Annotated in this window: 55 protein-coding genes (1 of these 55 only partly in view); 28 read left to right on the top strand and 27 right to left on the bottom strand. The window is 62.9% G+C overall.

Annotated elements, in window-relative coordinates; all coding sequences use genetic code 11:
• A protein-coding gene (locus NMG80_RS11645) for an ROK family protein (RefSeq protein ID WP_254018217.1) crosses the window boundary here: on the top strand, positions 1-841 show its 3' portion. Its footprint begins 143 nt before the window's first position; only the last 841 of its 984 coding nucleotides appear in the window; its start codon lies off the left edge, out of view; its stop codon occupies positions 839-841.
• A gap of 252 nt (positions 842-1,093) precedes the next feature.
• Here the strand turns inward: NMG80_RS11645 and NMG80_RS11640 are convergent, their stop codons facing one another.
• Complete coding sequence (locus NMG80_RS11640; RefSeq protein WP_254018216.1) at positions 1,094-1,363, bottom strand: hypothetical protein; 270 nt, start codon at positions 1,361-1,363, stop codon at positions 1,094-1,096.
• 194 nt (positions 1,364-1,557) lie between these two features.
• Between NMG80_RS11640 and NMG80_RS11635 the strand changes: the two genes are divergently transcribed.
• Together NMG80_RS11635 and NMG80_RS11630 are read left to right on the top strand one after the other, a co-directional pair.
• The gene (locus tag NMG80_RS11635; RefSeq protein WP_254018215.1) at positions 1,558-2,532 is read left to right on the top strand and encodes an ABC transporter substrate-binding protein; all 975 of its coding nucleotides are present in this window, start codon (positions 1,558-1,560) and stop codon (positions 2,530-2,532) included.
• Positions 2,533-2,685: 153 nt separating this feature from the next.
• Entirely contained in the window at positions 2,686-4,287 is a 1,602-nt protein-coding gene (locus NMG80_RS11630; protein WP_254018373.1) for an ABC transporter permease, read from the top strand.
• A 119-nt stretch (positions 4,288-4,406) separates the two neighbouring features.
• On the opposite strand, the gene NMG80_RS11625 is transcribed toward NMG80_RS11630, so the two are convergent.
• Both NMG80_RS11625 and NMG80_RS11620 read right to left on the bottom strand, forming a co-directional pair.
• Positions 4,407-5,465 carry an ABC transporter ATP-binding protein gene (locus NMG80_RS11625; RefSeq protein WP_254018214.1) on the bottom strand — a complete coding sequence of 353 codons (1,059 nt, stop codon included), beginning with the start codon at positions 5,463-5,465 and terminating at the stop codon, positions 4,407-4,409.
• Positions 5,466-5,681: 216 nt separating this feature from the next.
• Positions 5,682-6,218 carry a TetR/AcrR family transcriptional regulator gene (locus NMG80_RS11620; RefSeq protein ID WP_254018213.1) on the bottom strand — a complete coding sequence of 179 codons (537 nt, stop codon included), beginning with the start codon at positions 6,216-6,218 and terminating at the stop codon, positions 5,682-5,684.
• 151 nt (positions 6,219-6,369) lie between these two features.
• Here NMG80_RS11620 and NMG80_RS11615 point away from each other — a divergent pair, with 151 nt between their 5' ends.
• Together NMG80_RS11615 and NMG80_RS11610 are read left to right on the top strand one after the other, a co-directional pair.
• A complete protein-coding gene (locus NMG80_RS11615; protein ID WP_436798590.1) occupies positions 6,370-7,635 on the top strand; it encodes an efflux RND transporter periplasmic adaptor subunit in 1,266 nt (421 codons plus the stop codon).
• Positions 7,632-10,715: an efflux RND transporter permease subunit gene (locus NMG80_RS11610; protein WP_254018212.1), complete on the top strand. Its 3,084-nt coding sequence runs from the start codon at positions 7,632-7,634 to the stop codon at positions 10,713-10,715. Before NMG80_RS11615 ends, NMG80_RS11610 begins: the two co-directional genes overlap by 4 nt.
• An 87-nt stretch (positions 10,716-10,802) precedes the next feature.
• Here the strand turns inward: NMG80_RS11610 and NMG80_RS11605 are convergent, their stop codons facing one another.
• Entirely contained in the window at positions 10,803-11,276 is a 474-nt protein-coding gene (locus NMG80_RS11605; protein WP_254018371.1) for a L,D-transpeptidase, read from the bottom strand.
• Between the two features lie 301 nt (positions 11,277-11,577).
• Here NMG80_RS11605 and NMG80_RS11600 point away from each other — a divergent pair, with 301 nt between their 5' ends.
• Positions 11,578-11,739, top strand: coding sequence for a hypothetical protein (locus NMG80_RS11600; protein WP_254018211.1), 162 nt, complete (start codon positions 11,578-11,580; stop codon positions 11,737-11,739).
• Positions 11,740-12,004: 265 nt separating this feature from the next.
• Positions 12,005-12,172 (top strand): hypothetical protein, encoded by a 168-nt coding sequence (locus tag NMG80_RS11595; RefSeq protein WP_254018210.1) that lies wholly within the window; start codon positions 12,005-12,007, stop codon positions 12,170-12,172.
• Positions 12,173-12,211: 39 nt separating this feature from the next.
• Here the strand turns inward: NMG80_RS11595 and NMG80_RS11590 are convergent, their stop codons facing one another.
• Positions 12,212-12,898 carry a response regulator transcription factor gene (locus tag NMG80_RS11590; protein ID WP_254018209.1) on the bottom strand — a complete coding sequence of 229 codons (687 nt, stop codon included), beginning with the start codon at positions 12,896-12,898 and terminating at the stop codon, positions 12,212-12,214.
• Positions 12,899-12,944: 46 nt separating this feature from the next.
• Here NMG80_RS11590 and NMG80_RS11585 point away from each other — a divergent pair, with 46 nt between their 5' ends.
• Positions 12,945-13,724, top strand: a complete 780-nt coding sequence (locus NMG80_RS11585; RefSeq protein ID WP_254018370.1) for a response regulator — start codon at positions 12,945-12,947, stop codon at positions 13,722-13,724.
• A 57-nt stretch (positions 13,725-13,781) separates the two neighbouring features.
• Entirely contained in the window at positions 13,782-15,869 is a 2,088-nt protein-coding gene (locus tag NMG80_RS11580; RefSeq protein WP_254018208.1) for a PAS domain S-box protein, read from the top strand.
• Between the two features lie 128 nt (positions 15,870-15,997).
• Here the strand turns inward: NMG80_RS11580 and NMG80_RS11575 are convergent, their stop codons facing one another.
• Positions 15,998-16,408: a hypothetical protein gene (locus tag NMG80_RS11575; protein ID WP_436798589.1), complete on the bottom strand. Its 411-nt coding sequence runs from the start codon at positions 16,406-16,408 to the stop codon at positions 15,998-16,000.
• 477 nt (positions 16,409-16,885) lie between these two features.
• Here NMG80_RS11575 and NMG80_RS11570 point away from each other — a divergent pair, with 477 nt between their 5' ends.
• On the top strand, positions 16,886-18,088 hold the full coding sequence (locus NMG80_RS11570; protein WP_254018206.1) for an aromatic ring-hydroxylating oxygenase subunit alpha: 1,203 nt from the start codon (positions 16,886-16,888) through the stop codon (positions 18,086-18,088).
• 421 nt (positions 18,089-18,509) lie between these two features.
• On the opposite strand, the gene NMG80_RS11565 is transcribed toward NMG80_RS11570, so the two are convergent.
• Positions 18,510-19,919, bottom strand: a complete 1,410-nt coding sequence (locus NMG80_RS11565; RefSeq protein ID WP_254018205.1) for an aminotransferase — start codon at positions 19,917-19,919, stop codon at positions 18,510-18,512.
• Between the two features lie 313 nt (positions 19,920-20,232).
• Between NMG80_RS11565 and NMG80_RS11560 the strand changes: the two genes are divergently transcribed.
• From NMG80_RS11560 to NMG80_RS11550, 3 genes are read left to right on the top strand one after another with little or no spacing between them, the layout of a single operon-like run.
• Positions 20,233-21,150, top strand: coding sequence for an ABC transporter permease (locus NMG80_RS11560; protein ID WP_254018204.1), 918 nt, complete (start codon positions 20,233-20,235; stop codon positions 21,148-21,150).
• Positions 21,151-21,174: 24 nt separating this feature from the next.
• Positions 21,175-21,999 carry an ABC transporter permease gene (locus tag NMG80_RS11555; RefSeq protein WP_254018203.1) on the top strand — a complete coding sequence of 275 codons (825 nt, stop codon included), beginning with the start codon at positions 21,175-21,177 and terminating at the stop codon, positions 21,997-21,999.
• 58 nt (positions 22,000-22,057) lie between these two features.
• Positions 22,058-23,131: an ABC transporter ATP-binding protein gene (locus NMG80_RS11550; protein ID WP_254018369.1), complete on the top strand. Its 1,074-nt coding sequence runs from the start codon at positions 22,058-22,060 to the stop codon at positions 23,129-23,131.
• On the opposite strand, the gene NMG80_RS11545 is transcribed toward NMG80_RS11550, so the two are convergent.
• The 4 genes from NMG80_RS11545 to NMG80_RS11530 are packed head-to-tail and all read right to left on the bottom strand — an operon-like array spanning position 23,095 to position 27,026.
• Entirely contained in the window at positions 23,095-24,405 is a 1,311-nt protein-coding gene (locus NMG80_RS11545) for a flavin monoamine oxidase family protein (RefSeq protein WP_254018202.1), read from the bottom strand. The genes NMG80_RS11550 and NMG80_RS11545 overlap by 37 nt on opposite strands.
• On the bottom strand, positions 24,402-25,484 hold the full coding sequence (locus NMG80_RS11540; protein ID WP_254018201.1) for an ABC transporter substrate-binding protein: 1,083 nt from the start codon (positions 25,482-25,484) through the stop codon (positions 24,402-24,404). The genes NMG80_RS11545 and NMG80_RS11540 overlap by 4 nt, the downstream gene beginning before the upstream one ends.
• Positions 25,485-25,508: 24 nt before the next feature.
• Positions 25,509-26,225: a transcriptional regulator BetI gene (gene betI, locus NMG80_RS11535; RefSeq protein WP_254018200.1), complete on the bottom strand. Its 717-nt coding sequence runs from the start codon at positions 26,223-26,225 to the stop codon at positions 25,509-25,511.
• Positions 26,226-26,231: 6 nt separating this feature from the next.
• Positions 26,232-27,026 carry a class I SAM-dependent methyltransferase gene (locus tag NMG80_RS11530; protein ID WP_254018199.1) on the bottom strand — a complete coding sequence of 265 codons (795 nt, stop codon included), beginning with the start codon at positions 27,024-27,026 and terminating at the stop codon, positions 26,232-26,234.
• 217 nt (positions 27,027-27,243) lie between these two features.
• On the opposite strand from NMG80_RS11530, the gene NMG80_RS11525 reads away from it, so the two are divergent.
• From NMG80_RS11525 to NMG80_RS11505, 4 genes are all read left to right on the top strand, one after another.
• Complete coding sequence (locus NMG80_RS11525; protein ID WP_254018198.1) at positions 27,244-28,863, top strand: phytoene desaturase family protein; 1,620 nt, start codon at positions 27,244-27,246, stop codon at positions 28,861-28,863.
• Entirely contained in the window at positions 28,850-30,415 is a 1,566-nt protein-coding gene (locus tag NMG80_RS11520; RefSeq protein WP_254018197.1) for a phytoene desaturase family protein, read from the top strand. The genes NMG80_RS11525 and NMG80_RS11520 overlap by 14 nt, the downstream gene beginning before the upstream one ends.
• Before the next feature lie 210 nt (positions 30,416-30,625).
• Entirely contained in the window at positions 30,626-31,861 is a 1,236-nt protein-coding gene (locus NMG80_RS11510) for an aminomethyl transferase family protein (protein WP_254018196.1), read from the top strand.
• 2 nt (positions 31,862-31,863) lie between these two features.
• Entirely contained in the window at positions 31,864-32,139 is a 276-nt protein-coding gene (locus tag NMG80_RS11505; RefSeq protein ID WP_254018195.1) for a hypothetical protein, read from the top strand.
• Here the strand turns inward: NMG80_RS11505 and NMG80_RS11500 are convergent.
• The 4 genes from NMG80_RS11500 to NMG80_RS11485 form a co-directional block, all read right to left on the bottom strand.
• A complete protein-coding gene (locus tag NMG80_RS11500; RefSeq protein WP_254018194.1) occupies positions 32,136-33,194 on the bottom strand; it encodes a dipeptidase in 1,059 nt (352 codons plus the stop codon). The two genes, NMG80_RS11505 and NMG80_RS11500, sit on opposite strands and share 4 nt — an antisense overlap.
• 195 nt (positions 33,195-33,389) lie before the next feature.
• Positions 33,390-33,689: a GNAT family N-acetyltransferase gene (locus NMG80_RS11495; protein WP_077373222.1), complete on the bottom strand. Its 300-nt coding sequence runs from the start codon at positions 33,687-33,689 to the stop codon at positions 33,390-33,392.
• A 3-nt stretch (positions 33,690-33,692) separates the two neighbouring features.
• Positions 33,693-34,316 carry an alpha/beta hydrolase gene (locus NMG80_RS11490; protein WP_254018193.1) on the bottom strand — a complete coding sequence of 208 codons (624 nt, stop codon included), beginning with the start codon at positions 34,314-34,316 and terminating at the stop codon, positions 33,693-33,695.
• 137 nt (positions 34,317-34,453) lie between these two features.
• Positions 34,454-35,386 (bottom strand): VOC family protein, encoded by a 933-nt coding sequence (locus NMG80_RS11485; protein WP_254018192.1) that lies wholly within the window; start codon positions 35,384-35,386, stop codon positions 34,454-34,456.
• A 215-nt stretch (positions 35,387-35,601) separates the two neighbouring features.
• Here NMG80_RS11485 and NMG80_RS11480 point away from each other — a divergent pair, with 215 nt between their 5' ends.
• The gene (locus NMG80_RS11480) at positions 35,602-37,197 is read left to right on the top strand and encodes an alkaline phosphatase family protein (protein ID WP_436798588.1); all 1,596 of its coding nucleotides are present in this window, start codon (positions 35,602-35,604) and stop codon (positions 37,195-37,197) included.
• A 48-nt stretch (positions 37,198-37,245) separates the two neighbouring features.
• Here the strand turns inward: NMG80_RS11480 and NMG80_RS11475 are convergent, their stop codons facing one another.
• Positions 37,246-38,694 carry a PRC-barrel domain-containing protein gene (locus tag NMG80_RS11475; RefSeq protein ID WP_254018191.1) on the bottom strand — a complete coding sequence of 483 codons (1,449 nt, stop codon included), beginning with the start codon at positions 38,692-38,694 and terminating at the stop codon, positions 37,246-37,248.
• Positions 38,695-38,978: 284 nt separating this feature from the next.
• Between NMG80_RS11475 and NMG80_RS11470 the strand changes: the two genes are divergently transcribed.
• Positions 38,979-39,899, top strand: a complete 921-nt coding sequence (locus NMG80_RS11470; protein WP_254018190.1) for a diacylglycerol/lipid kinase family protein — start codon at positions 38,979-38,981, stop codon at positions 39,897-39,899.
• Positions 39,900-39,928: 29 nt separating this feature from the next.
• On the opposite strand, the gene NMG80_RS11465 is transcribed toward NMG80_RS11470, so the two are convergent.
• Positions 39,929-40,129, bottom strand: coding sequence for a hypothetical protein (locus NMG80_RS11465; protein ID WP_254018189.1), 201 nt, complete (start codon positions 40,127-40,129; stop codon positions 39,929-39,931).
• Positions 40,130-40,322: 193 nt separating this feature from the next.
• Between NMG80_RS11465 and NMG80_RS11460 the strand changes: the two genes are divergently transcribed.
• Positions 40,323-41,837, top strand: coding sequence for a sensor histidine kinase (locus NMG80_RS11460; protein ID WP_254018188.1), 1,515 nt, complete (start codon positions 40,323-40,325; stop codon positions 41,835-41,837).
• A gap of 80 nt (positions 41,838-41,917) precedes the next feature.
• Here the strand turns inward: NMG80_RS11460 and NMG80_RS11455 are convergent, their stop codons facing one another.
• The 3 genes from NMG80_RS11455 to NMG80_RS11445 form a co-directional block, all read right to left on the bottom strand.
• A complete protein-coding gene (locus NMG80_RS11455; protein WP_254018187.1) occupies positions 41,918-42,382 on the bottom strand; it encodes a hypothetical protein in 465 nt (154 codons plus the stop codon).
• Between the two features lie 11 nt (positions 42,383-42,393).
• Positions 42,394-42,720: an ElaB/YgaM/YqjD family protein gene (locus NMG80_RS11450; RefSeq protein ID WP_077373244.1), complete on the bottom strand. Its 327-nt coding sequence runs from the start codon at positions 42,718-42,720 to the stop codon at positions 42,394-42,396.
• A gap of 126 nt (positions 42,721-42,846) precedes the next feature.
• Positions 42,847-43,608, bottom strand: a complete 762-nt coding sequence (locus NMG80_RS11445; RefSeq protein ID WP_254018186.1) for a Crp/Fnr family transcriptional regulator — start codon at positions 43,606-43,608, stop codon at positions 42,847-42,849.
• A gap of 263 nt (positions 43,609-43,871) precedes the next feature.
• Here NMG80_RS11445 and NMG80_RS11440 point away from each other — a divergent pair, with 263 nt between their 5' ends.
• Positions 43,872-44,192 (top strand): response regulator, encoded by a 321-nt coding sequence (locus tag NMG80_RS11440; protein ID WP_436798603.1) that lies wholly within the window; start codon positions 43,872-43,874, stop codon positions 44,190-44,192.
• A 52-nt stretch (positions 44,193-44,244) separates the two neighbouring features.
• Here NMG80_RS11440 and NMG80_RS11435 read toward each other — a convergent pair whose 3' ends face one another.
• Together NMG80_RS11435 and NMG80_RS11430 are read right to left on the bottom strand one after the other, a co-directional pair.
• Positions 44,245-44,796 carry an RNA polymerase sigma factor gene (locus NMG80_RS11435; RefSeq protein ID WP_023797110.1) on the bottom strand — a complete coding sequence of 184 codons (552 nt, stop codon included), beginning with the start codon at positions 44,794-44,796 and terminating at the stop codon, positions 44,245-44,247.
• 3 nt (positions 44,797-44,799) lie between these two features.
• A complete protein-coding gene (locus tag NMG80_RS11430; protein WP_254018184.1) occupies positions 44,800-44,997 on the bottom strand; it encodes a NepR family anti-sigma factor in 198 nt (65 codons plus the stop codon).
• Between the two features lie 235 nt (positions 44,998-45,232).
• Here NMG80_RS11430 and NMG80_RS11425 point away from each other — a divergent pair, with 235 nt between their 5' ends.
• From NMG80_RS11425 to NMG80_RS11400, 6 genes are all read left to right on the top strand, one after another.
• Positions 45,233-46,027: a response regulator gene (locus NMG80_RS11425; RefSeq protein ID WP_254018183.1), complete on the top strand. Its 795-nt coding sequence runs from the start codon at positions 45,233-45,235 to the stop codon at positions 46,025-46,027.
• Positions 46,028-46,284: 257 nt separating this feature from the next.
• A complete protein-coding gene (locus NMG80_RS11420; protein WP_023797107.1) occupies positions 46,285-46,452 on the top strand; it encodes a DUF1328 domain-containing protein in 168 nt (55 codons plus the stop codon).
• A 151-nt stretch (positions 46,453-46,603) separates the two neighbouring features.
• Positions 46,604-47,647: a sensor histidine kinase gene (locus NMG80_RS11415; protein WP_254018182.1), complete on the top strand. Its 1,044-nt coding sequence runs from the start codon at positions 46,604-46,606 to the stop codon at positions 47,645-47,647.
• A 177-nt stretch (positions 47,648-47,824) separates the two neighbouring features.
• Entirely contained in the window at positions 47,825-48,007 is a 183-nt protein-coding gene (locus tag NMG80_RS11410) for a hypothetical protein (RefSeq protein WP_254018181.1), read from the top strand.
• 130 nt (positions 48,008-48,137) lie between these two features.
• Entirely contained in the window at positions 48,138-48,464 is a 327-nt protein-coding gene (locus NMG80_RS11405) for a hypothetical protein (protein ID WP_254018180.1), read from the top strand.
• Between the two features lie 76 nt (positions 48,465-48,540).
• The gene (locus NMG80_RS11400) at positions 48,541-48,783 is read left to right on the top strand and encodes a YMGG-like glycine zipper-containing protein (RefSeq protein ID WP_254018179.1); all 243 of its coding nucleotides are present in this window, start codon (positions 48,541-48,543) and stop codon (positions 48,781-48,783) included.
• A 95-nt stretch (positions 48,784-48,878) separates the two neighbouring features.
• On the opposite strand, the gene NMG80_RS11395 is transcribed toward NMG80_RS11400, so the two are convergent.
• The 5 genes from NMG80_RS11395 to NMG80_RS11375 all read right to left on the bottom strand — a co-directional run bounded on the left by NMG80_RS11395 (position 48,879) and on the right by NMG80_RS11375 (position 54,237).
• Entirely contained in the window at positions 48,879-50,522 is a 1,644-nt protein-coding gene (locus tag NMG80_RS11395; protein WP_254018178.1) for a CHASE domain-containing protein, read from the bottom strand.
• A 113-nt stretch (positions 50,523-50,635) separates the two neighbouring features.
• A complete protein-coding gene (locus tag NMG80_RS11390; protein ID WP_254018177.1) occupies positions 50,636-51,430 on the bottom strand; it encodes an ATP-binding cassette domain-containing protein in 795 nt (264 codons plus the stop codon).
• 93 nt (positions 51,431-51,523) lie between these two features.
• Positions 51,524-52,843 carry a sugar ABC transporter permease gene (locus NMG80_RS11385; RefSeq protein WP_254018176.1) on the bottom strand — a complete coding sequence of 440 codons (1,320 nt, stop codon included), beginning with the start codon at positions 52,841-52,843 and terminating at the stop codon, positions 51,524-51,526.
• Positions 52,844-52,984: 141 nt separating this feature from the next.
• Positions 52,985-54,025, bottom strand: a complete 1,041-nt coding sequence (gene xylF, locus NMG80_RS11380; protein WP_254018175.1) for a D-xylose ABC transporter substrate-binding protein — start codon at positions 54,023-54,025, stop codon at positions 52,985-52,987.
• Positions 54,022-54,237, bottom strand: a complete 216-nt coding sequence (locus tag NMG80_RS11375; protein WP_254018174.1) for a hypothetical protein — start codon at positions 54,235-54,237, stop codon at positions 54,022-54,024. The genes xylF and NMG80_RS11375 overlap by 4 nt, the downstream gene beginning before the upstream one ends.
• A gap of 52 nt (positions 54,238-54,289) precedes the next feature.
• On the opposite strand from NMG80_RS11375, the gene NMG80_RS11370 reads away from it, so the two are divergent.
• Positions 54,290-55,537, top strand: coding sequence for an ROK family protein (locus NMG80_RS11370; RefSeq protein ID WP_254018173.1), 1,248 nt, complete (start codon positions 54,290-54,292; stop codon positions 55,535-55,537).
• Positions 55,538-55,590 lie beyond the last annotated feature (53 nt).

Raw genomic sequence — 55,590 nt, 5'->3', positions numbered from 1 at the left:
CGCACTGGCCGGGGCTCTTCTGACACAGCGCCCACAGGCGGATGTCGTCGGCATCGGCATCGGCGCACCGGGTCCGCTCGATCCCAAAGCCGGGATCGTGATCGCTCCGCCGACGCTGGCCGGCTGGCACGATGTGCCGTTGATTGACATTCTCGGCAAGCATTTCGACCTGCCGGTGCGGCTGGAAAACGACGCCAATGCGGCGGCCCTTGGCGAATGGCGCTTCGGCGCCGGCCAGGGCACCGGCTCCCTGGTGTTCGTCACCGTATCGACCGGCATCGGCGGCGGGGTCGTTGCCGACGGCCACATCTATCACGGCCGACGCGGGCTTGCCGCCGAGATCGGCCACATGACCATCACCGGAGAGGGCGACCGCTGCTTCTGCGGCGCCGTCGGCTGTTTCGAGGCGGTTGCCTCCGGAACCGCGCTCGGGCGGCGTGCCACAGCGCTGACAGCACCGGGCGACGGCTCCCTGCTCAGGCGCCTTTCGGCCGACGGCGACGTTTCAGCCAGGCACGTCGTCGAGGCCGCACGTGCCGGCGATATCAGCGCGCTCGAGTTGATCGAGGCGGAGGCAAGGTGGCTCGGCATCGGCTTCACCAACCTGCTTCACCTCTATTCGCCGGACCTGATCGTCATGGGCGGCGGCCTTGCCAACGGTTTCGACCTGTTGGCTCCAACCATCAAGGCAACCGTCGAGCAGCGGGCCATGCTGGCCTACCGGGATGTGCCGATCGTGCCAGCGCAGCTTGGCGACCGCGCAGGACTGATCGGCGCGGCCAGCCTGATCCTGTGGGAAGGCGAGCCGGGCGCGCCATTGGCGATGGCGCAAGTGCCTTGACCTCGAGATGTCGGCGGGACAGCGCCCCCCTCTGGCCTGCCGGCCATCTCCCCCACGAGGGGGGAGATCGGCAGCTTCGGTGTTTCGCTTCTCCTGAGATGGTGCAGTTTGGCGAAAGCAGCGATGACAGCCAATCTCCCCCAAGTGGGGGGAGATGTCCGGCAGGACAGAGGGGGGCGCGAAGGATCGCTACAGTCTTCATTCTGCGCCGCTGCATCGCCCGACTGAGCTGGCGGGCGCGCAACCTGCCTCCTACTTCCCGCAATGGTGATCGTTGATCTTGTTCAACGCATTCGCGTCGGGCCCGACCCGGTGATAGGAGCAGGCTCCTGCGGCTGTCGTGAACAACTGCCGGTCATAATAGCGCGGGCCGCCGAACAGAATGTCGATGATGTTGCCTTCGGCGGGAACGTAGCGCTCGGGCTCAGCCCGTTGGTCGCGATTTCCAGCGAAGGCCGAGGCGGACATGCTGCAGCCCATCGCGAAAACGAGAGCAAGGATCGCAAAGCGTTTTGTCGTCATCGGCAACCCCTTCTGACGGTTCGGCTTTTCACCATACATCCAAAATCGCCAGCCGGACAAAAGTTCCCTCACTCTGGCCAGACCAGCTCAACCATCCCACCTGTCACAATAGCTTTATCCTGCAGCGATAGGGAGAGCGTTCTCGCATCCGGCGCCCAGCCGGATCCGTCTCTTCACACGAAGTGGGGTTTTCCATGCGCAAGATCATTCTCGCCGCCATGCTTTTGGCATCCGCCATTGCAGGCGCTTCGGCTGCCGACGGCAAGCTGGTCGTCTACACCAGCCAGCCCAACACCGACGCCCAGCAGACCGTCGATGCCTTCATGGCGAAATACCCCGCAGTCAAGGTCGAATGGGTGCGCGATGGAACACCGAAGATCCTGGCCAAGCTGCGTGCCGAGATCGAAGCCGGCCAGCCGCAGGCGGATGTGCTTCTGATTGCCGACGTCGTGACCATGGAAGGGCTGAAGAAGGAAGGCCGGCTGCTCGCTTATCCCGAGGCTGATGTCTCCGGCATCGAGGCTGCGCTCTACGACAAGGACAAGACCTATTTCTCGACCAAGCTGATCACCACCGGCATCGTCTACAACGCCAAGGCGCCCTTCGTGCCGGCGAGCTGGGAAGATCTCACCAAGCCGGAGGCCAAGGGCCTTGTCGCGATGCCCAGCCCGCTGACCTCGGGTGCTGCGATGATCCACACCGTGACGCTGACCGGCAACCTGCCGCAAGGCTGGGATTATTACAACGCGCTCGCCAGGAACGGCGCCCAGGCAAGCGGCGGCAATGGCGACGTGCTGAAGGCCGTCAGCGGCGGCGACAAGCTGTTCGGCATGATCGTCGACTACATGCCCATTCGCGAGAAGGCCAAGGGCGCGCCCATCGAGTTCGTATTCCCCAGGGAAGGCGTTTCGGCCGTCACCGAGCCGGTCGCCATCCTGTCCACGGCCAAGAACGCCGACGCCGCCAAGGCCTTCGTCGATTTCCTGCTGTCCAAGGACGGACAGCAGACCGCCGCCAAGATGGGCTACATTCCGGCACGCGCCGATATTGCCTTGCCGGCCGGCTATCCCGATCGCTCGTCGATCAAGGTGCTGGGTTACGATGCGGCCGCCGCACTCGCCAACGACGCCGCCAATAAGGAAAAGTTCGGCGCCGTGATGAGCCAGTAGGCAGCCCGCTACCAAGTGGTGTCGTCCGCGCAGCATATCCTTCCCGGGCGGTCCGTGCCGGCTCGGCGCCGGCCCGGGGTGCGGGCCACATCAGGGTTTCGCGGGTCGGCGCTCGCCGTCCTGCTGGTAATCGCTCTGCTCAGTCTGCTGCCGATGGTCAGGCTCCTCGTCGCGGCCGTCGCGCCGGGCGGCGAACTCGACTTCGGCGCATTCGCCGAACGCCTGGCCAAGCCCGCCGCCTTGCGGGCGATGTGGCATACGCTGGATACTGCTTTTTTCGGCGCCGTGCTGGCGATCTGCCTCGGCAGCCCCTTTGCCGTCGCCATCACGATGACCGACCTGCCGGGACGAAAGCCCCTCGGCTTCCTGCTTTTGCTGCCGCTGATGATCGCGCCACAGGTCACCGCTTTGTCTTGGCTGCACCTGTTTGGCCCCTCCAGCACGCTTCTCGGCATGGTCGGCATGGCGCCGCCGCCGGGAACACCCAACCCAATGCTTGGCCGCAACGGCATCATCCTGCTTTACGCCGTCCAGCATGCACCGATCGTCTTCATCACGCTGCGGGCCGGACTTGCGCGGATTCCTCGCGATCTCGTCGAGGCGGCGAGGGCCTCCGGCGCCAGGCCGCTATCCGTGCTGTGGACCATCGTCCTGCCGGTCGTGCGTCCGTATATCGTGGCTGCGGCGGCACTGGCCTTCGTTTCGGGCGTCGGCAATTTTGGCATTCCCGCTTTGCTCGGAATGCCGGTCAATTATCTGACGCTGCCAACGCTGATCTATCAGGACCTGTCGAGCTTCGGGCCCGGTGTCCTGCCGCAGATCACGGCGCTGTCGGTATTGGTCGGGGCACTGGCGCTGGCCGGTGTTGCTTGCCAGTCGCTGGCCCTGCGTGGCGCCGCTCACCGCTTTACGTCAGGCACCCCGGCGCGTTTCGAGCTCGGGCGCTACCGCCTGTTGCTGGCCGGCCTCGGTTGGCTGGTGATCGGTTTCATCCTTGTGCTTCCGGCTTGCGCGCTGCTGGCGACGTCGCTCGTCCCGTCCTTCGGCGTGCCGCTGGGCTGGCAGACGATGACCGTGTCCAACTATGCCGAGGTTCTGGTCCGCCAGGCTTCGACCGTTCGTGCCCTCCGCAATTCCCTTCTGTTTGCTGGCAGCGCAGCACTGGTCCTCGCCATCGGCGTGATACCGGTGACCGCCGTGCTCGAACGGCTCGGCCGGCGTTGGCAGCGTCTGCTCGGTGGCATCGTCGACCTGCCCTATGCGGTTCCCGGCGTCGTGCTTGCCATTGCCTGCATCCTGTTGTTCCTGCGCCCGCTGCCGCTGATCGGCAGCCTCTATACAACGGCCTCGATTATCGTGGTCGCCTATGTGATGCGGTTTTTCACGCTCGCCTTGAAACCGGTGGCGACCGCGGTCGGTCAGATTTCACGCGATCTGAACGAGGCAGCGGCAGTGTCGGGAGCCGGCTCGCTGCGCCGGCTTGCAACCATAACCGCGCCGCTCGTCGCGCCAGCGGCAGTGGCGGGCGGACTGCTCGTCTTCATGAGCGCGTTCAACGAGCTGACGGTCTCGGCCTTGCTCTGGTCGAGCGGCAACGAGACGTTGGGCGTGGTGCTGTTCAGCCTCGAGGAAGCCGGTCTGGGAACGCAGGCCGCCGCGATCGCCGCTTCCACGATTGTCGTCGTCGTCGTCCTGCTGCTTGTGCTCGACCGGTTCGGGCGGCGGCTTCCGGCCGGCGTGTTGCCCTGGCGGTGATGCGTGTCGCCCAACAGCATGCCCTCGGCTTGAGCCGGGGGTGCGCAGCGGTTTTGGGACGACGACATGCATAAAACAGCGACTGAAAGCGTGTCGCACGATCCCGCGACGCGCTTGGTTCAGGCTCCTGGAATTATCCAGGCGTCCGAGGCGGAAACGTGCACTCTCTGGCCGGCCGTGACTGCCTCGGTACTGTCGATCAACAATTCCTGTCCCCGGCCCTGTCCTGGCGGCGTCAGCAAGGCCAGCCGCACCTCATGGACCGGACCGCGATAGATGCTGTCGAGCACCGCCGCCGGCATGCCCTCAGGTGAAATCCGCAGCGCTTCCGGCCGCAGCAACACCTTGACCGCTCCTAATGGGCTTCCGGCGGTTCGCACCGAGAAGCGATGCCCTGCTAAGTCGACTGTCGCGGTCCCTGCGGCCTGATCGACCACGAAGCCCGAAACGATGGATCCCCGCCCAACGAAGCCGGCAACAGCGGCATTGGCCGGCGCGCGATAAACCTCCTGCGGCGCCGCCGCCTGCAGCACCTTGCCTCGGCTCATGATGGCGACGCGGTCGGCCAGCGCCAGGGCCTCGGCCTGGTCGTGGGTGACGTAGACGATGGTGGCGCCGGTGCGGCGGTGGATGTCGCGAAACGCGTCGACCATCGAAGAGCGCAAATGCATGTCGAGATTGGCGAGCGGTTCGTCGAACAGGATGATCCTGGCGTCGGCAACGAGGCAGCGCGCCAGCGCCACGCGCTGGCGCTGGCCGCCGGACAGTTCCTCGATACGGCGGCTTTCAAATCCGTTGAGCCCGACCATATCGAGAACCGCGCCAACACGGCCGGCGATCTCGCTCCGTTTGACATGCCGGGCCTTCAGCGGATAGGCGACGTTTTCGCCGACATCCATATGCGGCCATAGCGCATAGGACTGGAAGACGACACCAACGCCGCGCGCTTCCGGCGGCACCTGCCGCTGCGGATCGGCCATCAATTCGTCGCCAAACAGCACGCGACCTTCGCTGGGCGCCTCGAAGCCGGCGATAAGCCTCAGCATCGTGGTCTTGCCGCAACCGGACGGGCCGAGCAGCGCAGTGAAGGAGCCCGCCGCAAAGTCGAGCGAAACGGCGTTCAGCGCGGCGGTTTCGTTGAACCGCTTGGTGAGACCTTCCACCCTGATTTCGCTCATGCTTCACCAATCGTCTTAGCTTTCGTCATGCGCCGATGGCTCGCGCGGCCGTTGCGGCACCCGGCGGCCAATACGTTGGAAATCTGGCCATGACAATGATGCAGCCGGCCTGCGAGATCAGGTTTTCCCGTAACGCAGCGGCGGTGACGGGCAGGCATCAAGGTCGTTCCGGCGATCTGTCCTGCCGCAGGTGCTGCGCCCGGCCTGCGCAGCAATCTATCCCGCAATCTCCAACAAGGAGGATACCAGCAACCGACGTTCGTCTTTTGATAGGACGTCCGAATCGAACAGATTCATGCTGCGAAGTCCTTCGATGGCGAGGTAGCAGACCAGCAGCGCCTTGAGGTCCGGCGTCTCCCCCTTGAGGCGCTCGAAAACCTGCCGCCTGAACGCTTTTATCGGCGTCAGGAAATCGGGATCCTCGGCGATTGCCGAAAATATCCAGGAAGCTGACGGTTTCGATTCCGCGGCATGTTCGGCCGAAAGCTTGATGTAGGTCGCAAGCGGGCTCTCGCCGCTCACGCCGGCAGTGCGGGCCGCGTCCAGCGCCTGCTCGAAGGCGCGCAGATAATCCTCAACCAGCGCCTGCATCAGTTTCGCCTTGGTCGGGAAATTGTACAGCAAGCCGCCTTTCGACACTCCGGCACGGCTGGCGACGGCGTCCAGCGACAGGCTGCCGGGCCCTGTCTCGCGTGCCACATCGGCGGCGGCGGCGAGTATCCTGTCGCGCGAATTCGTTCTTCGGGTTTTCATCAATCCCTCTCCAATACATTAGCCTAGGCGGAATTGACAACACCGTCCAGACGGTACAGTAAGGTCGCCGTCATTTGAAATCGGGACCAGTCACAGGTATGTGTTTGGGTCATCCGACTGTTAAGCCGGGCCATGGCCAAGGGGACTGTTCGTGATCAAGCGCTTCATCATCGCCTTCGTTCTGCTCGTGCTGGTCTGCGGCGGCATCGTCGGCTTCAACTTGTTCCGCGACAATGCAATGCAGCAGTTCTTCGCCACGATGAAGCCCCCTGCCGCGACCGTGTCGACGATGATCGTCAAGCCGACGGAATGGACGCCGGGCGTCGAGGCGATCGGCACTGTCAGTGCGGTCCGCGGCGTCGATCTGACCGTCGAAACCGCCGGCATCGTCAAGGACATCCTGTTTCACGCCAATCAGAAGGTTGAAGCCAACGCGGGTCTCCTTCAGCTCGACGATGCCGCCGAACGCGCCGATCTCGAAGCGACGAAGGCGCAAGCAGCGCTCGACCAGACGGCGATGACACGCGCCCTTGAATTGCAGAAACGCGGTGTCGGCTCGGAATCGACGCTCGACTCGGCGCGGGCAGCCGCATCGGCTTCCACTTCGCAGGTCAACAGGCTGCAGGCGGTGCTCGAGCAGAAGCTGCTGACCGCGCCCTTCAGCGGCACCGTGGGTATCCCGAGGATTGACCTCGGCCAGTATCTCTCACCCGGCACTTCCGTAGCGACACTGCAGGATCTGGAGACGATGCGGGCCGATTTCTCGGTTCCCGAACAGCAGCTTCCGCTGCTGAAGATCGGCCAGACGGTGCGGCTGGGCATTGGTGACGGCGAGTTGCCGTTCACCGGCACCATTCGCGGTATCGACCCGAAGATCGACCCGGCCAGCCGGCTGGTGACGGTCAGGGCCGAGGTCGCCAACCCCGAAGGCAAGCTGACCCCTGGCCAGTTCGTGCAGGTGCGCGTCGAACTGCCCGAGGAAAACAATGTGCTGACGGTGCCGCAGACTGCGCTGACCTCCAGCCTCTACGGCGACTTCGTCTTTGTGGTGCGTCCGGCAAAGCCCGCCGCCGACGCCGCCGCCGCCCCTGCCGCCGCGGCCAGCCCTGAAGAAACGCCCGCCACGGATAGTGCAAAGCCCGCGGCTGAAGCGCCCGCGGCAAAACCCGAGGAAAAACCCGCTGCTGCGCCGGCCGAGCCGACGGCGGAAGAACAGAAGCCGCAGCTCGTGCTCGCCCAGGTGTTCGTCAAGCCAGGCCGTCGCAATGCCGGCCTGGTTGAGATCCTGGAAGGCATCGCCCCTGGCGACGAAGTCGTTACCGCCGGCCAGAACCGCCTTTCCGCCGGCATGTCCGTTGCCGTCGACAACACCATCGACCCGACCAAGCCGGCAAACCAGCAGGCAGCCCAGAAATGAGCTTCTCCGACATCTTCATTCGCCGTCCGGTCCTTTCGACCGTGCTCGCTTTGATGATCCTGCTTCTGGGTTTCCAGGGCATCTTCAGCCTCTCGATCCGGCAGTATCCGGAGGTCGAAGAAACGGCCATCACGATCACCACGGCCTATCCCGGCGCCAGCGCCGACCTGATCCAGGGGTTCATTTCCGCGCCGATCGCCCGTGCCGTCGCTTCGACCGAAAACATCGATTACGTCACGTCAGCGAGCCGGCCGTCCTCAAGCACCGTGACGGTGCAGATGAAACTCGGCTCCAACCCCGACGTCGCGCTGAACGAAGTCTTGTCGAAGGTACAAAGCGTGCGCGGCGACCTGCCGGACGAGGCTGAAGACCCGGTGATCGTCAAGGGCACCGGCGAGCAGTTCGCGATGATGTATATCTCGATGCAGAATCCGAACATGACGCCGGAACAGCTCACCGAATATATCGAGCGCGTCGTGCGGCCGCGCATGTCGACGGTCGAGGGTGTCGCCGACGTGCAGATTTTCGGGGCCGCCGAATATTCGATGCGCGTCTGGATTGACCCGATCAAACTGGCGGCGCGCGGCGTAACGGCGTCGGACGTGCTGACCGCCATCAACGCATCGAATTTCCTTTCAGCACCCGGCAATACCGAAAACGAGTACGTCGCCTCCTCGATCACCGTCCGCTCAACGCTGCAGACGCCGGAGGCTTTCGCCGCTCTTCCGCTTCGTTCGACAGACGGCAATGTGGTGCGGCTGCGTGACGTGGCGCGCGTCGAGCTCGCCGCGGCGAACACCGACACCAGGGTCACTTTCAACGGCAAGCCCGGCATCTTTCTCGCCATCTTCCCGACGCCGGCCGCCAATCCGCTGACGACGGCGGAGGCGATCCACGAAATCGTGCCGACGATCCAGGAGACGCTGCCGCAAGGCATGACGATCGAGATCGTCTACGATTCGACCGAGCAGATCAGCGCCTCGATCGAGGAGGTGTTCAAGACCATCGGCGAAGCGGTCGCCATCGTCATCGTCGTCATCCTGCTCTTCCTCGGCTCGTTCCGCTCGGTGCTGATGCCGATCGTGACCATTCCGCTGTCGCTGATCGGCGTCTGCTTTCTGCTGTTTACGCTGGGCTATTCGATCAATCTTTTGTCGTTGCTGGCCATGGTGCTGGCGATCGGCCTCGTCGTCGACGATGCCATCGTGGTGGTGGAAAACATTCACCGCCACATGGAGGAAGACGGTTTGTCGCCGATGCAGGCGGCCTTCAACGGCATGCGGGAGATCTCATCCGCCGTCATCGCCATGACGATAACGCTGGCCGCCGTGTTCGCGCCGCTGGCCTTCACCGGCGGCCTGACCGGCGCACTGTTTCGCGAATTCGCGGTGACACTTGCCGGCTCGGTGGTGCTTTCGGGTGTCGTTGCCCTCACCGTCACGCCGATGATGTCGGCACGCATCCTGAGGGCCGGCTCGCACAGCCGCTTCCAGCGTATTGTCGACAGCACGTTCGGGCGCGTCGAAAACATCTATGAGCGGCTGGTCAGCGGCTCGTTGAAATACCGCCCGGTGACGCTGATGATCGTCATCTCACTGGTCGCCACGACCGGCTTCATGTTCACCAAGACCGCGAGCGAACTGGCGCCGGAAGAAGACCAAGGTTTCCTGCTGTCGATTGTGAATGCGCCGCGCTATGCCACGTCGGACTACACCGAGACCTATGTGAACCAGATTCTCGGGCTGATGAACGACATCCCCGAAACCAGGGCGCGGTTCTCCGCCGTCGCGTTCCAAGGCCCGACGAACAACGCCTTCGTCGGCTTCGCATTCAAGGACTGGGCCGAGCGCGCGCGCAGCTCGAAGGAACTTCAGGAAGACATCACCGCCCGCCTTGCCAAGGTGGCGGGCGTCGAGGCTTTCGTCTTCGCCCCGCCGACACTGCCCGGCTCCGGCGGCGGCCTGCCGGTGACCATGGTGGTGCGCTCGACCGGCGATGCCTCCCAGGTGTTCGAGGCGGCCGAGGACATCAAGAACAAGGCGCAGGCCTCCGGTCGCTTCCTCGCCGTGCAGAATTCGATGTCCTTCGATGCGCCTCAAGTGACGGTGACGATCGACCGCGACCGTGCCGCGGCGCTCAACCTGCCGATCGCCGACATCGGCCGGACGCTGACCCTCCTGGTCGGCGGCGCCGAAGTGGCGCAGTTCGACCGCGAATCCAACAGCTACGACATCATCCCGCAGGTGCCGCAGAACTTCCGCGACAACCCTGAAAAGCTGGCCGAGTATTTCGTGCGCAGTGCTTCGGGCGAGATGGTGCCGCTCTCGGCGGTGGTGAAGATCTCGACCAACGCCTCGCCAGCCGTGATCGAGCAGTTCAACCAGTTGAACTCCGCCACGATTTCCGCTCTGCCATTGCCCACCCTGACCACCGGCGACGGGCTGAGGACCATCGAGGACATCGCCAGGGAAAGCCTGCCCGACACGTTCTTCATCGACTATACCGGCCAGTCGCGGCAGGAGAAGGAACAGGGCTACACGATCATCATCGCCTTCGCGGCAGCCGTTCTCGTCATCTATCTGGTGCTGGCGGCGCAGTTCGAAAGCTTCCGCGATCCGCTGATCATCATGATGTCGGTGCCGCTGTCGATCTTCGGCGCAATCGTGCCGCTCAATCTGGGGCTGGGAACGCTCAACATCTACACGCAGGTCGGCCTGATCACGCTGATCGGTCTGATCACCAAGCACGGCATTCTTCTGGTCGAGTTCGCCAACCAGCAGCGCGAGCTCCATGGGATGCGACGGCGTGATGCGATCGTCGCCTCGGCCAGAGTGCGGCTAAGGCCGATCCTGATGACGACGGCGGCGATGGCGCTCGGCGTGGTGCCGCTGATCATCTCCAGCGGCGCCGGCGCGGCGGCGCGCTATTCGATGGGCTTGGTGATCTTCACCGGCATTCTGGTGGGGACCATGTTCACCCTGTTCGTGGTGCCGATGTTCTACACCTTCATTGCCAGCAAGGACCTGCCGCATCACGCCGAGAAGCCGGACCCGAAGCTGATGCCGGCACCGGTTGATTGATTGACAAAAGGCCGGAAATTTCCGGCCTTTTCTTGGGCAGTGATGTCCGACCGCAACGTATCTATAAAAGCGGATCATCTTGGCTATCTATTTGATGATGACGATCCGGGTGTTGGCCGGACCGAAAATCTCGACAAGCTGGTAGAAATCGGCGGCGTTGTCCGGATGCAGCCGCACGCAGCCATGCGAGGCCGGCCGTCCCAGGCGCTTGACGAAATTGGTCGCATGTACAGCGTAGCCACCCTTGAAGAAGACCCAATGCGGCATCGGCGCGTTGTCATATTTCCTCGAATACCACATCTGGTGCATGCGGGTCGGCTTGAACGAGCCGGTCGGGGTGACATGCCCCTTGCCGCCGGTCGAGACTTTCCACGCGAAGGTCGGCCGCCCGTCGACGAGGACTTCCATCGTCTGCTGCGAAAGCGAAATCCGCGCCACGATCTGATTGGCGGCCCGATTGGCGGCATGGGCAACGCCGTTGCCGGCGCCGAACAGAAGAACCGTGCCCGCGGTGACGGCGGCAGCGATGTTGATGAGCTTGGCGGAAATGGCAGTGTACATGATATCCCCCTGTCTGCCGGGCATGGCCGACTCCAATTCGATGACTGGCTTGTCGTTGGGTCACGTTTCGAATTGATTTCGCGCGGCGGACGTTTCTGTTTCGTATCTGTTTGCTCTGGTTAACGGCCGGAAGCCGATCCGAGGGTTTCGCAGGGGCATAACCTTGGGGCAACGCCCTCGGGGTTGAGCTGAGCCGGCCCTGCGCACGGCAGTGCCATCTCCGAGTCGAAAGCGCGGTTTCGCTCATTGGAAAGAAACTTGGCTCGAAACCAATCGGCAACAAAGCGCGGACTCGAGCGGCATGATCTGGATACAGGCCACCCGCAAAGTTGACCCAACGAAAACAGCCGGCACAAACGAAGATGAACATCAGTCGAACGCGATCTCCCGGCTGTTCAGGATAAGCATTGCCGCAGCGTTTATTGGCGGCGCCGGCACCTTCGCCGGCAGCCAGACGACCTAGCTTGCGGGGATGACTTCAGGCGAAGTTTCGACGCTGCATGCCGCACTGTTTTTCGCCACGGTCTAGATCGTGTCCAGCCTGCGCATAACCGGCTCAAGGCCCTCTGGCGGGTCGGTTTTGGGCTGAAGAAGATGCGCGGCACCTCCGGCAACTTGCAGCCGTGAGGACCGAAGGCCCGCGCCGCAACGGGGGGCTCCGCTGGCGGCGCGGGCACTTCGGGGGTTTCCCTGAAGCGAACCTAAAACCAAATTTGGGGACGAAAACGATGAACACGAAATTTGCAGCTTCGGTGCTTTCCGCACTGCTCTACGCACAGGGCCTGCTCGGCTTTGCCGGCCTCGCCACCGTGCTTCTTAGGGATCGTGCTCATGCGAGCGAATTCATCGCGGGCAGCGAAAGGCCGTCAGGTCCATCGCTTCTTGTCGTGCGCTGAGCGCCTGGGCCTGTGGACAATACGGTGAGGGGCTCGGCCTCAGTCGGCGAACTGCGTCGGCGGATCGAACCGGTAGCCGGCGCCACGTATGGTGGTGATGGTTTCGGTGTCGAGCTTGCGGCGCAGCCGCACGATGCGCGAATCGATCGAGCGATCGAAGGCATCGGCATTTTCGGCGGGCGCGGCGGCAATGATGTCGTCGCGCGTCAAGACCTTGCGCGGACTGGCCAGGAACAATCTGAGCAGCGCCACCTGACCCGGCGACAATTGTTCTTCCGTGCCGGAGCGATGCATGACCATGGCCGACCGGAGGTCGACCGTCGCGTTCTCCAGCACGACCAATTCCCCGGCGTTCCTGCCGCGCCGTGCCAGCAAGCCGCCGATACGGGCGGCGAGTTCCCTGACATTGAGCGGGCTCTCGACGACGTCGGCGGCGCCGAGTTCAAGCGCCAGCACCTTGTCGACGAGATCGGCCGGCCGGCAGATCAGGATGAAATCCGGCCCGCCCTCGCCGCCATGGCGCTTGAGCAGATCACGCCCTTCCGCCTGGCTGAGGCTGTCGCCGACGACGACGACATCTATGCCCTTCCCGGAAAGCAAGGATTCGGCCTCCCACGGCTGCCGCACTGCGCGCACGTCATGACCGCGCCGTTCGAGATGGTCGGCGAGATCGGCTGCGACCACTTCGGCGACGGAAACAAGCGCGATGATGGATCGTGCAGCCATTTTTTTCCACCCTGCAACCGGCAACCCAAGATGAGTGCTGGACATGATGTTTATACCCAATCTACTTTCCTCTGAAAGTGGGAGCGAGAGCATCGTGCGGGCACGAATTGTCGTCGTCGAGGACGAGCCGGATCTGCGGGACGCGGTTGCCGAGTATCTCGGCGCCAGCGGCTACGACGTCGCTACGGCCGAGAGCGCCAGCGCAGCGCGAACCTTGCTGGAAACGCAGTCGTTTCACCTGGCGATCCTCGACATCGCCATGCCGGGCGAGGACGGCCTGTCGCTTGGCCGCTGGATGCGCTCGAAAACGCCGATCGGCATCATCTATGCCACTGCCGCCGGCACCGCGCTCGACCGCATCGTCGGGCTGGAACTCGGCGCCGACGACTACATCGTCAAGCCTTATGAATTGCGCGAGGTGCTGGCGAGGGTCCGCAGCGTGCTGCGCCGCGTGCCGCAGCCGGCCGAGCCGCAGGGCGCCAAGGCCGAAACAACTGCCAACCGCCGTTTCATGAGCTTCGGCCCTTTCCATGCCGATCTTGACGGCCGGTTTGTCACCGGCGCCAATGGGACGGTCATCGACATGGCCAAGAGCGAGTTCGACGTGCTGGAGGTCTTCCTGACGCGTGCCAACCGCTTGCTGACGCGTGCGGCGATCTCCGAGGCGATCGGCTTCGTGGAAGATCCTGACTCCTCACGTGCCGTCGATATCCGCATCATGCGGCTGAGAAAGAAGATCGAGGCGGACCCGGCCAATCCGAAATTCCTGCGCACAGTCCGCGGCGAAGGTTATATCTTCTCGCTGCCGACCGGCGAAGGCAACTGAGCGGCGCGACCACTGGCAATCACTCTCGGTGGCACGACTGTGATATGACGGCTGACCATGACGGCTGAAGCAGCACGCAGCGATATGCACGGCGGCAGGCAGGGCGCGGCGATGGCCGCTGTTCACGTCGTTCGCCGGCTTCGCGAAGCTGGCGACTGGCAGCGCGAGATGGCCAGCATCCTTGAAACGCTCTGCGGGGCCATGGATTGCCAGCGCGGCATCCTGTTTCGGCTGCGCGAGCTGCCCGGCCAGGGCTTTGCCCAGTCGGTGGCGGCCTACTGGATCGACCCCCGATATGGTGGCGAACTGGCATCGCCGACGGTGATTTTGCAGTCGGTTGTCAATTCGGATCCACTGCTGGAACGGTTGGCGGAGGACGAGCGGCAAGGCAAGATCTTCGCGGGACACACGCGCGACCTCGAAGGCTTTCTGAGAACCGACTTCGAAAAGCAGCACATCAAGTCGTTCCTGTCGGTGTCGGTCTTTGCGCATGGCCATTTGTGGGGCACGCTGGCGGTCAACGACTGCGTCAACGAGCGCGAATGGACCGACGAGGAAGAGGCAACGCTGCACATCGTGGCGCTGGCCATCGGCGACGCCATCGAACGATCGCTTTCCGATGCCCACGCCAGCGAAGTCATCCGCCGCACCATGCTGCAGGCCTCGCTCGACGCCATCATCGTCATCGACGAGACCGGTTCGATCATCGAATTCAATCCCGCCGCCGAAAAGATGTTCGGCTATCAGCGCAGCGACATCCTCGGCAAGGACCTGCTCGACACTGTCGTTCCGGACTATTATCGCAAGGGCTATGTGTCGGGCGCCGAATACATGTCGGGCCGCGGCGCGCCGATGGTCGGCCAGCGGATCGAGACCGTGACCCAGAACGCGGCCGGCGAGGTTTTTCCGATCGAACTGACGGCGACCGAGATGCGGGTCGCCGACCGCCGCCTGATCTTCGGCTCGATCCGCGACCTGCGCGACAAATTGCGCGCCGAGGAGGAGATCGGCCGCCAGCGTGAAAAGCTGCACCAGAACGAGAAGATGGCGGCTATGGGTTCGCTGCTTGCCGGCGTGTCACACGAGCTCAACAACCCGCTTGCCGTGGTCGTCGCCCAATCGACTTTGTTGCACGAGTTCGCTTCAGACCCGCAGACCAAGGTGCGCGCCGAAAAGGTGCGCGCCGCTGCAGAGCGTTGCGGCCGCATCGTCAAGAGCTTCCTCTCGATGGTTCGCCTGCATCCGGCGTCGCAGGCCGAGACCGACCTCAACCAGGTGGTCCGTGCGGCACTCGAAGTGACTGCCTACGGCGCCAGGTCGACCGGCATCATTATCGATACCGATTTCGCCAGCGGTCCGCTGCTGGCCATGGCCGACGCCGACCATGTGACGCAAGTGGCCGCCAATTTCCTCATCAACAGCCAGCACGCACTGGCCGGCATCGGCGGCGACCGGCTGATCAAGGTTCGCACGTTTCGCAGCGATCGCGGCAATCCCTGTTTCTCGGTCGAGGATAACGGGCCGGGCGTGCCGGAAGCGATACGGCCTCGCATCTTCGAATCGTATTTCACCACCAAGCCGGTCGGCGTCGGCACCGGCATCGGCCTGTCGATCTCGAAATCGATTATCGAACGGCACAATGGCAATGTCTGGTTCGAGGAAGTTCTGCCGAGAGGCGCCCGTTTCGTCGTTCAGTTGCCGGCGATCTCCGGCAGCGCGGCCGCCGCCGGCGAAAGCCCGTCGCGCTCGAGCGGATTGCGCCATGCGCTGATCATCGACGACGAGCCGGATGTCGCCGCCTCGCTGTCCGACATTCTGGAGTTGATGGGCATCAAGTCGCGGATCGTGCCGGGCTGGGCATCGGCCGCCGCGACCTTGTCCGGCCATATGCCGCCAGACATCGTCTTTTCCGATCTGCGCATGCCCGGCACCAGCGGCATATCGATCTATCGCGAACTGCTCGCCGAGAAGCCTGATCTGGCGCGGCGCTTCGTTCTGGTCACTGGCGACCTGATCGGCGCGAAGGCCGAAATCGAGGCATTGCCGGCGCCACAGCGGCCGCAGATCCTGGAAAAGCCGTTCAGCACGCTGGACGTGCGCGGCGTGCTGTCGGCCATTGCCGAGCAGGCCGCATTGGGCAGCTAGAACTTCGGACTGGTGGAAAACGGTTTTTGAAAAATCCGGTGCTCAAACAAAGGGCCACGTCCAGAGAAAAAAGACTCCCGACCGATGCGGCGGGAGCCTGCCTGAGCACTGGAGGGTCGCTCAGAGCATCAAAAAACGTTCGGCGTATGGGTCAGCGGCGCGGCATTGGCGATCACGCGGACCGCGCGCGCCTTGTGAATGCCGGATTGCTCGGCAATGACGCGCAGGCAGTCCGCGCTCTCGGCGCCCCAGGCCTGCCCCTTGCAGACAAAATCGATCTCCGGCATCGGCAGGCGCGCGGTCTTGGTCGTGGTCGGCGCGCCCTTGACGATGTTTGCCGGCGGGTTCAGTGAAGCAAAGGCGGGACCAACCGGCGGCGCGAACGCCATGCCGGCGAACGCGGCGGCGCCCAGCACCACGAACAGCGCCATTGGATGGTCGTTGGCGCGCTGGCGCAGCGCCAGCTTCGGTCGCCGATCGTTGCGCTCCGGCGCTTGCAGGCGGCGGTCATTGCAGCCAGTCCGGATTTTCATATACATCGCGCTTCCCTTCGTCGATTTTCTTTTTCTGTGGAAACGAATAGCCGCACTTTGTAACGAGCCAGCGATGGCGCGTATCCGGCAATGTAACGGGGAAGAAACCTTCTATTTTGCCGGTAGTTCGAGCGGCCAGTAAGCGGCAAGAGCGCGCTTCAGCCTCGCTGACGCCGCGAGCGAAAGCGCACTGGCGGACGTCGGCAGATCTCCGAAACAGGTTGAGCCTCGCCGGCAATTTTTCAGCTTGGGGAGTCTTGTTTCCAGATCAGCTGTTATGGCCCACGCCTAGAAATGGGGTGTCGATACGAACCCTGCTAACACCCGGAATTTTCGGGATTTCTCCAGCGTTGGGCGTTTGAATTTGGAGCAAAAGTGCCGGAGGATTCTGCGCCAAGAATCTACCACACATCCACAAGCCATTGCATTTAAATGCAAAATGTGTTTTTATTGAATGACCATTCAACAAAAGAAGAGCCTCTCATGAACCCGCACCTGCGCGACGTGGCGATCCCCAGCAAGTGGGACCGGCGGGGCCTGCCGGGTTGGAGTTATCATTCCGACGCCGTGCTCGAACTCGAGAAGGAATACGTCTTCCGCAACCACTGGCAGATCGCCGGTCACGTCTCCGATCTGCCGAACGCCGGCGACTATCTGACCATGGACGTGGTCGGCGAGCGGGCGCTCATCGTGCGCGGCAGGGACGGCGTCGTGCGCGCCTTCAACAACATGTGCCGCCATCGCGGCAGTCGCGTCGTCGCCGACAGCCAGGGCACCTGCAAGAACGCTCTGGTCTGCCCTTTCCATGGCTGGGTCTATAATCTCGACGGCACGCTGCGGGGCGCCGCCCGTCCGCGCTCCTTCCCCGATCTCGACAAGACCGAATTCGGCCTGATGCCGCTCGATCTCGAGATCTGGATGGGTCTCATCTTCATCCGCTTCCGCAAGGGCGGCCCGCAGCCGCCGGTGGCCGAGCTGCTGAAGCCGATCGAGGCCGAGATCGCCCACTATGGTGTCGCCGAGATGGTGCCGTCCTGGGGCATCTGGAGCCAGAAGAGCCCGGTCAACTGGAAGTCGGTGCGCGACGTCGACAATGAAGGCTACCACGTCGCCATGGCGCATCCCGCATTGCAGGACCTTTATGGCGCGACCTATTTCGACGAGCCGTTCATCAACGGCGTGTCACGTTCCTTCGCCACCTACAATCCGCATGCCGGGCGGCGCTGGAGCGTCGGGCAGTACATCAAGATCGCGCCCGAGGCGAAGCATCTGCCCGAGCACCTGCGCAAGGCCTGGATCTATTACGGAATCTTTCCGAACAATGCGCTGTCGATCATGCCGGAATCCGTGCAGTTCTACCAGGAGTTCCCGCTGTCGACCGGCAAGACGCTGCTGCGCGGCGCCATCTACCGCTACCCCGACGAGACCAGGGAGCAGGCGGCGGCGCGCTATCTCGCCTACCGCATCGATCGCGACACCATGAACGAGGATGTGCAGCTTTCCGTGTGGTCGAACGAATCCATGCTGTCGGAAGCCTTTGAGGGTTTTTATCTCTCGGATCTCGAATATGGCGTGCGCACCCACCACGACCATCTGCGCCAGCAAATCCCGGTGCTCGGGCTGGAAACGGCGCCCGAGGAAAAAGATATCTGGGCGCTGAATGAGGCGCTGCGGTCGCGGTCGTAGGACCAAGCTGTTTCTGCCACGCTGGCGATTGGCAAAAACCGTCGATGAGAGCGCCCCTCTCCCCGTCACTATACCTATCGGATTCACACATCGCAAAAATCGACTCAGGATCAATAACTTAGATGACCATCGGTGTTGGAAGCGCCGGATGCAGCGCGCGACCGCCGACGTTGAAAAAACTCGCTTTTCCAGCACGTTCCCTCGTGATCGATCAATCTCGGCAGAGATGTGTGAACATGATAGGTCACTATACGGGGAGAGGATGCCGGCAGGCAGGTGAGGGGCAGCACTGAGCTTGCGACGGTATCTTTTTAGACAGGCAGTAACTTGCTAGACTGTGCTGAGAGACTAATCGCCAACATCGGCGTCGCCCCTCATCCGCCTGCCGGCACCTTCTCCCCGTAAACGGGGAGAAGGAAGCTCACCCCTGCCACACCCCTTCTTTCCTCAAATCGTCCATTGTCCGCGAAATGCCTTCGCGCAGGATCGCCACCATGTCGTCGATCTGCTCGCGAATGATGATCAGCGGCGGCGACATCACGCACATGTTGATCAGCGGCCGGACCAGCAGGCCAAGCTCATGGCAATGCGCATCGATGCGCTTGCCGACATCCTTGTCGAGCTGCAGCGGATCCTTGCTTTCGCGATCGGCGACGCATTCGACGCAGCCCATCAGCCCCAGGCCGCGCACCTCGCCGACCAGCGGCACCTCCTCCAACGTCTTCAGTTGCGCCTGAAAATACGGCGCGACTTCTCGCGCATGCGCGAGCACGCTGTCTTCGAGGATATCGAGGTTCCTCAGCGCCACCGCGCAGCCGACCGGATGGCTGGTGTAGGTCAATCCGTGGCCGAACATGGCGTCCGGATGGTTCGAGCGGCGTAGTTCTTCCAGCAGCCGCTCCGAGATAATGACGCCGCCGAGCGGGAAGTAACCTGACGTCACACCCTTAGCGAAGGTGATCATGTCCGGATCGATGCCGAAGACGTCGCCGGAAGCAAACACATGACCAAGCCGGCCGAAGGCGGTCACCACCTCGTCGGAAACATAGAGGATGTCGTTGTCGCGGCAGATTTCGCGGATGCGCGTTAGATAGCCATCTGGCGGCACGATGACGCCGCCCGATGCCTGCACCGGCTCACCGACGAAAGCGCCGATCCTGTCGGCGCCGACGCGGGCGAGCGTATCGCGGAATTCATCAACCAGGAGATCGGCGAAGGCTGAAATGCTCATGCCGGCCGGGCGGCGGAACGGATCGGGCGAGGACAGCTTGACGACCAGATCGTCGGCACCGTCCATCCAGTCGCGTGTCCGCGGGCGCCCGTTGAGCGAGGCCGACAGATAGGTCGAGCCATGATAGGCGCCGCCCCTGCTCATGATCAGCTTCTTTTCCGGGCGGCCGCGGACATTGTTGTAGAACTGCATGAAGCGCAGCGCCGTCTCCACGGCCGAGGAGCCGCCGGTGGTGAAGAAGACATGGCTGAGGTCGCCGGGCGCATGACCGGCGATGCGCATGGCGAGTTCCGCAGACGGCGCGTTCATCGTATACCACGGAGTGTTGTAGGACAGCGCCATCGCTTGATTGTACATGACCTTCGCGAGCTCCTCGCGGCGGTGGCCGATATTGACGCACCACATGCCGGCCGGCCCGTCGATCAGCTTTTTGCCGGTGCCGTCAGTGATGTAGATGCCGTCGCCCTCGCCGATCAGGGCGCGCGCCTCTGCGCCGACCGAGCCGGCGAACGGCCAGGGCTGGACGAGATGGCCCTTGGCCAGCTCCACGGCATCGCCAGGCCCAGCCGTTTCCGCCCTCAAATCTCTTGCAGCCGCCATCTGTCGCCTCGCATCCTTTCATCGCAAATTTCTTCGGACACGAAACTTGGCGCCAAGCGCCGGAAAAACCGGCGTTCCTCGCCATATTTTGAATGTCCGTTCAATCAATATTGCAGAAATAGCGCTTGATTTCAATCCACGGATGCGCGCATGATGAAAGAAAGCCGGCAAGCGGGACGCGATCAGCGATTGCGTCCTGGGCATTGAATTGGGAACAAACAGCCGGTGCGCTAGCAATGGGACGCCGCATGCCAGGACAATGCGCGCCAGCAACCGAGATTGCGCTTCGGGCCGCCCTGCCCGAGGGCCTGCAATGACGGCGGCTGCGGAAGGATCGCCCTCATTTGGCATGATGCGGGCCAGGCGAAATGCCCTTCTGCAGTCCGAACCCGTCCAGGGCCTTGCCCTGATCAGCCCGACTTTCCTCTACGCGCTGGTGCTTCTGGTCCTGCCGATCCTGGTGGTCGTCGCCCACTCGTTCTGGACGCAGAACTACCTGACCATCGATCGCAGCTTCACGCTGGAAAACTACCGCGCTGCGCTGACCGAGCCGATCTATCGCGACCTGCTCTGGCGCTCGCTCTACATCTCAATGATGGTGAGCTTCTTCACGGTCGTGCTCGCCTATCCGATCGCCTATTTCATCTCGTTCCACGGCGGCCGCCACAAAAGCCTGTGGCTGTTCCTCATCACCATCCCGTTCTGGACCAGCTACCTGCTGCGCGTCATGTCGTGGAAGGTCATCCTCGGCTACAACGGCGTGCTCAATTCCGGCTTGCTGGGGCTTGGCATCATCGACGAGCCGTCGACGGCGCTGCTTTACAATTCGAGCGCCGTCATCATCACGCTGACCCATGCCTGGGCGGCCTTTGCCATACTGCCGATCTTCGTCTCGCTGGAAAAAATCGACCGCACGCTGATCGAGGCGGCCAAGGATCTTGGCGACGGTCCCATTCGTTCCTTTCTGCGCGTGACGCTGCCGCTGTCGGCGCCCGGCGTCATTTCGGCGGCGCTGATCGTCATGATCCCGACCGTCGGCGACTATGTCACGCCGAAGCTTGTCGGCGGCAAGGACGGCGTGATGATCGCCAACGCCATCCAGGCGCAATTCGGCAAGGCCTCCAACTGGCCGCTGGGTGCGGCGCTTTCGGTCACCACGATGCTGATCGTGACGCTGATGGCGGGCGCCACCGTGGTGATCATCCGCGCTGCCCAGAGGTTGGCGCGATGAGGCTTGTGCGATGAGGCTGGCGCGATGACGGCGATGCGGCGCTTCCTGGCCAGCGGCTGGCTGTCGGCTTATGCGTTTGTCTACGTCGTGTTCCTCTATCTGCCGGTCATCTTCCTGCCGATCTTTTCGGTCAACAGCGCCGCGACGCCGAAATTCCCGCTCTCCGGCTTCACCCTCAAATGGTACCAGGACCTGCCGCGCAACCCGGCGCTGCTTGAAGCCGCCTGGAACAGCCTGGTCGTCGGCGTATCGGCCGCTATGCTCTCCACAGTGCTTGGCATCCTCGCCGCCCGCTCGATCACGCGCTATCGCTATCCAGGCCGTCGCGCCATCAACGGCCTGATCATGGCGCCGCTGGTGCTGCCCGAAATCATCGTCGCCATCTCCATGCTCCTGGTGATATTGCAACTGGGTTTGAGCCTGTCGCTGTTCACCATCGTGCTCGGCCATGTGCTGATCTGCGTCCCCTATTCGATGACCGTGCTGACCGCCGGCTTCGAAGGCTTCGACCGCAGCCTGGAGGAGGCCTCCGCCGATCTCGGCGAGAGCGCCTTCGGCACCTTTAGACGGGTGACGCTGCCGATGGTGGCACCGGCCATCATTTCCAGCCTGCTCGTCTGCTTCACCATTTCGCTCGACGAGTTCATCATCGCCTTCTTCCTGACCGGCACCGAGGCGACACTGCCGATCTATATCTGGGGCCAGTTGCGCTTCGCCTCGAAGCTGCCCGGCGTTCTGGCGCTGGGGACGCTGCTGCTGGCTGCCTCCTTCCTGCTGATGACCATCGCTGAAGTCCTGCGCCGCCGCGCAGCAAGACGCACCCAGAACGAGGGAGGCCTCCATGCCTGAGCGGCGCCAAACCGAACCACCTCACGCGGCCGAACGATCCCAGCAAACCGAACGCCCGATGATCGAGATCCGCGATGTCACCCGCTTCTATGGTTCGTTCAAGGCGCTGGACGATGCCTCGCTCACCATCAAGGAGGGCGAATTCTTCTCGCTGCTCGGCCCGTCCGGCTGCGGCAAGACCACCTTGTTGCGCATGATCGCCGGCTTCGATAACCCGACCAGCGGTTTGATCTCAGTCGACGGCCAGTCGATGGAGGGCATCCCGGCCAATCGCCGGCCAACCAACATGGTGTTCCAGAGCTATGCGATCTTCCCGCATCTCAATGTCGAGCAGAACGTCGCCTATGGGCTGAAGCGGTTGAGGCTCGAACGGTCGGAAGAAACGCGCCGCGTCGAAGAGGCGCTGGCCCAGGTGTCGCTGACCGGCCTCGGCAAGCGCCTCGCCACCGAGCTGTCCGGCGGCCAGCGCCAGCGCGTGGCGCTGGCCCGTGCGCTGGTGATGCGCCCGAAAGTGCTTCTGCTCGACGAGCCGCTGTCGGCGCTGGACAAGAAACTGCGCGAGCAGATGCAGGTGGAGTTGCGCCGCCTGCAGCAGGCGGTCGGCATCACCTTCGTCCTGGTCACCCACGACCAGTATGAGGCGCTGGCAATGTCGGACCGCATCGCCGTGATGTTCGGCGGCAGGATCGCGCAGGTCGCCTCGCCCAAGGAGATCTACCAGCGCCCGGTCAACCGGCAGGTCGCCGACTTCCTCGGCGGCATGAATTTCGTCAAGGCCGAGATCGTCGAGGAGAGCGGCGCTTCGCTGGTCGTCGACACGCTGGGCTTCGGCCGCGTCAACACCGACAAGCCGAAGGCTTTCGTCCGCAATGGCGGCGCCGCCACGCTCGGCATCCGCCCAGAGCGTCTGCGCGTATTGTGGGACAACGCGACGGCGAAATTCGAAGTGGCCGGCAAGGTCGTCGAGCGCCATTACTTCGGCGAGATCACCCATCTGATCGTCGAGATACCGGGATTGGAAAAACCGCTGTCGGTGACCGAAACCAACGATTTCGGCGCCGATGACATCCCGGTCGGCACCTCGATCCGCCTCGCCTACGACCCCGAGGCGCTGGTGGCGATGGCAGATTGACGTCCCGAGATGATCTTTCGTGCAGCGATGCGCCCCGCCACAACAGCGCCTTCGATATAGCCCGGGAAAGACGGTGACAGTTCGGACGCGGCGAAATGCAGTGGCGGCGCGCCGGCCAGGATGATGCGCTCGGCGTCGGTCGCCGTCGCATCGATGATGAGGTCGCTGTAACCGCCGCCACTCCAGCGGTCATGCGTCCAGTCGCGATAGCTGAAATCGAGCATGTCGGCGGCCTCGGCGCCGAGCGCGTCCTCCAGCCTCGTCGTCACCTCGGTGCGCAGTGCCGCATCGCCGAGCTCACCCCAGCGCAGGGCCAGCGGCCCGCCGACGAAGACGACCAGCGCGGCATAACCGTCGTCCTTGCTGGCGTCACAGGCAAACAGCCCTGGCAGGTCACGCCACATCACCACACCGCTCAAGCCTCTTGCTCGCCAGAAGGGTCGGGGATAGCGCACCAGAACTTTGATCACCGCTCCGCTTTCCCAGACGCCGAGCGCCGTTCTCAGGCCCGCCGGCAGCGGCGGTGCAAAATCCAGCTTCGAGGCCATCATCGGCGGCACGGCAACCAGCGCCGCCCGTGCTTCGACCGCTCCCCTCGCCGAAACCAGGCGAACCCCTTTCGACCGGTGCTCGATGGTCGCAACCGGCGTGCTCAGCCGCACACGATCGCCAAGATCGCCGGCCAGATCGTCGGCCAGCGACTGCATGGCTTCGCGCACGAAATATTGCAGTTCCGAAACCTCGTTGGTGATGCGGCGGTCGTTGTCGATCAGATGCCACAGCGGCAGTTTTTCGAGCGCCTGGCACCACAAGCCCTCGATCATCGAGCGGAAGGCCGCCTTGGCCTGTTCGGCATCATGCTGGCGATCAAGCCATGCCGCGACGGTCAGTCCAGCGATGGCAGGATCATCCGGCGCGATCGCATTCATGCGGTCGCGGATCGCCATCGAGGCGAGATAGGTTCGGTCGGCTTCCGCCTCGCTCATCCGCGGCTGCGTGACGAATTCGCCCTCGACATAGGTCTCGACCAGGGTCTTGCCGCGCGCCTGCAACAGCGCCATCAATTCCGGCATGTCCTGGCAAAGGAATTGGCCGCCGCTGTCGATCCGCTCGCCGAGCCCGTTCCGCCTGGACTCCACGCGCCCGCCGACGCGATCGCGCGCTTCGAGCAGCAGGAAATCGATGCCGGCTTTCTTCAGCTCATGCGCGGCCGACAGACCGGCGAAGCCGGCGCCGACAATGACGATTTCGGTTCTATCGATCCCGCTTCTCAATAGCCGGCCTTGATCTTCTCGAACTCGGCGATCATCTTGAGCTTGAGATCCGAGGGAACCGGCGCCTGGAACAGCGTCTTGTCGACGAATTTCTGCACGTCGTCGTAGCCCTTTTCCTTCAGCACGGCCTGATCGACGCCGGCCATGCCCTTGGCATTGGCCTGGCCATAGCCCCAGTCCTTGACCAGGACGTCGGCAACTGCCGGATCGTTTACCGCGTTCAGATAGTCATAGGCCTTGTCGATATTCCCCGGCGCATCCTTGAACAGCACATAGCCGCAGACCCAGGTCGAGATGCCTTCGTCGGTGTCCTTCTTCGCCTTGATCGGCACACCGGCGGCGACCGACTGCACCGCCGCGTCGTTCCACGCCCAGGCGAGATCGACCTCGCCGCCGCTCAACAGCTGGACGATATCGGTGGAGTCGGTCCAGTAGGAGAGAACATTCTTGTGGACTTCACGCAGGAAGTCCGACGCCTGTTTGAACTGGTCGGCCGTCATCTTGGTCCAGTCCTTGAGCCCGATCGCCAGGGAAGCCAGCGCATATGCATCGTCGACGTTGTCGCCGATCGAAACCCTGCCCTTGAACTTGGGATCGGCCAACGCCTTCAGCGATTGAACGTCCTTCTCGTCGACCTGGTCGGAATTGTAGGTAAGCTGCGTATTGCCCCAGTCCCAAGGCATGAACCAGGCCTTGCCGTCGGCGGTAGTGGTCAAGTCCTTCATCGCCATGATGCCGGGATTGAGGTCTTTCCATCCTGATATTCTCGAGGTGTCGAGCGGCTGCAGCAGACCCGCCTCGCGCCATTTCACCACGCTTTGCGAGCAGGGATGGCCGAGATCGGCCTTGAAGCCGGAGCGGACTTTTGCGAACGCCTCTTCCTCCTCGCCAAAAAAGGTGAAGGTCGGCGAATCGCCATGCTTCTCGACGTATTTCGGGTGGAAACCGGGATCCTCGTAGCCGGACCAGTCGAACACGATCAGGTCCTTGTCCGCGGCAACAGCCAGCGCTGCGACCGAGGCTGCCAGCGTCCCGGCCAGTGCCAATGTCAGTGTCAGACGTCGGGTGATATGCTTCATTGCTGTTCCATCCTCTTTTTGATTTCATGCCGTCTTGACGTCGCCGACCGTTGGCCACGGATAATGCTTTGGAAAGGCAGCCGACAGGAATTCGTTCGCCGCCTGCAGTGCGGTTTCGCGGGTGACGTTCTCGGTGCCCATCATCAGCCGCAGCCACAGCCCTTCCAGCATGGCACTGAGCGCCAGCGCCATGACCTGCGGCTCATAGGCATAGCCGCCGCCCTCCTTCAGCGTCGCGCAAAGGTCGATGAATATCTTCTGGTAAGCCGCATCGCGCGCGCCGCACAGCGCCTGATAGGTCGGACGCGACTTGGCCTCGCCCCAGAAGGCGCACCAGGCGGCCAGCTTGCGCTTGTTGCAGATCGAGCGATCGAAATCGGCGGCAACCAGAGCCCGCAACTGGCGGGCAGGATCGTCGCCAGCCCTGGTGAAGGCGGCGCGCCAGTGCGCGGCGTATTCGTCGGCCATGTATTGCAGCGTTGCGACGAGCAGCTTCTCCTTGCTCTCGAAGTGGAAGTTGACAATTCCGCGCGACAGGCCGGCGCCATCGGCGACATCGGCCATCGTCGTCTCCGAATAGCCGCGCTTGGCCAGCGAATCGATTGTCGCCTCGATCAGCTGCAGTTGCCTGACCTCCTTAGACGCCTTGCGCCCGCGCTTTTCGGATTCGCTTTTCCGCGCCGATTCAGGGAGGGCCTCTCTGGCCTCTGCTGTCTTCATGGGCGTGATTGTCTCCAGCATCGCCGGCTATCCAACCGGCTTTCGACCGCGAAGATGAGTGGGACGGTGCTCGCCGCTGTCAAGAACCTTCTGCATGGCTTCCCAGGTTCGTATGTTCTTGTCGACATAGGCCGCCCCGACCGCAGCCGCAACCGTAGGGTAGAGCGGACCTTTGAGACGGCTCAGTTCCTCGCGCGCGACCTCGCGATACCAGGGATTGCGGTCCTGCACAGTGACGTCGGCAAAGCCTGCCCGGCGCATCGCCGCCGCATAGCGGGCTGGCGACGCCATGGCGAAGGACAGGCCTTCCGCCGCGACATAGACCTTCATGTCAGGCGACGGCTCGCCGTCATGCGAAATCATCCAGTTCGAGGCAGCGAAGACACCGCCCGGCTTCAGAATACGGAAGATCTCGGCAAACAACGCATCCTTGTCGGACACGTGCAGCAGCGCATCCTTGGAGAAGACGACGTCGAAGGAAGCATCGGTGAAGGGCAACGGCCCGGGCGGCGTCTGGACGAAGTTGGCGCGATCGGAAAGCCCGCGTGCCGCCGCCCTTTGCCTGGCCGCCTCGATCACCGGCCGCTCGACATCGAACCCTGTAACGTGGGCAGCGCCATGGCGCTCGAGCAGATGCAGCGTTATGCCGCCGGAGCCGCAGCCAATGTCGAGGATCGACTTGCCGTTGAGCGCAACACCCTCGACGATCCGGTCGACCTCATCCGGCCCGCCCGGCGACAGGTAGCCGTCGCCCCACAGCGCCTCGAGGAAGCGGATGGCGGTGTCGTCATATTCCGGCTCGGCATCTGGCGTTTCGATCATCGGACCTCAGTTCCAAGCCCATTCGAATAGTGGCAAAACCTAGCGCATGGCGGCGAAAACGCAACATCATTTGTTGAACATTCATTCAAAATGGCTGGACAAAACGGCGACGGCCATGGCAAATTCCGCGCCTTCGGGGCCGATCACACGCGGCGCCATGCACAAATAAGACTTGGCCACAAATGAAAGAGTGGGCACAAATGAAGACTGGGCCACAATGAAATCCTGGGATGCGATCGTCATCGGCGGCGGGCACAATGGCCTGGTCAATGCCTGCTACCTGCAGCGCGCCGGGCTCGACGTGCTGGTCGTCGAGAAGAACGGGTGGGTCGGCGGCGCCGCCACCAGCCGCGAATTGACGCCCGGCTTTCTCTATTCGAATTGCTCCTATGTCTGTTCCCTGTTTCGCCCTGAGATCATGCGCGATCTCGAACTGCCGCGCTTCGGCCTGCAGGTGATCTCCTATGAGGGCGGAGCGGTGTTCACCAGGGATGGCGACTATCTCGCCAACTACCGCGACCACGATGCTCACCGGCGCGAATTCGCCCGCTTTTCCAGGCGCGACGCCGAAGCCTATGACCGTTATGCGCGCGACGTGACGCGGCAATGCCGCTTCATCCAGCCGCTGTTGATGCGCACCGCGCCCGATCCGACCAGTTTTCGGCCACGCGATCTTGGCGAGCTTCTGTATCTGGGCAAAAAGTTCGCCGGGCTGTCCGCAGAGGAAATGGCGCTGACGCTGCGCTTCTGGACCATGTCGATTTCGGACTTCCTCGACGAGTATTTCGAGACCGACGTCATCAAGGCGAATTTCGCGCTGTCGGGCATCATCGGCACCGCGCTCGGCCCGATGTCGCCGGGCACCGCCTATGTGCTGCTGCATCACTATATGGGCGAGGTCGACGGCTCGGTCGGCGCCTGGGGCTATGCACGCGGCGGCATGGGCGCGGTCACCAAGGCGCTCGCCGCTTCCTTCCAGGCCTCGGGCGGCACCATCCGCACTGGCGCCGAGGTCGACCATGTGACGATCCGGCGCGGCAAGGCCAGGGGTGTGGTACTGGCCGGCGGCGAAGAGATCCACGGCAAGCTGGTCGTCTCCAATGCCGACGTGAAACGCACCTTCCTGAAACTGGTCGAGGAAAAGGAACTGCCCGACATCTTCCTGCGCCGGGTCAGGAACTTCAGGATTCGCGGCTCGTCGGGCAAGGTCAACATCGCGCTCGATTCACTGCCCGAATTTCCGGCGCTGCCGAAGGATTCGCCGGTCTATCGCGGCGACATGCATTTCACCGATTCGATGGAGCGCATGGAGCGCGCCTATGACGACTGGAAGGCCGCGCGCTGGTCGGCCGACCCTTTCCTCGACATGGTGATCCCGACGACGCTCGATCCGACCATGGCTCCATCAGGCAAGCATTTCATGAGCTGCTTCGTGCAGTACGCGCCACCGAAGGTGAACGGCGGCGACTGGACCGACGCCGACCGCGATGGTTTTGCCGAAAGCGTGATTGCCCAGATATCAGACTATTCGCCGGGTTTCCGCGACCGCATCGTCCATATGGAGGTACGCACGCCGCGCGAGATCGAGGCCGAGGTCGGCCTCACCGAAGGCAATATCTTCCAGGGCGAGCTGACCTTCGATCAGTTGCTGTTCAACCGGCCGGTGCCGGGCTACGCGCAATACCGCTCGCCGGTCGCTGGGCTCTATATGTGCGGCTCCTCGACCCATCCCGGCGGTGGCGTCATGGGCGCGCCTGGCCGCAATGCAGCAGCCGAGATCCTGTCCGATCTCGCCAAGCCGACCAAGCATATGAGCCCGGCCCATGACGTCATTTGACGCAATCGTTGTTGGCGGCGGCCATAACGGCCTCGTCTCGGCCGCCGTTCTGGCCAAGAGCGGCCGTATGGTGCTGGTGCTTGAGGCCGCCGGCAACGTTGGCGGTGCGTCGCGTACCGAGGAATTCGCACCGGGCTTTCGCGTCTCGTCGATCGCCCATCTGCTGAACCGCCTGCATCCCGATGTGGTGAAGACGCTGGAGCTGGAAAGGCTCGGGCTGCAAATCGCGCGTAGCGACTTCGTGCCGTCCGTGGCACTGTCGACAGACGGCCCGCCGCTTGTCCTGCATGGCGCCTATGGCGAAGTGCTGACCGGCGCCAGCTCCACCGGGCAGACCGCCTGGAAGGACCTGCGCGCGCAACTGCTGCGCTATACCGGCATCTTGAAGCCGCTCCTTGCGCGCCGCCCGCCCGATCTCAGCGGCATGTCTCTCATCGATACGGCATCGCTTGGCCAGACCGGGCTGGCGTTGAAAAAGCTCGGCAAGGAGGACATGCGCGATTTCCTGCGCGTGCTGTTGATGAACGTTTCCGACCTGCTCGACGAGCAGCTTTCCGACGACCGGCTGAAGGGCCTGCTCGCCTTTGATGCCACGCTCGGCTGCCATCTCGGCCCGCGCTCGCCGACCTCGCTGCTCGGCCTCTACTATCGCCTGGCGGGCGAGTCCGGCGGCGCTGCCGGCGCGCAAATCCTGCCGAAAGGCGGCATGGGCGCGGTCGTTTCAGCCATCCGCGCAGCGGCGGAAAAGGCTGGCGTGACCATCCGCACCAATACGCCGGCGGCAGGGATCATCGTCGAGAAAGGCCGAGCCGTCGGCGTCGCACTGGCCAGCGGCGAGGAAATCCGGGCGAGAACGATCGTTTCCGCCATCAATCCGGCGACCACTGTTTTCGACCTTGTCGGGCCGCTCGAGATCGACACCGGCTTTATCCGAAAAGTAAAGAACATCCGCATGAAGGGCGATGCGGCGAAGCTCAATCTGGCGCTCGACCGGCCGCCGCAATTCGCCGGTGTCGATGCCGCCGGCCACAGAGGCCGTCTGGTCATCGCCCCCTCTCCCGATCATGTCGAGCGCGCATTCAACCCGTCGAAATACGGCGAGTTCTCACCCGAGCCTGTCATGGAGATCACGCTGCCGAGCCTTACCGATTCGTCGTTGGCGCCCGACGGCGCCTGCGTGCTGTCGGCTGTGGTGCAATATGCCCCCTATGCGCTGAGAGAGGGCTGGACCGCCGGCAGGGGCAAATTCCTCAACGTGATCATGGCTCAATTGGAGACCTATGCACCGGGAATCGGGAAGACGGTTCGCCATGCCGAGCTGCTGACGCCGGCCGACATCGAGGCGCGCTACCGGATGCCGGGCGGTCACTGGCATCACGGTGAACTGCAGGCCGACCAGATGCTGGTGTCGCGTCCTGTCTCCGGCTGGTCGGGCTACGACACGCCGATCGACGGGCTGTTCCTCGCCGGCGCCGGCTCGCATCCGGGCGGCGGTGTCTCCGGCGCGCCCGGGCTGAACGCTGCAAAACGTATCATTGCGATGAAGGGATAAGGGAATGTTTCAGCCGATCGACGCTGCGCTCTACGGCGCCCCCCTCTGTCCTGCCGGACATCTCCCCCACTTGGGGGGAGATCGGCAGCTTCGACGCCCGCGCTCATTCCTGGAACGTTGCCGGTTGGCGAAAGCCGGGGCAACAGCCAATCTCCCCCCTTGTGGGGGAGATGTCCGGCAGGACAGAGGGGGGCGCCGTAGAGCACGGCCATGAATCAGCAACCCGCCATCGCTCCATCCAGCTCCCGCGCCGCAGCGCAATCGCATTTCCGCACGCTGCGGCCCGGGACGCCGTTCCAGCCGCGCATAGATGCGCTGGCCAGGACCAATGACTGGTACAATTGGGCCGGCTATCGTGCCCCGCATTCGCTGTGGGACGAGGAGCTCGAATATTTCGCCATCCGCAGCCAGGCCGCCCTGTTCGACATCTCGCCGATGACGAAATACCGCGTCGAGGGACCAGACGCTGAAGCCTTCCTCAACCGCGTCACCTTGCGGGACGTGACAAAACTGAGACCGGGCCGTGTCCACTACACCGCCTGGTGCGACGACGGCGGTTTCGTTCTCGACGACGGCACGCTGTTCCGGCTTTCGCCGACACGGTTCCGGCTGTGCTCGCAGGAGCGGCATCTGCCCTGGCTGCTCGACAGCGCGATTGGTCTCGACGTAGCTGTCGAAGAAGAGACCGAAGCCGTCGCCGGCCTGGCGCTGCAAGGACCGACCGCCTTCGCAGTGCTGCGCGATGCCCGTTTCGCGGGGGTCGAAAGACTCAGGCTATTCGACATTGCCGAATTCCCGCATGACGGCGACACGGTCATTATTTCGCGCACCGGCTTCACCGGCGATCTCGGCTACGAGCTGTTCGTACCGGCTGAACATGCCCTCAGCCTGTGGGACCGGCTGATGCTGGGCGGCGAACTGCGCGGCATCCGCGCCATCGGCTATACGGCACTCAACCGCGCCCGGCTCGAAGCCGGACTGATCGTTGCCAATGCGGATTTCACGACCTCCGGGCACGCGGTTCGGCCCAACCGCTTGCGCATGCCGGACGAGATCGGTCTCGGCTTCATGATCGATCTGGAAAAGGGCCATTTCAACGGCCGCCGTGCCATTGTCAGCGCGCGGGCGAAGAAGCGTCTTCGCCATGTGCTGGTCGGGCTTGAGATCGAGGGCAACATTCCGGCCGAGCACGCCATGGTTTATTACAGGAAAAGCCAGGAGGTCGGGCTGGTCAGCGCCGCCATGTGGTCGCCGATGGCCAAGCGCAACATCGCCATCGCCTCGCTTGCGCGGCCGTTCGGCGATACGATCGTCGACGATCTCTGGGTCGAGATCTACGCCATGCGCGAACTGCAGTACCAGAAGCTGATGAAGCGGGCCAAGGTGGTGCCGCGACCGTTCATCAAGCTCGACCGTCGCACCGCCAATCCGCCGGCTGATTTCTAACCATGGCGGACGAGGCAGACAAGCACGAATTCGATTGGGAAGCCGCTGAGCAGTGGCAGCTGGTCACCACGCCGCTCGGTGAAAAATGGTCGGGCCGCACCCGCTACGCCGCCGCCATGTTCTTCTACAAGCGCGCCGAGATGAATGCCGAGACGCTGGAAGTCTACCGCATCTGCGCGTGGCTGGATTCGACGGATCCGCTGCCGATCATCCGCGACCGTGGCGTCGGCCTGGATTGGTTGGAGCGCCTGGGCTTCGAGCAATCCTCGCGCAATTAGCCAATGGATTTTTCCAGCATGCTGATCCAGTTGCGGTAGGCGATTTTCTCGATCAGCGCGCGACCGAAGCCGCGTTCGGCGAACGCATCGAGCAGCTTCGGCAGGCCGGTGACGTCGCCGACCACAGCCGGGATCATGGCGCCGTCGAAGTCGGACCCGAGTCCGACGCCGTCTTCGCCCAGCGCCTGCAGCAGTGAATCGACATGGCGCACCATGATGTCGAGACTGGTATCGGCATTCATCCTGCCGTCTTCGCGCAAAAACCCGGTCGCGAAATTCAGCCCGACCATGCCGCCCGAGTCGCGGATCGCGCCGAGCTGCCATTCGGTGAGGTTACGCGAATGGCCGCAGATCGCATGGACATTGGAATGGGTCGCGACCAGCGGTGCGTCGCTGATCTCGGCGACGTCGCGAAACCCCTTTTCGTTGAGGTGCGAAAGATCCACCATGATGCCGAGCTGGTTGCAGGTCTTGACCAGCGCCTTGCCGGCATCGGTCAGGCCAGGTCCGGTGTCGGGCGTCGACGGGAAACGGAACGGCACGCCATGGCCGAAAGCGTTCGGGCGGCTCCAGACGATGCCGAGCGAGCGCAAGCCTGCCGCATGCAGCACGTCGAGCATGGTCAGTTCGGGGTCGATGGCCTCGACGCCTTCTATATGGAACACCGCTGCGATCGACCCTTGCGCCATCGCGTTTCGCACGTCACCGGCGCTGCGGCAGACGGTGAGCGCCGACGCTCGTTCCAGCCTGAACAGGATCGAGGCCATGGCGATGGTGGAAGCAAGCGCGTCGGCGCGCGGAATTTCGGGCGGCAAGGGCTCGATATCGCTCGGCGCGGGAGGAACCGCACTGCGCTTGGATTTCTCGACCGGCGGTGGGAAGATCGCGAACATGCCGCCGGCAAAGCCGCCCTGTTTCGCGCGCGGCAGGTCGATGTGGCCACCTGATGTTCCCTCGATGAACAGCTTTTCGACATCCGCGTCTTTCGACTGATAGAGCCTGAGCAGCGTATCGTTGTGGCCGTCGAAGACGGGAACAAGATCGGTTTCGGTCATCAAGGGGTCATTTCGGTTCGATTGGTCGGGCGGGCAATATACCTACTTAGGCAAGGCAATCCCCACTAGGCAAGACGACGACTGGGCAAGACCCCCAGTGGGTGAGACAACCCACTGGCGATCTGCCATGCGTGCACTTGTGGCTGCCCGCCCTCAACCGTCATCGTGCGCCGAGGCTTGGCGCTAGGATCAAAGCTATTGCTTCAGCACGTCAGCCCACTCCTGATGACGTCGGAACTGTGCGTTGGCGAACGGGCAGAGCGGAATGATCTTCTTGCCCGCCGCGCGCGCGTCCTCGACGGCGCGGGTGACGAGCCTAAGCCCCGCGCCCTGGCCGCGAAACGCATCCGGCACTTCGGTGTGGTCGATGATGATCTGGTGCTCGCCGATCTTGGTGAACGTCATCTCCGCCTCGGCGCCATCAGGCCCGCGCAACAGATAACGGCCCTTGGAACCGCGATCCTCCAGTTCGATCTCCGGCAATTGGTCAGGCATTGCTTACGCTCCTTCTGCCGGCGTAGCGGACAGGAACCGCTGCGCCGCCTCGATCTCGTTCGACTGCACCTCATGGCCGCCGTCGTGCCACTCCACTGTGACATCGGCGCCATCGGCGCGCAAATAGGCTTCGAGCCGAGCGGTCAGGTTCGGCGGGCAGATCGGATCGCGTTTGCCTGCCGTGACCAGGATGCGGCGGCCGGCCAGGCTGCCCTTCACCTCCGGCTCGAATGGAATCAGGGGATGCATCAGCACCGCCGCATCGAACAGAGAGGGCACCGCGAACATCACCGAGGCCAGGATGTTGGCGCCGTTGGAATAGCCGAGGCCAAGCACCGACGAGGGCTTTGCCGCCTCGACATGTGCCTTGACGAAGCCAACCATCTTGTCCGTCGCCCGCGCCAGGTCGTCCATGTCGTAGACGCCCTCGCCGGTGCGGCGAAAGAAGCGCGCAGCACCGTGTTCCGAGACATCGCCGCGCGGCGAAACAATAGTCGCCTGCGGCGCGAGATCGCGCCCGAGCGACAGAAGCTGGCTCTCGTCGGCCCCGGTGCCGTGGAAGACGAAGAGCAGCGATCCATCAGGCGAACCAGGCAGTGTCTTGTAGGTATGAGCGTCCTTGCTCATGGCTTTGTCCTTAATTCATGCCGCACAAAAGCATGCCCTCGAGCTTGAACCGAGGGTGCGCAGCGGTTTTGCGATAACGATATGCAGAAAACTAAACTAAAAGCACGTCGCCCAATCTGGTCAAACGCGATGCGCTTTCAGTCTTCCAGCTTTTGCAGATGCTGCTCGAGATAGGGCCGCAGATGCTGGTGCTGCGACGGCAGCTTCAGCGCCTCGCCGAGATGGGCGGTGTCCTCGTCGCGGTCGAAGCCCGGCTCGTTGGTGGCGACTTCGAACAGCACGCCGCCCGGCGTGCGGAAATAGATCGCCCAGAAATAGTCACGGTCGATCACCGGCGTCACCTGGTAGCCGGTGTCGATCAGCGCCTTGCGTACTTCGAGCTGCTTGGCGCGGTTTTCGACAGCGAAGGCGACGTGGTGGACCGAGCCGGCGCCGAGATCGGCAAAAGCGGCGCCCGGCAGCGATTCGATATCGACGATGTTGGCGCCGTTGCCGTCCTTCACCGCCAGCCTTTTTACAGTGCCGGACGTGTCGACTTCCTCATAGCCCATGAATTTCAGCAGCTCTTCTGTGGCGCCGCCATCCTTCAGCCTGAGCGACACCGAGTGAAAGCCGCGGATCGCCTCGTCGGACGGAACATCGCCCTTCGCCCACGGCGTGCGGGTGTCGGCCTTGTTCTCGACCAGCGCAAACCCATCGCCATCGGGACCGGCGAAGCCAAGGCGCTTCTCGCCGAAGCTCTCTTGGCGCGACATCCCAGCGACGCCCTCATCGGCAAAACGCTTTTCCCAATAGGCAAGCGTGCCTTCGGGCACCGAATAGACCGTGGTGCCGACCTCGCCGACGCCGTAGCGGCCCTTGCCGATATTGGGGAACGGAAAATAGGTCATCACCGAACCGGGCGTGCCGAGCTCGTCGGCATAGTAGAGATGGTAGACATCCGGCGCGTCGAAATTGACGGTTTTCTTGACCCGGCGCAGGCCGAGCTTTTTAGTGAAGAACTCGTTGTTCTGGCGCGCATCCCTGGCCATCGAGGTGACGTGATGCAGTCCCTTGATCTGGTCGAGCATTTTCCTGCTCCTTCCCTTGTCCTGTGCGGCCCATGCCGCGGTCCACGCCAATATGAGGACCCGCCAGCCTTCGGCCAAGGTCGCAAACACAGATGGACTGTGCTCTATAAGTGAACAATAAAACGCCATTTGTTCACCATTTAGCGAATACCTGAGGCTTGTTTCGCCACAAAAATTCGGCTCCATGCGCGGCAGGTATTCGCGGCAGGTTTTCAATGAAGGACACAGCATTGGTCAGAAAAGACAGACGCCCGAATATTCTCCTGATCACCTGCGACCAGTGGCGCGGCGACTGCCTGTCGGCGGCAGGCCACAAGGTGGTGCGAACGCCGAATGCCGATGCGCTCGCCGCCGAGGGAGTGCTGTTTCGACAGCACTTTGGCGGGGCGGCGCCCTGCTCGCCGGCACGCGCCTGCCTCTACACCGGCCTGTACCAGATGAACAACCGCGTCTGCCGCAACGGCACGCCGCTCGACGCCCGCCATGGCAACATCGCGCTCTCAGCACGCAGTCTGGGCTATGATCCGACGCTGTTCGGCTATACCGACGTGTCGCCCGATCCACGCACGCTGGCGCCAGGCGACCCGCGGCTGAAAAGCTATGAAGGCGTGCTGCCCGGCTTCACCGTGCGCCAACTCCTGCCGGAGCACCAGAAACCGTGGCTGTCATGGCTCAAGGCGCGCGGCATCGATAGCAGCGCCGGTTTCCCCGAGATCCATCGCCCAGCGGACGAAATCGTTGGTGCTACGACGGACAGCGCCGTGACCACCTCACCGCCCGTCTACTCGAAGGACGAGACCCCAGCCGCTTTCCTGACCGGCGAATTCGCCCGCTGGCTGGGCGAGCAGGAGCGCGATACAGCGTGGTTCGCGCATCTTTCCTTCCTCAGCCCGCATCCGCCCTTCATCGTGCCGGAGCCTTACAACAGCATGTATGATCCAGCCGACGGCACAGCTTTCCGCCGCGCCGCGAGTTGGCAGGCCGAGGCGCAGAGCCATCCCTACCTCGCCTATGAACTTGGCCAGCAGCAGCGGGCAAATTTCCGCCCCGGCGCCGAGGGCAAGGTGCGCGACTGGGGCGACGACAATTTTCGCCGCATCCGCGCCCTCTATTACGGCATGACCTCGGAAGTCGACGCGCAGCTTGGCAGGATCTGGCAGGCGCTCAAGGCGGCGGATGCCTGGGACGAGACCATCATCGTGCTGACCTCTGACCATGCCGAGATGATGGGCGACCATTTCATGCTGGGCAAGGGCGGCTTCTTCGACGGAAGTTTTCATATTCCGCTGATCATCCGCGACCCGCGTCGCCGTAAGGCGGCCGGCGCCAGCGTCGACCGCTTCACCGAAGCGGTGGACATAGCACCGACATTGCTCGATCTGCTTGGCGAGGCATCCCCGCCGCACCTCGACGGACAATCGCTGAAGGCGTTCCTGGATGCGCGGGAACCGGGCAATTGGCGCGAAGCCGCGCATTGGGAGTTCGATTTCCGCTCGGTTGCCGACGGCGATGCCGAGTGCCATTTCGGCATCGGTTCGCGCCAGTGCAACCTGGCCGTCATCCGCACGCAACAATTCAAATATGTACATTTCGGCGGCGGCCTGCCGCCGCTGCTGTTCGACCTGGAGCAGGATCGAGACGAACTAACCAATGTCGCTGCCGATCCCGCCTATCTGCCGGTCCGGCTGGAGCTTGCCGAAAGGCTGCTTGCCTGGCGGGCCGAACATCTCGATCAGTCGCTGGCGCTTGCCGAACTGACCGAGAATGGCGTTGCCGGCCGCGTCGCAGGCCTGCCATTTTCCCAGCCATGAAAAAGGCCCGCGCCTTGCCGGCACGGGCCTCTTCGTCGTTGGAGCAAGCTAGCGCATCATCATGCGCTGGGTGTCGCGGTTTTGCGTGTATGTGGCCTTGTCATAGGGGGCCTGCGCCTCGAGCTGCTGCTTGGTGAAGTTCGTGTAGAGATAGCGGTTGCCATCCTTGTCGGTCATGAATTTAAGGTTTTCCATGCCGATTGCCACTTCCTTCTCGCCAACCCCGAGGAAACCGCCGACGTCGATGATGACGGCGTCTACCTTCTTGTCGCCCGTCAGCACGACGTCACCAATCTCACCGAGGTTGACATCGTTGGCGCCATAGACGGTGGTTCCAACCAGGTCCTCGGAGCGGATCTTGTCGACCGGCATTTCAGTCAGCGCCGACTTGTCGATCGCCGCGGTCTGCGTCTGGTCGGGCGTTGCGTCAGGGGTTGCTGCAGCCGGAGCCTCCGCCGTCTTGTCCGCTGGCGCCGGAGCAGTGGTGTCAGGCGCCGGCGCTGGGGCCTGCGCCGTCTTGTCCGCCGGTGCCGGAGCAGCGGGTTCAGGCGTTGCCGCGGGAGCTTCCGCGGTCTTCTCCGCCGGGGCTGGAGTGACAGCAGGGGTGGTGATCACTGGCGCAGGCGTCGCCGCGTCAGTCGATGCGGTTGTCGCCGGGGCGGGATCATAGGCGTCACGGTCGAACTCCGGCAACGCCTCCAGGTCTTCCTTCGTGGTTTCGGCGACCAGCCAGCGATCGCCGTCCCTTTCCGCCCACTTGGCCTTATCGAACTCGTAGGCGACATTCTTTTCGCCAACCTCAAGGAAGCCGCCGACGCCAATGATCAGCGACTCGGCCTTGCCATCCTTGGCCAGAACGATGTCGTTCACGTCGCCAATGTTTTGAGCGTCGTCGCCAGTGCCGTTGTAGACGGTTTCGCCGATGATATTGGTGGCGAGGTTACCGTCGGCACGCTTCACAGGTTCGGCCGGAGCTGCGGTGCTATCGGCTGGAGCCGCCGGCGCATTCTGCGCGGTCGTATCCGTCGAGGTCGATGGTGCGGGAGCCGTAGCCGTGGCCGCAGGAGCCGGATCGTAAGGCTTACGGTCGAAGTCCGGCTGAGCCGTCAACTCGTCCTTGGTGGTTTCGGCGATCAGCCAGCGGTCACCATTCCGTTCGGCCCATTGCAGCTTGTTGTAGTCGAAAGCGACATTCTTGGCACCGACGCCAAGAAAGCCGCCGACGCTGATGACGACGGATTTCGCCTGACCGTTTTCATCGAAGACGACATCACTAACTTCACCGATGTTCTCGGCGTCGTCGCCTGTGCCGTTATAGACCGATTCACCAATGATATTGGTCATCAGGCTGCCCTCGGCGCGCGCAACCGGAGCCGCCGGAGCGGTCTCCTGGACCGCCGGGTCCTGGGTCGGCGCCGGGGTTGTGGCTTCCTGCGCATACGCACCGGTCGCAATCAACGCTGCCAGTGCGGTGGTGGATAAAAGGGTGCGGATCATCGTAATCCTCCTCGTGCGTTATCTCGCGCCGCGACCAGGGGAGATCGGTCGCGGCGTTACACATTCACAACGTCGTGACCGCGCCGTTGTTCCGACACCATCGCGAGCGTTGTGAAAAAACCACCCGAATCGCGCTCAATCATGCGTTTAGCCGGGCGAGATTGGCTCCTGTATTTTCGTTAGAGCTGCGGAACTTTTTTTCAACCGCCCCGTTTCGACCCATGGCTCGGTCTGTTGCGGCCGATGATCATCCAATGGTTGCCAAGAAAAATCGGAGCGGGGGAATGCGATTTGCGGCGGTGCTGAACCAGGAGGGCGGCACCCTGCGCACCATTGATCTCTCCGCCTTCACCGACCGAATGCGCCAGACATTGGAGGCAGCAGGTCACTGCATCGATATCGAAATCGTTGCCGGCAAGGACATCGTAGCAACGCTGGACCGCATCGCTTCCAGGCACAGTGTCGACATTGTGCTGGCCGGTGGCGGCGATGGCACCATTTCGGCCGCGGCGGCTCGGTTGATGGGCAGGAAGAAAGCACTTGCCATTCTACCGGCTGGCACGATGAACCTGTTTGCACGCGGGCTCGGCGTCCCACAGACCCTTGACGCGGCTGTGAAATCCTTTGCCGACGGCGAGGTGATTGCAGTCGATATAGCGACCGCCAACGGCCAGCCATTCGTGCATCAATTCTCGATCGGCATGCATGCCAGGATGGTTCAGCTTCGCCAGACCATGGAATTTGGCTCGCGGCTGGGAAAGATGCGGGCTTCGGTGAAGGCTGCCTGGGCGGCAATCAACAACCCGTCGGCAATGAAGGTGACGCTGATCATCGGCGAAGCCGAGATCGTGACGCGCACCATCGGCATCGGCATCACCAACAATCTGTTCGGTGAGGGTCATCTGCCCTATGCCGACAATCCCGCCGGCGGCGTGCTTGGCATCTATGTCACGGTGGCGCGACGGCGTGGCGAACTGGTCAGGTTCCTCTTCGACGTGGCGCGCGGCAAATGGCGCAACAGTGAGCACGTCGAAATCCACCAGGCCGACCGGGTTGTTTTGAAAGTCCACTCGGCGGCCAAGAAGCTTCGCGCCGTCATGGATGGCGAACTGGTCAGGCTTGAAAGCAAAACCACGATCGAAATCCATCCTGGCGCGCTGAATGTTCTCGTTCCGGCGCACGCTGTCCAGGCGAAGGCCGCGTGATGCGTCCCGGCATAGTCGATCGGAAGGCCTCAGCCCTTGGGTGTCTCGCCCTGTTCGTTCCTGGGGAGTTCGCCCTGTTCGGTTGTCGGCGTCCTGTCTATCATGTTGCCGTAGATCTCCGCGATGCCCCAGGCGATAAACGCCAAAAGCAGCGCAGCGATCAAGATGCGAAAAGTGTGCCACCCCCAGCGTCCCTGGCGGGCTTTGTCTTCAGGAACGATCCTGGGCATGATCGGCCTCCATTTCGGTTGGCGCTGGTATGTCGGTTGGCGCCGGCGGGCGCGGCTGCCAAAATGTGGTTGGGTAACGGTTCCTCAAGGCGAAGGTTCCGGTTTCAGAGCCAGGCAACTGGGCCTGGCGCGAATGGCAGCAAGCCGATGCATTTTTTTCGTGGGGGGAAGCCGTGTGGATAGCAGGGTAGAGATGAAGCCGAATCTGCCGGTCGATGTCCTTGGCGTGGTAAGGGCGCAGGACCGGCTTGCCGTCCTCCACAGTCTCGATGCAATCGACACGGCGGCCGATCCCGACTTCGACCATATCAGCGGTCTTGCCGCCGCGGCGATGCAAGCGCCTATCGCGCTGGTGACGCTGCTCGATATCGAACGGCAATGGTACAAATCCCATGTCGGCCTGGACGAGACCGAGGCCGCGACCGACACATCTTTCTGCGCCCACACCATTGCCGCCGGCGACGAGCCGATGGTGGTGACCGATGCGACCACGGATTCACGCTTCAACGCCAGCCCGCTGGTCACTGGCGAGCATCATGTCCGTTTCTATGCGGGTGCGGCGATTGTGGTGGCCGGCGCCCGGATAGGCACGCTCAGCGTGTTCGACCGGAAGCCGCGCGGGTCGCCGTCTGCCGCCCAGCTCGAACAATTGACGGCGCTCGCCAGCCTCGCCGCCAGCCTGTTCGCATTGAAGGACGCCACCCGCAGCGGCGCCAGCGCCGCAGCGGCGCTGGCACGGGAGGAAAAGCGGCGCGGCATTGCGCTCGATGCCGCATCGCTCGCGAGCTGGGCATGGGATATCCATACCGACATGATCGAATGCGATGCCCGGTTATCCGAGCTGTTCGACCTGCCGCGCTCGACCCGGCTGAGGGCGCGCGATATCCTTGCCGCCATCGACCCGCGTGACGTCTACGAGACCGAGACGCGCTTTCGCGACGCGCTAAGCGGCGGCGACGATTATCTTGGCGAATACCGCGTCAAGGGCCTCAGTCCGCCGCGCTGGCTCGCTACGCGCGGCCGGGTCATCGAGCGCGACGGCGACGGCAAGCCGACGCTGATCTTCGGGGTCAACTACGACGTCACCGAGCGCAAGCTCGGCGATGAGCGGCAGCGGCTGTTGCTGCGCGAGCTGAACCATCGCGTCAAGAACACGCTGGCGACCGTGCAGGCGCTGGCGACGCAGACAGTTCGCCATGCCCGCCAGCCGAGGGATTTCCTCGACGCCTTCAGCGCCAGGCTTCAGGCGCTGGGCGCCGCCCACAGCCTGCTGTCGGACCGCGAGTGGCGCGGCATCGGCATTCGCGAACTCGTGCAAATCGAGGTCAAGCCGTTCGACACCGCCGAACAGCCGCGCATGACGATCTCAGGCGCCGATCTGCTGCTTTCGCCCGACCAGGCAGTCGGGCTCGGCCTGATCCTGCATGAACTGGCCAGCAACGCGCTGCAACACGGAGCGCTGTCGGCAGCTTCGGGCAAGGTCGATCTCGACTGGAAGGCGCAGGGGCGGAAAGGCGCTCGGCGCCTGGTGCTGACCTGGCGCGAAAGCGGCGGGCCCGAAGTTGCCTCGCCCGAACGCCAAGGCTTCGGCTCGATCCTGATCCGCCGCAGCCTGGCCAAGGTCATCTCCAGTGAAGTGACCCACGAATTCCGGCCGGAAGGCGTGTTCGCCGAAATATCGATGCCGCTGGAAGATCTGGCGAAGTGACGGCTCGAGCATTGATCCCGACTCGAAGGTCCGCGTCAGGGAAAGTGGAACCCGGTTTTCGGATCATTGCCCGCTTCGAGCTATTTCGCTTCGCCGGCATCCGGATCGTCGGCATCGGGTTTTGTGTTCTCGCGGTAGATGGCGTAGGCGGCGAGTGCTATCGCCGGGGCGAGTATGGTGCCGAGGCCGCCTTTCCCCTTGAGTAGCGCCGGCAGCACGGCGAGCGCCGCCGTGATGCCGACCGCCTTCATATCGGCATTGCGCCTCCGCGCCCGGCGTCGAGCGCGCGCGCCGGCCGACAGCTGATGGACGAGCAGGAGGAGCCCTGCGATCACCAGGAAGCCGACCCCGAAGCCAAGGCAGGCTGCCATCGGCCCGTAGCGACCGGCCACCGAGACATAGGCCGCTCCGACGAGGAAACCGAGGCCGCACAGTGCTGCAAGTGCTGCGAGCCCATAGACGGTTGCAGCCGTGCGCGCGCGGCGCAGTGCTGCGACGGCTTCACCCGAGGCGAGGCCCGAGAGTAACGATGCCAGCATTCCCATCTGGGCTGAGACTAGCGGCGCGCGAGAAGCGCAAACAGAAAGCCTACGCCTGCCGCGATTGCCAGCGACGTCACCGGCTTTTCGCGCACGCTCGCCACCACTTGAGCTTCGATATCCCTGGCGTTGCTGCGCACATTTTCAAAGGCTGCTTCGCCTTGGGCGCGCAATTGCTCGACCCCTTCCGCAGCAACGCGACGAGCCGCCCCGTAACCATGTTGGCCGGTCTCGGCCAGCTGTTCGGTGAGTTTCTGAATGTCGACTTTCAGTTGCCTGATGTCGTCTTCAAGGTCCGAATTCGGCCGGCTTTCGTTCGGGGACTTTCCTGCGGCAGTCGCCATTGCTTGACTCCTTGCGTTTGCTCGGGTCGAAACGTTCGACCCACCCCAAGGTTCCGAAATCGGAACAACTCCCATGAAAGGGTGTTTGCGCAGCCGAGTCCAGCCCGGCACGTCTCCGGTAGCCGCTCAGATCAGCGGTCGGCGATCTTCGCTCAACCCTTCCCAGCGGGCGAGTTCCTTGAGCCTTTCGTTGTCGACCACCTCGCAGCCGCCGTCGCGCCAGAAGATAAGCTTGCGGTCCATCAGCTTGCGGATCGTCTTGTTGGTGTGGACCAGCGACAGGCCGAGCGTATCGGCGAGGTGCTGCTGTGTGATCGGAATCTGCACGGGCGTCCTGCCGTTCAATCCGACCGCCCTGCCGCGACTGGAGATGAAGGCGATGAGATAGGCAGCACGCTCCAGCGCGGTGCGTCTGCCGACACTGAGCAGATTCTCGTCGAGCATGCGCTCCTCTCGCGAGGCGATCCAGGTGATGTCGTAGGCGAGACCCGGATGGCTGCGGTAGAGTTCGGGGAGGGCCTCCCGCTCGAAGAGGCAGAGCAGCATCGGCGACAGCGCTTCTACGGAGTGCTGCATTTCGCCCATCAGACTGCCTTGCAGGCCGATGAGATCGCCTGGCATGGAATAGTTCAGAATCTGCCGGCGGCCATCCGGCAGCAATTTGTAGCGAAAAGCCCAACCCGACAGCACTGTGTACAGATGGGCACTGTGGCTTCCCTCAACCAGAACCGTGTCGCCCTTGTCGACAGTCAGTTCGCCCTTCTTGAACCCATTGACGAAGACGAGTTCCTGCTTCTCGAATGCCCGGAACGCCGGCAACGGCCGCAGTGGGCAGTTCTCACATGAATACCGGCGGGCGGACAAGGAACGGCCGTTCTGGCCAGACATTTCAATCCCTCTTCGAAGCGGCCCTCTTCCGGAGGGCGAGAGCAAACGCCCTGCAGGCGTCGAGGTTCCGCCATCTGCGGCGGCATGTCTTTTTTAAATGACAGGATGCGAAATAACTTTAAATGACAGGAAGCCAAATAGAGATCATGACTCCTCTATCCCTTGCGCTCCCTGTTCCCTGCGCCCCACGGAGACATTGCCACGTGCCCCGATTGCTGGACGGATTGCGGATTCTTGTTCTGGAGGATGAATTCCTGATCGCCATGGATGTCGAGCAGCTTTGCCGCGACTATGGCGCCGGCGATGTGGTCATCGCCCGCAATCTGGCTGAGATCGATCGGCAGAGCATTGCCTCGCGATTCGACGCGGCCATCGTCGACCTCATGCTGGGCGGCACTTCGACACTCGATTTCGCTTCGCGGCTGCGCGAATCGGGCGTGCCTTTCGTCTTCGCCTCGGGCTATTCCGACATGGACGAAATCAAGGTGGCGTTTCCGGATGTCAGATTGGTCACCAAACCCTATTCGGGAGACGATCTCGTGGAGGCAGTGGCGTCGGCGTGCGGGCGCGGACCTGTTGTTTGATGTCCTGAAACCGGAGCCCACTACACGGTCCCACATTGCCGGTGATCCGTATTCAGGCGGCGTTCGACCCCGTCACCTGAGCCGAAATCGCATCCGGGCCAAACTCGTCATCGCCGGAAATCTTCAGGATTTCCTGCAGCCGCGTGCGGGCGCGGCTGACGCGGCTCTTGATCGTTCCGACCGCACAGCCGCAAATTTCGGCGGCTTCCTCGTAGGAAAAGCCCGACGCGCCGATGAGGATGATGGCTTCGCGCTGGTCCTCGGGCAATTGCTCGAGCGCGCTCCGAAAATCCTTGAGGTCAAGCTGGCCGTGCTGGGCCGGATGGACGGCTAGCCTGGCGGTCATGATGCCGTCGCTATCCTGCACCTCGCGGCCGCGCTTGCGCATCTGCGAATAGAATTCGTTGCGCAGGATGGTGAACAGCCATGCTTTGAGATTGGTGCCCGGCTCGAAGCTTTCATGCTTGTCCCACGCCTTCACCAGCGTTTCCTGCACCAGATCGTCGGCCTTGTCGGCATTTTGCGTCAATGACACGGCAAAGGCCCGCAGGCTCGGAATCGAGGCGAGCAGATCCGTCTTGAAGCTTTGGGAGACGGCCGCCATGCCTCAGTCCTTTTTCCGTGCAGGTTGGGCCTGTTCCAACTGGCTGAGCAATTGGGCAAAGCGATCCGGCACGGCGTCGGAGACCAGCTCGTCGTAATATTGTTTGAGTTTGCGGCCGATTTCCGAGTTTGGCCCGAGCGGGTCGCCGGAAGCAGCCCGGCGCCTGTTCGTTGCAGCGCCAGCCGTGTTGTCTTTCCTCATGTCGCCATTTCGCCCTTTGTTCCCAGTACCCTGCCGCCCTTCAATATACGACGCAAAGCAGGCGGCCCCCTCGTCTGGTTGCCCGTCCCGATCTCAAACGCCTTCCTCTTGTATTAGTTCCAAGCCTCGGAACTTTTTCGGAAAGCCGGCGTTTATGTTTTCAGGGTTTGTTTTCGGGGCTTGTCATCAGCTTGGCCTCCAACCTATGCAATTACGTCAGAGGGAGACGTCCATCATGAGCCTATCCGCAACCATCGCTCCACACCTGCCGTTCCTGCGCCGCTTTTCGCGGGCCGTCTCCGGATCGCAGGAGAGTGGCGACGCGCTGGTCGCCGCGATGCTCGAAGCCATCATCGCCGACGTCGACATCTTTCCGAACGCGTCGAACGACCGCATCGCGCTCTACAAGGTCTTCGCCAGGCTGTTCACCTCGGTCGCCATCCGCGTTCCGCAGGAACACCCGCAGTCGGCGTGGGAACAGCGCGCCGCCGCCAATCTGAACGCGATCTCACCCCGTCCCCGCCAGGCCTTCCTGCTGGTCGCCGTCGAAGGTTTCAGCGAAGACGAGGCGGCGGAGATTCTCGACGTCGACGATCAGGAGTTCTCCGAGCTTCTTGCCGAGGCCAGCAACGAGATTTCCCGCCAGGTGGCAACCGATGTGCTGATCATCGAGGACGAGCCGCTGATCGCCATGGACATCGAGCAAATGGTCGAGAGCCTGGGCCATCGCGTTGTCGGAACGGCGCGTACCCATGCCGAGGCGGTGGCGATGTTCGCAAAGACGCGGCCGAAGATGGTGCTGGCCGACATCCAGCTTGCCGACGGCAGCTCGGGCATCGAAGCGGTCAACGAGATCCTGTCCTCCACCCCGGTGCCGGTGATCTTCATCACCGCTTTTCCCGAGCGCCTCCTTACCGGCGAGCGGCCGGAGCCGGCCTTCCTCGTCACCAAGCCGTTCAATCCGGAGATGGTCAAGGCCCTGATCAGCCAGGCGCTGTTCTTCGACCGGCATGCGAAAGCCGCTGCATAGGACCGGGCAGCCCGGGCTTCAGCGCCCCTTTCCACAAGCCCTCTGATCGCCCGTTTTCCGCAGATGGCCCGTTTTCCGCAGATGGATAGAGCTGGCCGCTTGCGGCCGGCGACCGTCACTTGCAACTCCCTGCGCATGACGATCCAAGTCGAGTCAATTCGAGCCGGAAAGCTTCCAGGGATCGTCTTTTTCGAGAAAAGTTGGAACAAACGGCAGCGAAAGACGTTTTTGCGATACTATTTGAAAGGAGATGGACCATGCTTTACTGGGCGCTCGTATTTCTCGTCGTTGCGATCATTGCAGGCGCACTTGGTTTCGGCGGAATCGCTGGCACCTCGGCTGGTATAGCGCAGATATTGTTTTTCATCTTCCTCGCTTTCCTGATCATTTCGCTTATTGCTGGCTTGTTTAAACGCGCGTCGTGAGCTGCGATGGAACACTGGGAGCCGCACCCCTCAAGCGGTTTCCAGCTACCGCCGGGCGGTGTCCTTAGCCGGACGTCGCTCGGCGGACTTCTTTTTGGGAACCCATTTTTCCGTCAGCCGTTCAGCACGGATGCGGCGGGTAAAGCGTCCGATGCAATCCAGAACCGGAGACATGAAAGACAGCGGACGGAGCGATGAGATCATCGCTTTGCAGTCCGCTGAGAGTGGAATGCAGCTTGGCCGGGCCCTTCTCCATGCGCTGCACAATGCCGGTATTTCGGTTCTCTATCAGGATCGCGAGATGAAAACCGTCTGGGCCCGCAACATGCGCCCGCCCTGGGTTTCCGACACGGGGGTTTCCGACACGGGCGACGGCATCCTGCCGCCGGCCCAGGCGGAGCGCATCGGCGCAGCCAAACGCAAGGTCGTCGTATCCGGCAATCCGGAACATCTTGAGCTCAGCATTCCCGCCGACGATGGCGCTCGCTGGTTCCAGATATGGGTGGACGCGGATCATGACGACGGCGGCGCCGTGCAGGGCGTCGTCACCACCATGGTCGAAACGACCGAGCAGAAACGTCGCGAGCAAACACTGAAGACGCTGCTGCGCGAGGTCAGCCACCGTTCGAAGAACCTTTTGGCCATCATCCAGAGCATCGCCACCCAGACCAGCCGTTATTCGGACACGCTCAGTGATTTCCTGACACGCTTTCGCGGCCGGCTGCAGTCGCTTGCCTCATCCCAGGACCTGGTGACGTCGTCCAACTGGCGAGGAGCGGCACTGCGCGAATTGGTGTCCGGCCAGGTCGGCCGCTATGGAGCCGACCCTGTGCGCAGCCTGCGTTTTCGCGGTGCAAACCCATACCTCAATCCCAATGCCGCCCTGCATATCGGCTTGGCCATGCACGAGCTTGCCGTCAATTCTGTCAGCTACGGCGCTCTGTCGCGAGCCGACGGATTCGTCGAGGTGACGGCCGATCTGACGGCGGCTTCCGCTGGCGAGACCGCGCTGTCGCTGACATGGGCCGAGGCCATCGGAGCCAATGACAATCAGCCCAGCGAGAAGCGTTTTGGCAGCGTCGCGCTCGAGCGCGTCGTGCCTGCGTCGTTGAACGGTACGGCGAAACTTGAAATCACCGGGGATCGTCTCGAATATCATCTCGTCGTTCCTCGCGGCAATTTCGAGACGGATTGAAGGGACAACAGCCGAGCTCAAGAGGGCTGGGGCCAAGCGGGTTGGGGCCAAGATGGCTGGAATTGGCCGACCGCGCCGGCCTTAACCATCTGTTCACCATAAAGTTCGATGCTGTTTTTCTCAGACACACTCTCCGCATGAGGTTTTCGATCGCAGTTGCTGCGCGGTACGGGAGGAATGGCTTTGACGGCTGCCGACATCAACAGGCTGGAACAGGCCGCACGCGTTTCGATGAGCGGGTTTCAGGATATCGAAGCATCCGCAATTCCATCGCCCCGTGCTTCCCTCCCGATCCCCGGCCTCGCCGCAATCGGGCTGGCTGCCGTGGTCGTCGTGGCCGCCGCGTTTCAGTTGGTCTAGAGCGTCAGAGCAAAGTGGCCGGCGGCTCGTGCTTGGCTCACGCCGGTCTGTTTCTCCAATCAGTCGCGCCAACCTGCATCGCAGGAACTTTGGCGGATGTGGCCCGTTCTATGGCGGGAGGAGCGCCGCCATGGAACATATCGCTGCCGTGCTGCTCGTCATCGGCTGCTCGAACACGATGACCGAGTGTCGCGAATTGCCCGTATCGGTGAGCGTTTTCGAAACCGCTCAGGAGTGCACCGCCGCGCGTCCGTTTGCCTTGCACGATGTGCAGGGTCAGGCTCCGCGCATCATTGCCAAATGCCTTTCCGTCGATCCGGCGCTTGAGGATGATTACGACCAGATCGTCTGGAACGTGCGCCCGGACGGCACGCTCGATGCTTCCGTGGAGATCTCCAGCCTTGAGCTTGCCTCGAGCGGCGCGCGCCCCGAAAAAGATTATCTTAGCCAAAAATGAAATCGAGCAGGCAAAACGCTTTTTCGCATGATAAGTGACGAGTGGAGCCACAAGGACAAAGGCGAGGAGTGACCCTATGCGGAAGATGATAATTGCCATGGTTGCCGTGATCGCGGTCAGCGGTTGCAGCACCACCGAGCAGGATGTCGGCGTCGGCGCCGGTGTCGGCGCTCTGGCCGGCGGCCTGATTGACGGCGGCAAGGGTGCGCTGGTGGGCGCAGCCATCGGTGCCGGTTCCGGCCTGCTGGTACGCAACCTGCGCAATGGCTATTGCCAGTACCGCGACAACCGTGGCCGTCTGTTTACGGCTCGCTGCTAATCCGTTTCAAACGCAAGAGGCAATAGAAGCGGAGACCGGACGAGCCTGTCTCTGTTTAATTGCGCCTTCGAAAACGGTCGGTTTGCGACAGCGTTTCAGCCCGACAGCGGAATCCTGATTTCCACGCTCAACCCGCCATTATGAAAATCGCGATTGATCGTACCGCGCAATTCGCGCGTGACGTTCAAATCGATCAGCTTGGTGCCAAAACCGGTTTTGACAGGTGGTTCGAGTTTCTTCTGGCCGGCTTCGCGCCAGTTGAGAACCAGCGTCCGGTCGCTCCTGTGGCCTTCGACCGACCAGTCGACCTTGAGCGACCAGTCGCCGTTCCTAATATTGGCCGAATTGCCGGTTTCGCCATATTTCAGCGCGTTCGTCGCCAGTTCGTGAAAGGTCAGGCCGAGCGCCTGCGTCGTCGTCTCGTCGAGCAACACCTCTGGTCCCGACAAGATCCCCTCGGGAAGCTCCTTGCCGAACACCTGGCCAAGCTCGATGCGCAAGAGATCGCCGAGATCGGCCTTCTGCCAGCGCGAGCGCGTCAGCATGTCCTGGGAAGCCGCCATCGCTTGCAGCCGGGCCGAAAAGGAGGACGAGAACTCGTGGACGTCGGTGGCGTGCGACGCCGTCTGGCGCGCGATCGCCAGCACCCGTGTGATCGAGTTCTTGATACGGTGCTTCATCTCCTGCAGCATCAGGTCTTTTTCGAGCAGGCTTTTTTCCGTCGTCTCATGAAGCAGCGAGACCGCGTCATAGGCCCGCTCCTGATAGCGTGCCACCAGCGCGATGGTTCCCGCGAGCAGCAGTCCGAACAGGCCGAGCATCACCGGGATGGCGCGCGAGGAAGGTTGCGAGAAGGCGCTTGTCGGCCTGAACAGGATGGTCCATGGACGTCCGGCGATGGTGAGCTCGCGAGAAACCAGCAACCTGTCGCCGAAGCCCGACGCCGGGGGCGTTTCCGACTGGAACAAAAGATGGTCGGCGTCCACCTTGCCGTCATAGATTTCGATGTTGACCGGCAGCAGCGGCGTCCGGCTGAGCGCGGTCTGGAACAGGTCGCGGGCGCGGAACGCCGCATAAAGAAAGCCTGTTGTCGAGGAACTGGACGCATCGATGCCGTCCGCCGCGGTTTCGATGTTGAGCCGCACGAAGACCAGGAAGCCGGTGAAGGTCTGCGCAGCTCCTGTTTCCTGGCCTAGCTGCACGCGCCCGCTCGCGTGCTGCTGGTTGTCGGCCATCGCCCTTTCGATCGCCTCGCGCCGCACCGGTTCGGTGAACATGTCGTAGCCGATGCCGGATTGATTGGAAGGGTCGAGCGGCTCGAACAGCGTGATGGGCGTACGCCATGGCAGCGTTGTCGTGGCCGGATAGATCGCATCGCTGGCGCCATAGTCGTGCAGAATGGCACGCTCGACCGCTGCCTCGTCGCCGGCTCTCACCAGCCGGAGAAAGCCGATGCCGCGCAGGCCGGCGAAATTGTCGTTGATACCCAGCGCATCGAAGAACGCCTTGAACTCGCCCCGCGAAATGTCACCATTGCGAGCCTCGAACAGCGCATGTGTCGATCGCAGCATCGACAGATGCAGGTCGATGCGGCTATCGATCCGGTTGAGGGCGTCGTCCGCCGTCGCCTCGAATTTGATGCGCGCCGCTTCCTGCGTGGCGAAATAGGCGAATCCCGCCATTGTCAGGCTGATCAGCGCGACGGCAATGAAAGCGACGATCGGGAAGAACTTCTTCAAGTTGCTGCTGCGACCCATGGTTCCCCATCTTATGGGCAAGTCCCCGTGGCAACACAATGGCGCGGCCAAACCATCATGACGGCTGGCATATCACATGACAGGCATTTGACGCTTCAGGCGGCGATCTTCAGCGCGCCTGGCCCCGGAATGGCGCCGGGCGGACACTTGCCCAGGATGATCATACCGAGCACCTCGTCCTGGGTCACGTCGCCGGTGCGCGCCGTGCCAACGACCCGACCATTCTTCATGACGCAGACGCGGTCGGCAAGCTCGAACACATCGTGGATGTCATGGCTGATCAGGAAGATGCCGATGCCGTCGGCCTTGAGCTGCATGACCAGTTCGCCGACCTGCGCCGTTTCCTGCGGTCCCAGTGCCGCCGTCGGCTCATCCATGATCAGGATGCGGGCGTTGAACAGGATGGCGCGCGCGATCGCCACCGACTGCCGCTGGCCGCCCGAAAGCTTGACCACCGGCTCCTTAAAGCGCTGGAAACGGGGATTGAGCCTGCCCATCACCTTGCGCGCCTCGGCCTCCATGGCGCCATCGTCGAGCGTGCCCCAGCCGGTCATCAGCTCGCGGCCGAGGAAGAGGTTGGCGGCGGCGTCGACATTGTCGGCGAGCGCCAGCGTCTGGTAGATCGTCTCGATGCCGTATTTCTTGGCGTCGCGCGGATTGGCGATCGAAGCCTCTTCGCCATTGACGAAGATCTGGCCCGAATCGCGTTTGTAGGCACCGGACAGGATCTTGATCAGCGTCGACTTTCCCGCACCGTTGTGACCGAGCAGCGCCACGACCTCGCCCGGGAAAAGATCGATCGACGCATCGTCGACGGCGCGAATGCCGCCGAAGGCAATCGAGATGTTGTGCATATCGATCAGTGGCGTGGGAGCAGTCGTGTCAGCCATGATCGTTCCTCTCTATGGTTTTGCCGAGCATGATGTTGAACCGAAACGGATGGCCAAATTTCGCTGACGCGGACCTTCGGCTCGGAATCATGCTCAGACCCGCTTGCGATAGACGGTGTCGAGCCAGACAGCGACGACCAGAACGGCGCCGACGACGACGCTCTGAAGCGGTGAATCGATGCCGAGCAACACCATGCCGGACTGCAGCGACTGCATCAGCAGCGCGCCCAGCATGGCGCCGAGCACCGTGCCGGAGCCGCCGGCCAGCGACGTGCCGCCGATGACGGCTGCGGCGATGACCAAAAGCTCGTCCAGCGTCCCCAGCGCATTGGTCGACGCATTGAGGCGGGCCGAAGCAATCGCCGCGCTGATCGCGGCCAGGACGCCCATGATCATGAACACTTTCATGGTCACCCAGCGCGTGTTGATGCCGGCGAGTTCCGCCGCTTCCGGGTTGCCGCCGATGGCAAAGACATAACGGCCGAAACGGGTGCGCCGGGTGATGAAGGTCATGACGATGCCGACAGCGACCGCGATCAGCACCGGTATGGCGATGCCATGGGCGATGAACAGCCCGCCTTCGGGGACGGTGATGCCGTTCCGCTGGGCGTACTGGCGAACGATGCCGATCGGCCACGGATAGGAATTGGCGATCCAGACGGCGCCGAGGATGGCGGCGCAGGCGACAACACCAAGCAAGCTCTCCGCCCAGACCGGGCGCAGCGGAAACTTGAAGCGCTTGCGCTGCGACCGGCCGTTGAGCAGCATCAAGGCGACGGCCACACAGGCGAGAATGCCGACGATCCAGCTCGCGGTCGCCCCGATCGAGCCACGCGGCCCGCCACCCATGAGCTGGAAGGTGGCATCGAGCGGCGCGACGGTGCGCCCGCTCGTTATCAGCCACGCCATGCCGCGCCAGATCAGCAGGCCGCCCAGCGTCACGATGAAGGCCGGAACCTCGAGATAGGCGATGATGAAGCCCTGAAGCGCGCCGATGATGAGGCCGAGCGCCACGCCGGCAGCCAATGCGATGACCCATATCCAGGGATTTCCAAGCTGGAATCCGATGACACGGATGAGGAATTCTGCCTGCGCAACGCCCATCACCATGCCGATCACGCCTTCGACGGAGCCGACCGAAAGATCGATGTTGCGCATCACGATGACCAGAACCATGCCGGTCGCCATGATCGCGACCGAGGAAGTCTGCACCGACAGGTTCCAGAGATTGCGCGGCGTGAGGAAAAGCCCACCCGACAGGATGTGGATTCCAACCCAGATGACCAGCAGCGCGCCGACCATGCCGAGCATGCGTATGTCGAGCTCGGTTGCCTTAAGGAAGCGGCCGACCGGGCTGAGCTCGGATTCACGCGCCCGATCGACAGCCGGCGTGTTGGAAGTCGCGTCGGTCATGATGTCCTCCACCGGGTTGCCGTCTGCCGCGGATGCCGGAAGCAGCTTAGAAGTTTCCCGCGAGAAGCGGAAAAACAATTCTTTTTGAAAAAACGCCGCGGCGTGAAGCCGCGGCGTTTCAGGCTTCTTGGCGAAGGCGGATCAGTTGCAGACCGGGACAGTGCCCGCCGCCACGCCGGCGCAGACCTCTTCCTTCTTGATCCAGCCGGCGTCGATGACGACGTTGAGATTGTCCTTGGTGATGGCAATCGGCGTCAGGAACAGCGACTTGACGACATTGCTGCCCGGCGTGGTGAAGTCCTTGACGCCGGCAATGTCTGTCATCTGCTTGCCGTCGGCCAGCTGCGAGGCGATCTCGGCGGCGTTCTTGCCGAGCTCGCGCGCGTCCTTCCACACCGAGACGGTCTGCGTGCCGAGCGCGATGCGGTTCAGCGCGGCATGGTCGCCGTCCTGGCCCGAAACCGGGACGGATCCGGCCAGGCCTTGCGCCGTCAGCGCCGCGACGACGCCCCCGGCGGTGCCGTCATTGGCGGCAACCACCGCATCGACCTTGTTGTCGTTGGCGGTCAGGAACTGTTCCATGTTCTTCTGGGCGTTGGCGGGAAGCCAACCGTCCGTATAAGCCTCGCCGACATTCTTGATCTTACCGCTGTCGATGGCATCCTTGAGCACTTCCATGGAGCCGGCAAACAGGAAATCGGCATTCGGGTCGGCCCCCGAGCCTTTGATGAAGACGTAATTACCTTCCGGCGCCACCTTGAACACTTCGCGGGCCTGCATGCGGCCAACTTCCTGGTTGTCGAAGGTCAGATAGAAAACGTCCTTGTTCTCGATCAACCGGTCATAGCCGACGACCGGAATGCCTTCGTCCAGCGCCTTCTGCACCGCCGGACCGATGGCCGAGGCATCCTGCGCAAGGATGATCAGGGCGTTGGCGCCCTGCGAGATCAGGCTCTCGACATCGGTCAGCTGCTTGCCGGGATTGGACTGCGCGTCAGCGGAAATATATTTGTCGCCAGCGGCCTCGATCGCCGCCTTCATGGCGGCTTCGTCGGTCTTCCAACGCTCTTCCTGGAAGTTCGACCACGAAACGCCAATGACCTTGTCCTTGGCCTGTGCGGCCGACGCGAGCGTCAGCGACATGGCGACCCCCGCCAGAATAGCGGCTGCGAATCTGTTCATGATATTCCTCCCTGCGCCGCATAGGGCGCGACAAAACTGGCCCGAAGGCCGGTAAAAGGCTCTATTTTTTCGAGCACCGAAAAAATACTGGTCCAACGCTGAAGCGCTGTCAACATCAATCCTGATGGACTTTGATGCGTCTGCCGACTTTTTTCGAGTCTCGGAATAAATAATGACAGGGCCCGCTGCTTCTGCCAGTATTTGTCGGACATTATCGACGGCTTCCGATTCATGAGCGGCCGCGGCGATGAAAAGGAAGCAAAGATGTCGGTGGGAATCCGTCATGACGATTTGCGCCGGCGCAACCGGGCGATGGTGATTTCGGCCGTGCGCCGGGCAGGCCAGCCGTCGCGGACCGAGATCGCGGCAACCACCGGCCTCAGCCATTCGACCATATCGGCGATCTCTTCCGACCTGATCCAGGAAGGCATCCTGGCCGAGAGCAAGGCGAGCGAGACGGTTTCGATGAAACGCGGCCGACCGCAGGTCGGCCTCAGCCTCAATCCGCAAGCCGCTGCGGTGTTGGCCGTCGTGTTGTCGCTGAATTTCCTGTCGGTCGCCGTCATCGATTATGCCGGACAAGTGGTCGCCGAGGAACAGCGCCGGCTGGACACGCTGACCATGTCGCGCGACGAGTTGATCGGCGAATGTGTCGCCATCGTCCGGCGCCGGCTCGAAGATCCCGACCTCGATGTCCAAAGCGTCGCCCGCATCGCGCTGGCGATCCAGGGCATCACCGATTCGCATGCGCGCGCCATGTTGTGGTCGCCGATCACGCCGCAGACGAACATCGCCTTCGCCGACATTCTGGAACGCGAGTTCGGCATCCCGGCCATCATGGAGAACGACTGCAACATGATGGCCGTGGCGCTGCGCTGGCGCGACCCGAATCGCTATCGCGACGATTTCATCGCCATCCTGCTCTCGCACGGCATCGGTATGGGGCTGGTGCTGAAGGGCGAGCTGTTCACCGGCACCCACTCCTCAGGCGGCGAATTCGGCCACATGATCCATCGGCCGGGCGGCGCGCTTTGCCGCTGCGGGCGGCGCGGCTGCGTCGAGGCTTATGCCGGGAACTACGCTATCTGGCGCAACGCAAGGCAATTGAGCGAGAACGCCGAGCCGGTCGCCGATGTCAGCGATGCCGAGATGCAGGCACTGGCGGACAGGGCGCGCGAGATGGACGGACCGGAGCGCGAAGCCTACCGCAGGGCCGGCGAAGCGCTCGGCTTCGGGCTCGGCAGCCTGTTCGCGCTGATCGATCCGGCGCCGGTGGCCATGGTCGGCGCCAGCGCTGCCGCCTTCGACCTGATCGAGCCGGCCCTGCGCGAGGCCATCGCCCAGACCGCCGGCGGCCAGCATTCGGGTTCGATTTCCTTCGACACCGAGCCGAACGAGCTGCCGCTGATCCGCGAAGGCTGCGCCATGCGGGCGCTGAGCTTCGTCGACCAGGAGATTTTTGCGCCCGGCGCACAAGGGAAATCCGGCACGATCAGGAAGCACGTGGCCTGAGTTGACCCGAAAGAGCGCGGGAGTTCCTAACTTCGGTCGAGTAGAGGCGATGG

It is taken from the genome of Mesorhizobium escarrei (assembly GCF_935825525.1).
In the GTDB taxonomy this organism is placed as follows: Bacteria; Pseudomonadota; Alphaproteobacteria; order Rhizobiales; family Rhizobiaceae; genus Mesorhizobium; species Mesorhizobium escarrei.
This window is presented reverse-complemented; position numbering and strand designations above follow the sequence as displayed.

Bases quoted from the DNA above. Each gene is read 5' to 3' on its own strand.
- NMG80_RS11600 (WP_254018211.1), top strand. From the start codon at position 11,578: ATGATCTGGATACAGGCCACCCGCAAAGTTGACCCAACGAAAACAGCC.
- NMG80_RS11475 (WP_254018191.1), bottom strand. From the start codon at position 38,694: ATGATCCGCACCCTTTTATCCACCACCGCACTGGCAGCGTTGATTGCG.
- NMG80_RS11430 (WP_254018184.1), bottom strand. From the start codon at position 44,997: ATGAGGAAAGACAACACGGCTGGCGCTGCAACGAACAGGCGCCGGGCT.
- NMG80_RS11455 (WP_254018187.1), bottom strand. From the start codon at position 42,382: ATGGGAATGCTGGCATCGTTACTCTCGGGCCTCGCCTCGGGTGAAGCC.
- NMG80_RS11510 (WP_254018196.1), top strand. From the start codon at position 30,626: ATGAATCAGCAACCCGCCATCGCTCCATCCAGCTCCCGCGCCGCAGCG.
- NMG80_RS11525 (WP_254018198.1), top strand. From the start codon at position 27,244: ATGAAATCCTGGGATGCGATCGTCATCGGCGGCGGGCACAATGGCCTG.
- NMG80_RS11465 (WP_254018189.1), bottom strand. From the start codon at position 40,129: ATGCCCAGGATCGTTCCTGAAGACAAAGCCCGCCAGGGACGCTGGGGG.
- NMG80_RS11635 (WP_254018215.1), top strand. From the start codon at position 1,558: ATGCGCAAGATCATTCTCGCCGCCATGCTTTTGGCATCCGCCATTGCA.
- NMG80_RS11640 (WP_254018216.1), bottom strand. From the start codon at position 1,363: ATGACGACAAAACGCTTTGCGATCCTTGCTCTCGTTTTCGCGATGGGC.
- NMG80_RS11540 (WP_254018201.1), bottom strand. From the start codon at position 25,484: ATGAAGCATATCACCCGACGTCTGACACTGACATTGGCACTGGCCGGG.
- NMG80_RS11460 (WP_254018188.1), top strand. From the start codon at position 40,323: ATGAAGCCGAATCTGCCGGTCGATGTCCTTGGCGTGGTAAGGGCGCAG.
- xylF (WP_254018175.1), bottom strand. From the start codon at position 54,025: ATGAACAGATTCGCAGCCGCTATTCTGGCGGGGGTCGCCATGTCGCTG.
- NMG80_RS11480 (WP_436798588.1), top strand. From the start codon at position 35,602: ATGAAGGACACAGCATTGGTCAGAAAAGACAGACGCCCGAATATTCTC.
- NMG80_RS11415 (WP_254018182.1), top strand. From the start codon at position 46,604: ATGCAATCCAGAACCGGAGACATGAAAGACAGCGGACGGAGCGATGAG.
- NMG80_RS11420 (WP_023797107.1), top strand. From the start codon at position 46,285: ATGCTTTACTGGGCGCTCGTATTTCTCGTCGTTGCGATCATTGCAGGC.
- NMG80_RS11385 (WP_254018176.1), bottom strand. From the start codon at position 52,843: ATGACCGACGCGACTTCCAACACGCCGGCTGTCGATCGGGCGCGTGAA.
- NMG80_RS11605 (WP_254018371.1), bottom strand. From the start codon at position 11,276: ATGTACACTGCCATTTCCGCCAAGCTCATCAACATCGCTGCCGCCGTC.
- NMG80_RS11440 (WP_436798603.1), top strand. From the start codon at position 43,872: ATGGATGTCGAGCAGCTTTGCCGCGACTATGGCGCCGGCGATGTGGTC.
- NMG80_RS11495 (WP_077373222.1), bottom strand. From the start codon at position 33,689: ATGCCTGACCAATTGCCGGAGATCGAACTGGAGGATCGCGGTTCCAAG.
- NMG80_RS11580 (WP_254018208.1), top strand. From the start codon at position 13,782: ATGACGGCTGAAGCAGCACGCAGCGATATGCACGGCGGCAGGCAGGGC.
- NMG80_RS11375 (WP_254018174.1), bottom strand. From the start codon at position 54,237: ATGTCCGACAAATACTGGCAGAAGCAGCGGGCCCTGTCATTATTTATT.
- NMG80_RS11390 (WP_254018177.1), bottom strand. From the start codon at position 51,430: ATGGCTGACACGACTGCTCCCACGCCACTGATCGATATGCACAACATC.
- NMG80_RS11505 (WP_254018195.1), top strand. From the start codon at position 31,864: ATGGCGGACGAGGCAGACAAGCACGAATTCGATTGGGAAGCCGCTGAG.
- NMG80_RS11630 (WP_254018373.1), top strand. From the start codon at position 2,686: ATGGTCAGGCTCCTCGTCGCGGCCGTCGCGCCGGGCGGCGAACTCGAC.
- NMG80_RS11560 (WP_254018204.1), top strand. From the start codon at position 20,233: ATGACGGCGGCTGCGGAAGGATCGCCCTCATTTGGCATGATGCGGGCC.
- NMG80_RS11490 (WP_254018193.1), bottom strand. From the start codon at position 34,316: ATGAGCAAGGACGCTCATACCTACAAGACACTGCCTGGTTCGCCTGAT.
- NMG80_RS11405 (WP_254018180.1), top strand. From the start codon at position 48,138: ATGGAACATATCGCTGCCGTGCTGCTCGTCATCGGCTGCTCGAACACG.
- NMG80_RS11410 (WP_254018181.1), top strand. From the start codon at position 47,825: ATGGCTTTGACGGCTGCCGACATCAACAGGCTGGAACAGGCCGCACGC.
- NMG80_RS11470 (WP_254018190.1), top strand. From the start codon at position 38,979: ATGCGATTTGCGGCGGTGCTGAACCAGGAGGGCGGCACCCTGCGCACC.
- NMG80_RS11485 (WP_254018192.1), bottom strand. From the start codon at position 35,386: ATGCTCGACCAGATCAAGGGACTGCATCACGTCACCTCGATGGCCAGG.
- NMG80_RS11585 (WP_254018370.1), top strand. From the start codon at position 12,945: ATGTTTATACCCAATCTACTTTCCTCTGAAAGTGGGAGCGAGAGCATC.
- betI (WP_254018200.1), bottom strand. From the start codon at position 26,225: ATGCTGGAGACAATCACGCCCATGAAGACAGCAGAGGCCAGAGAGGCC.
- NMG80_RS11450 (WP_077373244.1), bottom strand. From the start codon at position 42,720: ATGGCGACTGCCGCAGGAAAGTCCCCGAACGAAAGCCGGCCGAATTCG.
- NMG80_RS11500 (WP_254018194.1), bottom strand. From the start codon at position 33,194: ATGACCGAAACCGATCTTGTTCCCGTCTTCGACGGCCACAACGATACG.
- NMG80_RS11425 (WP_254018183.1), top strand. From the start codon at position 45,233: ATGAGCCTATCCGCAACCATCGCTCCACACCTGCCGTTCCTGCGCCGC.
- NMG80_RS11550 (WP_254018369.1), top strand. From the start codon at position 22,058: ATGATCGAGATCCGCGATGTCACCCGCTTCTATGGTTCGTTCAAGGCG.
- NMG80_RS11435 (WP_023797110.1), bottom strand. From the start codon at position 44,796: ATGGCGGCCGTCTCCCAAAGCTTCAAGACGGATCTGCTCGCCTCGATT.
- NMG80_RS11610 (WP_254018212.1), top strand. From the start codon at position 7,632: ATGAGCTTCTCCGACATCTTCATTCGCCGTCCGGTCCTTTCGACCGTG.
- NMG80_RS11620 (WP_254018213.1), bottom strand. From the start codon at position 6,218: ATGAAAACCCGAAGAACGAATTCGCGCGACAGGATACTCGCCGCCGCC.
- NMG80_RS11555 (WP_254018203.1), top strand. From the start codon at position 21,175: ATGACGGCGATGCGGCGCTTCCTGGCCAGCGGCTGGCTGTCGGCTTAT.
- NMG80_RS11575 (WP_436798589.1), bottom strand. From the start codon at position 16,408: ATGTATATGAAAATCCGGACTGGCTGCAATGACCGCCGCCTGCAAGCG.
- NMG80_RS11625 (WP_254018214.1), bottom strand. From the start codon at position 5,465: ATGAGCGAAATCAGGGTGGAAGGTCTCACCAAGCGGTTCAACGAAACC.
- NMG80_RS11400 (WP_254018179.1), top strand. From the start codon at position 48,541: ATGCGGAAGATGATAATTGCCATGGTTGCCGTGATCGCGGTCAGCGGT.
- NMG80_RS11530 (WP_254018199.1), bottom strand. From the start codon at position 27,026: ATGATCGAAACGCCAGATGCCGAGCCGGAATATGACGACACCGCCATC.
- NMG80_RS11520 (WP_254018197.1), top strand. From the start codon at position 28,850: ATGACGTCATTTGACGCAATCGTTGTTGGCGGCGGCCATAACGGCCTC.
- NMG80_RS11595 (WP_254018210.1), top strand. From the start codon at position 12,005: ATGAACACGAAATTTGCAGCTTCGGTGCTTTCCGCACTGCTCTACGCA.
- NMG80_RS11590 (WP_254018209.1), bottom strand. From the start codon at position 12,898: ATGGCTGCACGATCCATCATCGCGCTTGTTTCCGTCGCCGAAGTGGTC.
- NMG80_RS11370 (WP_254018173.1), top strand. From the start codon at position 54,290: ATGTCGGTGGGAATCCGTCATGACGATTTGCGCCGGCGCAACCGGGCG.
- NMG80_RS11565 (WP_254018205.1), bottom strand. From the start codon at position 19,919: ATGGCGGCTGCAAGAGATTTGAGGGCGGAAACGGCTGGGCCTGGCGAT.
- NMG80_RS11570 (WP_254018206.1), top strand. From the start codon at position 16,886: ATGAACCCGCACCTGCGCGACGTGGCGATCCCCAGCAAGTGGGACCGG.
- NMG80_RS11445 (WP_254018186.1), bottom strand. From the start codon at position 43,608: ATGTCTGGCCAGAACGGCCGTTCCTTGTCCGCCCGCCGGTATTCATGT.